This is a genomic window from Kitasatospora sp. NPDC028961 (genome assembly GCF_055564815.1).
In genome coordinates, this window is the sequence record NZ_JBVHVO010000022.1 from 19,304 (window position 1) to 73,406 (window position 54,103).

The 54,103-nt window shown below is 74.8% G+C and carries 53 protein-coding genes, 6 tRNA genes and 1 riboswitch (2 of these 60 cut by a window edge); of the genes, 30 read left to right on the forward strand and 29 right to left on the reverse strand.

Features of this window, described 5'->3' with window-relative positions:
• The 3 genes from ACZ4UX_RS27995 to ACZ4UX_RS28005 all read left to right on the forward strand — a co-directional run.
• Positions 1-50 (forward strand) — tRNA-Met (locus ACZ4UX_RS27995) (it extends 124 nt beyond the left edge of the window).
• Between the two features lie 159 nt (positions 51-209).
• Positions 210-283: transfer RNA gene (locus ACZ4UX_RS28000), tRNA-Met, on the forward strand.
• 597 nt (positions 284-880) lie between these two features.
• Positions 881-1,960: a hypothetical protein gene (locus tag ACZ4UX_RS28005; RefSeq protein WP_465708726.1), complete on the forward strand. Its 1,080-nt coding sequence runs from the start codon at positions 881-883 to the stop codon at positions 1,958-1,960.
• Here the strand turns inward: ACZ4UX_RS28005 and ACZ4UX_RS28010 are convergent.
• The 3 genes from ACZ4UX_RS28010 to ACZ4UX_RS28020 form a co-directional block, all read right to left on the reverse strand.
• Complete coding sequence (locus ACZ4UX_RS28010) at positions 1,957-2,679, reverse strand: class I SAM-dependent methyltransferase (protein ID WP_465708727.1); 723 nt, start codon at positions 2,677-2,679, stop codon at positions 1,957-1,959. The two genes, ACZ4UX_RS28005 and ACZ4UX_RS28010, sit on opposite strands and share 4 nt — an antisense overlap.
• Positions 2,680-2,786: 107 nt before the next feature.
• Positions 2,787-3,500, reverse strand: a complete 714-nt coding sequence (locus ACZ4UX_RS28015) for a sensor domain-containing protein (RefSeq protein WP_465708728.1) — start codon at positions 3,498-3,500, stop codon at positions 2,787-2,789.
• A 101-nt stretch (positions 3,501-3,601) separates the two neighbouring features.
• Complete coding sequence (locus tag ACZ4UX_RS28020; RefSeq protein WP_465708729.1) at positions 3,602-4,174, reverse strand: GNAT family N-acetyltransferase; 573 nt, start codon at positions 4,172-4,174, stop codon at positions 3,602-3,604.
• A gap of 42 nt (positions 4,175-4,216) precedes the next feature.
• Here ACZ4UX_RS28020 and ACZ4UX_RS28025 point away from each other — a divergent pair, with 42 nt between their 5' ends.
• Entirely contained in the window at positions 4,217-5,227 is a 1,011-nt protein-coding gene (locus tag ACZ4UX_RS28025; RefSeq protein ID WP_465708730.1) for a hypothetical protein, read from the forward strand.
• A 71-nt stretch (positions 5,228-5,298) separates the two neighbouring features.
• Here the strand turns inward: ACZ4UX_RS28025 and ACZ4UX_RS28030 are convergent, their stop codons facing one another.
• Positions 5,299-6,159 (reverse strand): M23 family metallopeptidase, encoded by an 861-nt coding sequence (locus tag ACZ4UX_RS28030; RefSeq protein ID WP_359805738.1) that lies wholly within the window; start codon positions 6,157-6,159, stop codon positions 5,299-5,301.
• Between the two features lie 12 nt (positions 6,160-6,171).
• A riboswitch (cyclic di-AMP (ydaO/yuaA leader) is annotated at positions 6,172-6,330 on the reverse strand.
• A 244-nt stretch (positions 6,331-6,574) separates the two neighbouring features.
• Between ACZ4UX_RS28030 and ACZ4UX_RS28035 the strand changes: the two genes are divergently transcribed.
• The 11 genes from ACZ4UX_RS28035 (at position 6,575) to ACZ4UX_RS28085 (ending at position 16,604) form a co-directional block, all read left to right on the forward strand.
• On the forward strand, positions 6,575-6,865 hold the full coding sequence (locus tag ACZ4UX_RS28035; RefSeq protein ID WP_329489059.1) for a YiaA/YiaB family inner membrane protein: 291 nt from the start codon (positions 6,575-6,577) through the stop codon (positions 6,863-6,865).
• A gap of 126 nt (positions 6,866-6,991) precedes the next feature.
• Complete coding sequence (locus tag ACZ4UX_RS28040) at positions 6,992-7,819, forward strand: alpha/beta fold hydrolase (RefSeq protein ID WP_465708731.1); 828 nt, start codon at positions 6,992-6,994, stop codon at positions 7,817-7,819.
• A gap of 63 nt (positions 7,820-7,882) precedes the next feature.
• Positions 7,883-8,452 carry a TetR/AcrR family transcriptional regulator gene (locus tag ACZ4UX_RS28045; RefSeq protein WP_465708732.1) on the forward strand — a complete coding sequence of 190 codons (570 nt, stop codon included), beginning with the start codon at positions 7,883-7,885 and terminating at the stop codon, positions 8,450-8,452.
• A gap of 214 nt (positions 8,453-8,666) precedes the next feature.
• Complete coding sequence (locus tag ACZ4UX_RS28050; protein WP_465708733.1) at positions 8,667-10,946, forward strand: SpoIIE family protein phosphatase; 2,280 nt, start codon at positions 8,667-8,669, stop codon at positions 10,944-10,946.
• Between the two features lie 161 nt (positions 10,947-11,107).
• Complete coding sequence (locus ACZ4UX_RS28055) at positions 11,108-12,388, forward strand: sensor histidine kinase (RefSeq protein WP_329492194.1); 1,281 nt, start codon at positions 11,108-11,110, stop codon at positions 12,386-12,388.
• Positions 12,372-12,785: a roadblock/LC7 domain-containing protein gene (locus ACZ4UX_RS28060; RefSeq protein ID WP_329489055.1), complete on the forward strand. Its 414-nt coding sequence runs from the start codon at positions 12,372-12,374 to the stop codon at positions 12,783-12,785. Before ACZ4UX_RS28055 ends, ACZ4UX_RS28060 begins: the two co-directional genes overlap by 17 nt.
• The gene (locus tag ACZ4UX_RS28065) at positions 12,782-13,129 is read left to right on the forward strand and encodes a DUF742 domain-containing protein (protein WP_352291173.1); all 348 of its coding nucleotides are present in this window, start codon (positions 12,782-12,784) and stop codon (positions 13,127-13,129) included. Before ACZ4UX_RS28060 ends, ACZ4UX_RS28065 begins: the two co-directional genes overlap by 4 nt.
• Positions 13,107-13,739: a GTP-binding protein gene (locus tag ACZ4UX_RS28070; RefSeq protein ID WP_329489052.1), complete on the forward strand. Its 633-nt coding sequence runs from the start codon at positions 13,107-13,109 to the stop codon at positions 13,737-13,739. Before ACZ4UX_RS28065 ends, ACZ4UX_RS28070 begins: the two co-directional genes overlap by 23 nt.
• Positions 13,736-15,232, forward strand: coding sequence for a cytochrome P450 (locus tag ACZ4UX_RS28075; RefSeq protein ID WP_359837112.1), 1,497 nt, complete (start codon positions 13,736-13,738; stop codon positions 15,230-15,232). Before ACZ4UX_RS28070 ends, ACZ4UX_RS28075 begins: the two co-directional genes overlap by 4 nt.
• Positions 15,196-16,302 carry a cytochrome P450 family protein gene (locus tag ACZ4UX_RS28080; protein ID WP_465708734.1) on the forward strand — a complete coding sequence of 369 codons (1,107 nt, stop codon included), beginning with the start codon at positions 15,196-15,198 and terminating at the stop codon, positions 16,300-16,302. The genes ACZ4UX_RS28075 and ACZ4UX_RS28080 overlap by 37 nt, the downstream gene beginning before the upstream one ends.
• Before the next feature lie 44 nt (positions 16,303-16,346).
• Positions 16,347-16,604 (forward strand): hypothetical protein, encoded by a 258-nt coding sequence (locus ACZ4UX_RS28085; RefSeq protein ID WP_329489049.1) that lies wholly within the window; start codon positions 16,347-16,349, stop codon positions 16,602-16,604.
• A 187-nt stretch (positions 16,605-16,791) separates the two neighbouring features.
• Here ACZ4UX_RS28085 and ACZ4UX_RS28090 read toward each other — a convergent pair whose 3' ends face one another.
• Both ACZ4UX_RS28090 and ACZ4UX_RS28095 read right to left on the reverse strand, forming a co-directional pair.
• Positions 16,792-17,604 carry an isocitrate lyase/PEP mutase family protein gene (locus ACZ4UX_RS28090; protein ID WP_465708735.1) on the reverse strand — a complete coding sequence of 271 codons (813 nt, stop codon included), beginning with the start codon at positions 17,602-17,604 and terminating at the stop codon, positions 16,792-16,794.
• A gap of 10 nt (positions 17,605-17,614) precedes the next feature.
• Positions 17,615-18,088, reverse strand: coding sequence for a carboxymuconolactone decarboxylase family protein (locus tag ACZ4UX_RS28095; RefSeq protein WP_465708736.1), 474 nt, complete (start codon positions 18,086-18,088; stop codon positions 17,615-17,617).
• Between the two features lie 231 nt (positions 18,089-18,319).
• On the opposite strand from ACZ4UX_RS28095, the gene ACZ4UX_RS28100 reads away from it, so the two are divergent.
• On the forward strand, positions 18,320-19,141 hold the full coding sequence (locus ACZ4UX_RS28100; RefSeq protein WP_465708737.1) for an NRDE family protein: 822 nt from the start codon (positions 18,320-18,322) through the stop codon (positions 19,139-19,141).
• A gap of 49 nt (positions 19,142-19,190) precedes the next feature.
• Here ACZ4UX_RS28100 and ACZ4UX_RS28105 read toward each other — a convergent pair whose 3' ends face one another.
• Together ACZ4UX_RS28105 and ACZ4UX_RS28110 are read right to left on the reverse strand one after the other, a co-directional pair.
• Positions 19,191-19,721 (reverse strand): hypothetical protein, encoded by a 531-nt coding sequence (locus ACZ4UX_RS28105; RefSeq protein ID WP_465708738.1) that lies wholly within the window; start codon positions 19,719-19,721, stop codon positions 19,191-19,193.
• Positions 19,722-19,988: 267 nt separating this feature from the next.
• The gene (locus tag ACZ4UX_RS28110) at positions 19,989-20,894 is read right to left on the reverse strand and encodes a sigma-70 family RNA polymerase sigma factor (RefSeq protein ID WP_396491248.1); all 906 of its coding nucleotides are present in this window, start codon (positions 20,892-20,894) and stop codon (positions 19,989-19,991) included.
• Positions 20,895-20,993: 99 nt separating this feature from the next.
• Here ACZ4UX_RS28110 and ACZ4UX_RS28115 point away from each other — a divergent pair, with 99 nt between their 5' ends.
• Both ACZ4UX_RS28115 and pdxR read left to right on the forward strand, forming a co-directional pair.
• Entirely contained in the window at positions 20,994-21,455 is a 462-nt protein-coding gene (locus ACZ4UX_RS28115) for a carboxymuconolactone decarboxylase family protein (RefSeq protein WP_352291180.1), read from the forward strand.
• 138 nt (positions 21,456-21,593) lie between these two features.
• Complete coding sequence (gene pdxR, locus ACZ4UX_RS28120; RefSeq protein WP_465708739.1) at positions 21,594-23,042, forward strand: MocR-like pyridoxine biosynthesis transcription factor PdxR; 1,449 nt, start codon at positions 21,594-21,596, stop codon at positions 23,040-23,042.
• Between the two features lie 50 nt (positions 23,043-23,092).
• Here pdxR and ACZ4UX_RS28125 read toward each other — a convergent pair whose 3' ends face one another.
• The 9 genes from ACZ4UX_RS28125 to ACZ4UX_RS28165 form a co-directional block, all read right to left on the reverse strand.
• Positions 23,093-23,293, reverse strand: coding sequence for a DUF6126 family protein (locus ACZ4UX_RS28125; RefSeq protein WP_465708740.1), 201 nt, complete (start codon positions 23,291-23,293; stop codon positions 23,093-23,095).
• Positions 23,294-23,325: 32 nt separating this feature from the next.
• Positions 23,326-23,961, reverse strand: coding sequence for a helix-turn-helix domain-containing protein (locus ACZ4UX_RS28130; RefSeq protein ID WP_465708741.1), 636 nt, complete (start codon positions 23,959-23,961; stop codon positions 23,326-23,328).
• A gap of 92 nt (positions 23,962-24,053) precedes the next feature.
• Entirely contained in the window at positions 24,054-25,766 is a 1,713-nt protein-coding gene (locus ACZ4UX_RS28135; RefSeq protein WP_465708779.1) for a pyruvate dehydrogenase, read from the reverse strand.
• A gap of 131 nt (positions 25,767-25,897) precedes the next feature.
• On the reverse strand, positions 25,898-28,306 hold the full coding sequence (locus tag ACZ4UX_RS28140; RefSeq protein ID WP_359805703.1) for a glycoside hydrolase family 65 protein: 2,409 nt from the start codon (positions 28,304-28,306) through the stop codon (positions 25,898-25,900).
• Positions 28,303-29,052, reverse strand: a complete 750-nt coding sequence (locus ACZ4UX_RS28145) for an HAD family hydrolase (protein ID WP_329489038.1) — start codon at positions 29,050-29,052, stop codon at positions 28,303-28,305. The genes ACZ4UX_RS28140 and ACZ4UX_RS28145 overlap by 4 nt, the downstream gene beginning before the upstream one ends.
• 152 nt (positions 29,053-29,204) lie before the next feature.
• Positions 29,205-29,990 carry a VOC family protein gene (locus ACZ4UX_RS28150; RefSeq protein ID WP_465708742.1) on the reverse strand — a complete coding sequence of 262 codons (786 nt, stop codon included), beginning with the start codon at positions 29,988-29,990 and terminating at the stop codon, positions 29,205-29,207.
• Between the two features lie 237 nt (positions 29,991-30,227).
• Positions 30,228-31,985, reverse strand: coding sequence for an LCP family protein (locus tag ACZ4UX_RS28155; RefSeq protein WP_465708743.1), 1,758 nt, complete (start codon positions 31,983-31,985; stop codon positions 30,228-30,230).
• Positions 31,986-32,384: 399 nt separating this feature from the next.
• Positions 32,385-32,951, reverse strand: a complete 567-nt coding sequence (gene cyaB / locus ACZ4UX_RS28160; protein ID WP_465708744.1) for a class IV adenylate cyclase — start codon at positions 32,949-32,951, stop codon at positions 32,385-32,387.
• Positions 32,952-32,964: 13 nt separating this feature from the next.
• Positions 32,965-33,168, reverse strand: a complete 204-nt coding sequence (locus ACZ4UX_RS28165) for a hypothetical protein (protein ID WP_465708745.1) — start codon at positions 33,166-33,168, stop codon at positions 32,965-32,967.
• 278 nt (positions 33,169-33,446) lie between these two features.
• On the opposite strand from ACZ4UX_RS28165, the gene ACZ4UX_RS28170 reads away from it, so the two are divergent.
• A complete protein-coding gene (locus tag ACZ4UX_RS28170) occupies positions 33,447-33,653 on the forward strand; it encodes a hypothetical protein (protein ID WP_465708746.1) in 207 nt (68 codons plus the stop codon).
• Between the two features lie 117 nt (positions 33,654-33,770).
• Here the strand turns inward: ACZ4UX_RS28170 and ACZ4UX_RS28175 are convergent.
• Together ACZ4UX_RS28175 and ACZ4UX_RS28180 are read right to left on the reverse strand one after the other, a co-directional pair.
• Positions 33,771-33,843: transfer RNA gene (locus ACZ4UX_RS28175), tRNA-Lys, on the reverse strand.
• 87 nt (positions 33,844-33,930) lie between these two features.
• A complete protein-coding gene (locus ACZ4UX_RS28180) occupies positions 33,931-34,665 on the reverse strand; it encodes a nucleotidyltransferase domain-containing protein (protein WP_465708747.1) in 735 nt (244 codons plus the stop codon).
• Positions 34,666-34,792: 127 nt separating this feature from the next.
• On the opposite strand from ACZ4UX_RS28180, the gene ACZ4UX_RS28185 reads away from it, so the two are divergent.
• Together ACZ4UX_RS28185 and ACZ4UX_RS28190 are read left to right on the forward strand one after the other, a co-directional pair.
• Positions 34,793-35,557, forward strand: a complete 765-nt coding sequence (locus ACZ4UX_RS28185; RefSeq protein WP_465708748.1) for an SDR family oxidoreductase — start codon at positions 34,793-34,795, stop codon at positions 35,555-35,557.
• Positions 35,558-35,613: 56 nt separating this feature from the next.
• A complete protein-coding gene (locus tag ACZ4UX_RS28190; protein WP_359805568.1) occupies positions 35,614-36,342 on the forward strand; it encodes a tyrosine-protein phosphatase in 729 nt (242 codons plus the stop codon).
• 42 nt (positions 36,343-36,384) lie between these two features.
• Here the strand turns inward: ACZ4UX_RS28190 and ACZ4UX_RS28195 are convergent, their stop codons facing one another.
• Complete coding sequence (locus ACZ4UX_RS28195; RefSeq protein WP_329489032.1) at positions 36,385-36,831, reverse strand: RICIN domain-containing protein; 447 nt, start codon at positions 36,829-36,831, stop codon at positions 36,385-36,387.
• 139 nt (positions 36,832-36,970) lie between these two features.
• Here ACZ4UX_RS28195 and ACZ4UX_RS28200 point away from each other — a divergent pair, with 139 nt between their 5' ends.
• On the forward strand, positions 36,971-38,092 hold the full coding sequence (locus ACZ4UX_RS28200; protein ID WP_465708749.1) for a hypothetical protein: 1,122 nt from the start codon (positions 36,971-36,973) through the stop codon (positions 38,090-38,092).
• 144 nt (positions 38,093-38,236) lie between these two features.
• Positions 38,237-38,572: a hypothetical protein gene (locus ACZ4UX_RS28205; RefSeq protein ID WP_352291192.1), complete on the forward strand. Its 336-nt coding sequence runs from the start codon at positions 38,237-38,239 to the stop codon at positions 38,570-38,572.
• A gap of 35 nt (positions 38,573-38,607) precedes the next feature.
• On the opposite strand, the gene ACZ4UX_RS28210 is transcribed toward ACZ4UX_RS28205, so the two are convergent.
• The 5 genes from ACZ4UX_RS28210 to ACZ4UX_RS28230 form a co-directional block, all read right to left on the reverse strand.
• Positions 38,608-39,456 (reverse strand): TIGR02452 family protein, encoded by an 849-nt coding sequence (locus tag ACZ4UX_RS28210; RefSeq protein WP_465708750.1) that lies wholly within the window; start codon positions 39,454-39,456, stop codon positions 38,608-38,610.
• Between the two features lie 155 nt (positions 39,457-39,611).
• Positions 39,612-41,996, reverse strand: a complete 2,385-nt coding sequence (locus ACZ4UX_RS28215; protein ID WP_465708751.1) for a DEAD/DEAH box helicase — start codon at positions 41,994-41,996, stop codon at positions 39,612-39,614.
• A 195-nt stretch (positions 41,997-42,191) separates the two neighbouring features.
• Positions 42,192-43,019, reverse strand: a complete 828-nt coding sequence (locus tag ACZ4UX_RS28220) for a hypothetical protein (RefSeq protein WP_465708752.1) — start codon at positions 43,017-43,019, stop codon at positions 42,192-42,194.
• Positions 43,020-43,289: 270 nt separating this feature from the next.
• Positions 43,290-43,664, reverse strand: coding sequence for a fluoride efflux transporter CrcB (gene crcB / locus ACZ4UX_RS28225; RefSeq protein WP_465708753.1), 375 nt, complete (start codon positions 43,662-43,664; stop codon positions 43,290-43,292).
• 58 nt (positions 43,665-43,722) lie between these two features.
• Entirely contained in the window at positions 43,723-44,199 is a 477-nt protein-coding gene (locus ACZ4UX_RS28230; RefSeq protein ID WP_465708754.1) for a fluoride efflux transporter FluC, read from the reverse strand.
• Positions 44,200-44,269: 70 nt separating this feature from the next.
• Here ACZ4UX_RS28230 and ACZ4UX_RS28235 point away from each other — a divergent pair, with 70 nt between their 5' ends.
• The 4 genes from ACZ4UX_RS28235 to ACZ4UX_RS28250 all read left to right on the forward strand — a co-directional run bounded on the left by ACZ4UX_RS28235 (position 44,270) and on the right by ACZ4UX_RS28250 (position 45,028).
• Positions 44,270-44,611: a metallopeptidase family protein gene (locus ACZ4UX_RS28235; RefSeq protein WP_329489024.1), complete on the forward strand. Its 342-nt coding sequence runs from the start codon at positions 44,270-44,272 to the stop codon at positions 44,609-44,611.
• Between the two features lie 113 nt (positions 44,612-44,724).
• Positions 44,725-44,797 (forward strand) — tRNA-Glu (locus ACZ4UX_RS28240).
• Positions 44,798-44,853: 56 nt separating this feature from the next.
• Positions 44,854-44,927, forward strand: a tRNA-Asp gene (locus tag ACZ4UX_RS28245).
• Positions 44,928-44,954: 27 nt separating this feature from the next.
• Positions 44,955-45,028: transfer RNA gene (locus tag ACZ4UX_RS28250), tRNA-Phe, on the forward strand.
• A 186-nt stretch (positions 45,029-45,214) separates the two neighbouring features.
• On the opposite strand, the gene ACZ4UX_RS28255 is transcribed toward ACZ4UX_RS28250, so the two are convergent.
• Complete coding sequence (locus ACZ4UX_RS28255) at positions 45,215-47,425, reverse strand: MMPL family transporter (protein ID WP_359805552.1); 2,211 nt, start codon at positions 47,423-47,425, stop codon at positions 45,215-45,217.
• A 265-nt stretch (positions 47,426-47,690) separates the two neighbouring features.
• On the opposite strand from ACZ4UX_RS28255, the gene ACZ4UX_RS28260 reads away from it, so the two are divergent.
• Positions 47,691-48,980, forward strand: a complete 1,290-nt coding sequence (locus ACZ4UX_RS28260; protein ID WP_465708755.1) for a sensor histidine kinase — start codon at positions 47,691-47,693, stop codon at positions 48,978-48,980.
• Positions 48,977-49,693, forward strand: coding sequence for a response regulator (locus ACZ4UX_RS28265; RefSeq protein WP_465708756.1), 717 nt, complete (start codon positions 48,977-48,979; stop codon positions 49,691-49,693). The genes ACZ4UX_RS28260 and ACZ4UX_RS28265 overlap by 4 nt, the downstream gene beginning before the upstream one ends.
• A gap of 55 nt (positions 49,694-49,748) precedes the next feature.
• Here the strand turns inward: ACZ4UX_RS28265 and ACZ4UX_RS28270 are convergent, their stop codons facing one another.
• Positions 49,749-51,056: a hypothetical protein gene (locus ACZ4UX_RS28270; RefSeq protein ID WP_465708757.1), complete on the reverse strand. Its 1,308-nt coding sequence runs from the start codon at positions 51,054-51,056 to the stop codon at positions 49,749-49,751.
• A 433-nt stretch (positions 51,057-51,489) separates the two neighbouring features.
• On the opposite strand from ACZ4UX_RS28270, the gene ACZ4UX_RS28275 reads away from it, so the two are divergent.
• Positions 51,490-52,035 (forward strand): Uma2 family endonuclease, encoded by a 546-nt coding sequence (locus ACZ4UX_RS28275; protein WP_465708758.1) that lies wholly within the window; start codon positions 51,490-51,492, stop codon positions 52,033-52,035.
• 32 nt (positions 52,036-52,067) lie between these two features.
• Here ACZ4UX_RS28275 and ACZ4UX_RS28280 read toward each other — a convergent pair whose 3' ends face one another.
• Together ACZ4UX_RS28280 and ACZ4UX_RS28285 are read right to left on the reverse strand one after the other, a co-directional pair.
• On the reverse strand, positions 52,068-53,153 hold the full coding sequence (locus tag ACZ4UX_RS28280) for an alpha/beta hydrolase family protein (RefSeq protein ID WP_465708759.1): 1,086 nt from the start codon (positions 53,151-53,153) through the stop codon (positions 52,068-52,070).
• A gap of 89 nt (positions 53,154-53,242) precedes the next feature.
• A protein-coding gene (locus ACZ4UX_RS28285) for a zinc-binding dehydrogenase (protein WP_329489018.1) crosses the window boundary here: on the reverse strand, positions 53,243-54,103 show its 3' portion. It continues 60 nt past the right edge of the window; only the last 861 of its 921 coding nucleotides appear in the window; its start codon lies beyond the right edge, outside the window; it ends in the stop codon at positions 53,243-53,245.

Genomic DNA, 54,103 nt, shown 5'->3' on the forward strand with positions numbered 1-54,103 from the left:
TCGCTGGGCTCATAACCCAGAGGTCGCAGGTTCAAATCCTGTCCCCGCTACTCAGTAGCACAGAGGCCCGGAGGATTCGTCCTCCGGGCCTCTCGCATGTCCGGGGTCCGGGCCCGGGGTCCGCGTCCGGGGTCCGCGTCCGAGTTCCGAGGCCGGCGACGAACTGATTTCCCATCCGGGCGACTTCCCCGTAGGGTTGCGTTCACCGACGCGGGGTGGAGCAGCTCGGTAGCTCGCTGGGCTCATAACCCAGAGGTCGCAGGTTCAAATCCTGTCCCCGCTACTCAGTAGCACAGAGGCCCGGAGGATTCGTCCTCCGGGCCTCTCGCGTGTCCGGGGTCCGGGCCCGCTCCCGGGGGCCCGTCGCCCCGGCTCCCCGCCGCTCCCGGCCCGGTTCGGAAGCCATCCCGGAGCCGCACCGGAGCCGCCCGGGAACCGGTGCGGCGGCCGCGAATAAATCCGTTGCCCCCGTTCCGAGGAGCTGCCTAAGCTGGCTGCACACTGAAGGGAGGTGATCCTGAATTGAGTTCCATCAGGATGCGTGAGGTGGCTGCTCGCTAGAGCCGCCCCTGCCTGCGCAGGACGAGGCCCCGTGCCTCCGGCAGGCGAATTCCAAGCAGTCACCCGGCCCGTGGGCTCACCGGAACATCCCCGGTGCCTCGCTGCAGCGAGGAGCAGCCCACGGGCTGTCTGCTGTTCCGGCACCGATCGGCCCGGACGGCGGCCCGGGGCGTTTGCCTCCCACCGCTCCGACGCTAGAGTCGGCGCGGGTTCCGGAGCGGAGCGGGGCGGCCACAGGGGGTAGGCGATGGCGAGGACGCGGCGGACCGGGGGCACGACGGCCCTGCGAACGGCACAACGGGGAGCGGCCGGAGCGCTGGTGGGGGTGGGGGCGCTCGGCCTGGTGCTGTTCTCCCTCGACCGGGCGCACAGCTGGCAGGCGCTGGGCGGCGGGCTGGTGGTGACCGGGGCCTCGGCGGTGCTCGGCGGCGCGCTCGGCTTCCTGTTCGGCGTGCCCCGGGCGCGCGGCGGCCCGGCCGGTGAGCCGCACGGCTCCTACGCCCCGAACACCAATCTGGAGCAGGTCTCCGACTGGCTGACCAAGGTGCTGCTCGGCGTCGGCCTGACCCAGCTCGGCTCGCTCGGCGAGCGGCTGCACCAGCTCGGCGCGGCACTGGCCCCCGCGCTGGGCGGCGGCGAGGGCGCGGCCCCCTTCGCGGCCGCGCTCGTCCTCTACTTCCTCGTTCTCGGCTTCCTGACCGGCTGGCTGGTGACCCGGCTCGCCCTGCCCCGGGTGCTCTCCGGCGCCGACCAGGCGCTCGACCTCTTCCTGGCCGGCCAGGACCGCGACCTCCGGGGCGACAAGGTGGGCGCGGACGACCTGCGGGTCCGCGCGATGCAGCACCTGGGCCTGCTGGGCGGCAGCACCGGCCGGGCGGACGACCCGGCCCGCCTGCTGCCGTCGAACGCGACGACCGGGCCGGAGAGCGTGATGGCCGAGGTCCGGTCGACGGCCCGGCGCTCGGCGCTCACCGCGGACCGGGTCCGGGAGCTGTTCGCGGACGGCGCCGACGACCGGCGGATCCAGGCGCTCGCCCTGATGCAGGGCGATCCCGCGCTGGCCGACCTGGCCAGCGTGCTGGAGGCGATCGAGCACCCGCGCTCCGGCTTCGAGCAGTACCACGCGCTGCTGGCCGCCCGGGGCCTGCTCTCCTGGCTGCCGGCCGCACAGGCGCAGCGGCTGCGGGACGCGGTGGCCGGCCGGCTGGTGGCGCCGGACGGCATCCCGTACGGCTCCGACCGGAGCTGGCTGGCGGAGAAGATCCTCTCCCGGCTGGAGTCACCGGCTCCGCTCCCCCCGCAGGTCACCCTCCCGCAGCAGACCGGTCCGGTCGGGCAGCCGGCCGGGCAGCCGGTCGGCCCGCCCGAGACCGACCGGCCGGAGCGGCAGCCGGGCTAGCCGCCCCGGTGCCGGCGGTCGGCGGCCCGCAGGACGAGGACCCGGCCGAGTCGCCCCGCACCGGCCGGGAGCGGGCGGACCTCGCTGGCGATCCGGCGCTCGCCCAGCGCGCGGCGCAGCCCGTCGAGGTGCCGGCAGCGCCGGCCCGCGGCGTCGTTCAGCGGGTGGACCCGGACCTCGCCGCCGGGGGCGGTCACCCGGACCAGCTCGGTCAGCGCGGCCAACTGCTGCTCGGGGCCGAAGAGTTCGGGGTAGACGAACAGCAGGAACCCGCTGAGGGTGAGCGCGAAGGTGTCGTCCGCGAACGGCAGCCGGGGCAGCGCGGCGGCCACGTACCGCTGCGGGTGGGCGGCGGCGTCCGCGGCGAACAGCCGGCGGGCCCGGTCCCAGCTGCGCAGGTAGCGGTCGGCCGGGCGGTGGTGGGCCGCCGGGTACAGCTCGGGGCGGGCGGCCATCGCGGCCGCCATGGCGGCGCGGGCGGCCAGCGCGCGGGCCGCGAGCTCGGGGGCCGGCCAGGCGTACGCGGGATCGGTGGCGATCACCCGGCAGCCCAGCTCGCGTGCCTCGGCGGCGAGCCCGGCGGCGCCGCCCGGGCAGTCGAGGACCGGCCCGGGGAGGGCGGCGAGCCCGGCCCGGGTCAGATCGAACAGCGCGCAGTACTCGTCCAGCGGGCGGGAGGTGACCGGGACGTCGGCGGCGAGGTCGGTCGGGGCGGCCATGCGGTCATCGGACCACGGGCCGGCCCCGCCCGCACCCCGGAGCGTCCGGGGCGGGGCGGGGCCGGTGGGGCTGGTGGGTCCGGGCGGTGGGGCGGCGGGTGGGCCGGTCAGCGGCCGAGCAGAGCCCGGGCGGCGAGCCGGTTGACGTTGGTCAGGGCGCGCACCAGCTGCGGGGTCAGGAAGACGAACACGAAGCCCAGCAGCGAGAGCCCGGCGATCTGCAGCGGCCCCTCGACGTAGTAGACGTGCTCGACGCCGTTGCCGTCGTAGTAGTCGAACACCCGGAGGCCCCGCCAGCCGACGTACTTCGGGTAGACCCAGTGGTAGAGCGGGTAGAGCGCCAGCGTCCAGCCGACCAGCAGGAACGTCAGCGACATCGCGAAGCTGAAGAGCGCCCACGGGAGCATCACCACCTGGTAGAGCACGGCCTTCCAGCCCGCCGCGTCCACCAGCCGCGCGGTGATCGCGCCCCAGCTGCCCGGCCGGCGCGCCCGGACCGGCTTCGGGCCGGGCACGTCCAGCGCCAGCATGCCGCGGACCCGGGCCCGCTCCAGCCGGCCGAAGCCCCGGGCCCCGGCGGTCAGAGCGGCCAGCACCGGCATGCCGAGCACGGTGACGAGAGTGCCAACACCGAAGGTGAACAGCGTGATGGCGAAGGCGAACCCGGCGAGGGCCACCGGCACCGCGGTGAGGGTGAAGCCGAGCTCCCGGTAGTAGTAGGACGAGAACGGCGCCCGCCAGGCGTACGGCGGCTCCTCGGTGCGCCGTACCGCGTCGTCGCGGTCGTACTCGCTGCGCTGCGTGCTGAGGCTGCTGCTCATGGCCCTCGGGTCCTTCTCGGTGGCGTGCCGGGCTGACGTCACAACCCTGTCAAAGGCCGGGCCGGGCGGACATCCGGCTCCCCCGTGAAGCGGGCCGGGGGTTAACCCCCCGCCCGGGGCCACTCGTGGGCGAGGAGCGAGTACTGGAAGGAGTCGCGCCAGCGGCCGCGCAGGTGCACGTCGTGCCGGATCCGGCCCTCCAGGCGGAAGCCGGCCCGGATGAGCACCCGGACCGAGGCCGTGTTCTCCACGTCCACCCGGGCGACCAGCCGGTGCAGCCCGAGCGGGCCGAAGGCGAAGTCGCAGAGCAGCCCGGTGATCTCGCCCGCGTAGCCGTTGCCCCAGGTGTCGGGGCGCAGCGCGTAGCCGAGGTCGGCGCTGCGGTGGCCGCCGAGCGTGAGGGCGGCGTTGCCGATCGGGACGGCGCAGGACGGGGCGTCCGCGTCAGCGCGGCGGGTGACGGCCAGCCGGTAGACCGTCCGCTCGTCCTGCTGCGCCTCCTCCAGGTACTGCTCGATCTGGTCGGCGCAGTCCTCGCGGTCACGCGGCTCGAACGGGAGGTAGCGGGTGGCCTCCCGGTCGCCGAACACCGCGTACAGGGCGTCGACGTCGGCGGCGCTGTGGTGGAACTCGCGGATGGCCAGGCGGGGGCCGGTGAGTCGGACGGGGACCATGCCTGCCGACCCTACCCGGGCTTTCCGGTTACCTTACGTGACATGGAAGAAGAAGACCTGCGGCTCGCCCCGCGCACCAAAGCCGCCGAACTGCTCGCCTGGGCGCAGGCGCACGGCCACCCGCCGGTGGCCGAGGCGCCGGTGCGGGCGGTGCTGGCGCTGCTGGAGCTGGGTGAGGGCAGGATGCGTGACGGCTGGCCGGAGCTGACCTCGGACGCCGTGGAACAACTGCTGTACGAGCGGCTCTACCTGTACGTCCAGCCCGAGCCGGAGCAGGACCCGCTGGCGTACGGCGCCGCGGTGCGGCTGCTGATCGACCACCAGCGGGCGGCGAAGCGGCTGAACGCCAAGCGGCAGGAGCGGCTGCACGCAGAGGCCGAGTGGCAGGGCGAGGTGGCTGCCGGGCTGCTGCGCCGCGCCGACCTGGTGACCTGGCCCCGGCTGTACACGCTGCTGCTGCACGCGGACGGGGTGGACCCGGCCGACGGGGCGGCGGTCCGGGCCTGGCTGGAGGCGTTCCGGGAGCTGGCGCCGGAGGACCGGGCGGCCGCCTACGAGCGGCTGGAGGCGGCGGGCGCGCTGGACCCGGTGGACGACGGGGGCTGGGACGGCGCCCGGCCGCTCAGCGTCGGGATGGCCACCGACGGTGCCCGGCGGCTGCTGGAGCAGGGGCTGATGCGGCGCAGCTACCGCAACCTGGAGGAGCTCACCGCGCAGGGTCGGCCGATGCCCGACGAGCTGGCCGGGGACTTCGGGGCGTTCGAGGAGGCCGCCGTCGAGGCCGCGCTGGACCTCTTCGGCGAGTGGACGGTGCCGGGGCTGCCGCGGCTGCTGGTGGAGGAGTTCCCGGAGCTGGCCCCGGAGCCGGGCCAGGAGGAGATCGACGCGTACCTGGCGCAGCTGCCCGGGGCACCCGGCGAGGCGGAGGACGCCGGGGAGTACGGGGACGACGAGCCCGGGGACGACTACGGGGACGAGTACGGGGACGAGCCCGGGCACGGGCACGGGTCCGCCGACCGGCCGGACGGGGCCGGCGCGGCCGCCGGGGCCTGAGACGCGACGGTGCCCCGGCCGTCGTGACGACGACCGGGGCACCGCGGCGGGCTGTCAGAAGGTGACGCCGGTCAGGGCGTCACGCCGCGCTGCTCGAACCAGCTCTCCGGGTCGACCGGGGCACCGCCGCCGGGCCGGACCTCCAGGTGCAGGTGCGGGCCGGTGACGTTGCCGGTGGCCCCCACCTTGCCGAGCTGCTGGCCGGGGACGACCTTGCCGGAGCCCTTGATGATCGAGGAGAGGTGGCAGTACCAGATCTCGGTGCCGTCGGGCAGCGTCTCGACGATCCGGTAGCCGTACGACCCGGCCCAGCCGGCCGAGGTGATGGTGCCCTGGCCGACCGCGTAGACCGGGGTGCCGGTGTCGGCGGCGAAGTCCAGGCCGGTGTGCAGGTGGGCCCAGTAGGAGGCGCTCTGGCCGTAGTGGGCCGAGAGGTGGTAGTCGCGCACCGGCAGCTCGATGGCGGCGAGCTTGGCCTTCTCGGCCTCCTCGGCGGCCCGCTTGGCCTCCTGCTGCTGGGCCGCGCGCTTGACCTCGGCCTCCTTGGCGGCCTGCAGGCGGGCGCCCTCCTCGGCGGCGGTGCGCTGGCTGTCGGCCTGCTGCTGGATCCGGGCGGCGAGCGCGAGGCCCGGGTCCGCGGCGAGCGCGACCGGGGTCTCGTCGGGGACCTCGACGGCGGGGGCGGCGGCCGGGGTGGCGGAGGCGAAGCCGGTCGCACCGAGGGTGGCGGCCACGGCGGTGACGCCGAGCAGCGGGGCGGTGCCGCGGGTCTGACGGGGCATCCGGTGCCGGTTGCTGTCGGGGGCCTGCGGCCCGGTCTCGGCGCCGGACCCGCCGAACTCGCCCGGGTGGGCGGGCGGCCAGGGGTGGTCGAGCAGCTGGGTGCCGGCGGGGGAGCCGGGCAGGTGTGCCGGAGAGTGCGACGACGCCACGGAGGCGCGCTCCTTTCCTTCCTTCGCGCCTACCGGGTTAGCTGACGGGTTCGGAGCAGGAAGGTCTCCTACGGCTGGGCCTGGGCCCGGCCGATTCACCCCAAGGAACATGGTTCCCCGGCTCCCTGGCCTGCCCGGAGGCCGGCCGGCGGGATTAGGCGACGGCGCACGGTGCCGTCTGGGTACGGCGTTACGAACCGCGCTGCGTTATCAAACGTTAATCCTAGGAGCCTCTGATTCCAAGCCGTCCGTTCGGGACAGCCGGATACTACCCGGACGGTACGTGACCTGATGGGCGATTTGGGCGGATCGACGGCACCTGACACTACCGAACGTGAGGGGACGTCAACGAACGGTCCCCCACTTGAGTACTCCTACTCATGTGCGGCGCTCCCGGCGCGGCCATCCTGGCGCCATGAACGCACCGATGCAGTCACGCACCACGGCCGCGTATCACCTCCAGGCCGTCCTCTCCTTCGCCCTCTCCGGCGGCGCCCTCGCCGTCGGCATCGCCTATCTGCCGGTCGGCGGCTGGACCCGCGCCTTCCTCGCGGTCGGCCTGCTCTACACCGTCACCTCCGCCTTCACCCTGGCCAAGGTGATCCGGGACCGGCAGGAGACCAACGAGATCGTCACCCGGGTGGACCAGGCGCGGCTGGAGAAGCTGCTCGCCGAGCACGACCCGTTCAAGGTGGAGGGGGTCTGAGCCGCGGCACCGGGGCCACCCCGGGGTCCGGCCGGTCGAGGGCTTGACGGCTAAGGCTATTAGCCTTAGCTTTATGGCTATCAGCGCAACGCCGACAGCCCGTCCCCGCAGACCGAGGAGGCCCCCATGCCCGGCACCTTCACCCCCAGCACCCAGTACCTCGACCTCCCCGGCGGCCGGCTGGCCTTCGACGACACCGAGCAGGGCGACGGCGCCCCCCTCGTCCTGCTCCCCGGGATGCTCGACAGCCGCGCCGCGTACCGGCACCTGCGCCCGCTGCTGGTGGCCGCGGGCCACCGGGTGATCACCCTGGACCTGCGCGGCTTCGGCGAGTCCTCGATCGCCTGGGACGACTACACGCCGGCCGCGATCGCCACCGACGTCCTCGCCCTGCTGGACCACCTCGGCATCGACCGCGCCACGCTGGTCGGCAACTCCTACGCCGGTGCGACGGTGGTCAAGGTGGCCGGGGACGCGCCGGAGCGGGTCGCCGGGATCGTCCTGGTGGACGCCTTCGTCGAGAACCCGCCGCCGAACGCGCTGCAGCGCGTGATGTTCGGCGTGATGGGCGTCCTGCTGGTGCACTCGCCCGCGTTCTGGGGCCTCTACCACCGCAAGATGGCGTACCCCGGTCCCAAGCCGGCCGACTTCGACGCCTACGTGGACGGACTGGTCGCCGCGATGCGCACGCCGGGCCGCAAGCAGGCCACCCGGGGCTACGTGCGCGGGGACTCCGCGCCGAACGGCTGGACCGCCGCCGTGAGCTGCCCGGCGCTGGTCCTGATGGGCACCAAGGACCCCGACTTCCCGAACCCCGAGCTGGTCGCCGACCGGCAGGCCGCCGCGCTGAACGGCCGCAGGGTGATGATCGAGGGCTCCGGGCACTACCCGATGACCGACCGGCCGCAGGCCACCGCCGACGCCCTGCTGCCCTTCCTCGCCGAGCTGGCCTGAGCCCGCCCTTCCGCGCCGGGCCGGCCCGAGCCCGCCCGCTTCCTCGACCACGGAGACCGCACCATGCCCCGAGTCGGACTGACCCCCGAGCAGGTCGTCGACCACGCCCTCGCCCTCATCGACGAACAGGGCCCCGAGGCCCTCACCCTGGCCGCCGTCGCCGGACGGGCCCAGGTGGCCACCCCCTCGCTGTACAAGCACGTCAGCGGCGGACTCGCCGAGCTGCGCCGGCTGATCGCCGTCCGGGTCACCGAGGAACTCGCCGACCGGCTCGCCGAGGCCGCCCTCGGCCGCGGCGGGGATGACGCCGTCGCCGCCGTCCTGCGGGCCTACCACGGCTACGCCACCGAGTACCCGCACCGGTACGCCGCGCTGCCGCAGGCCCCGCAGCCGGACGACGACCTGGCCAGGGCGGGCGGCCGGCTGGTCGGGGTGATCCTCGCGGTGCTCCGCGGCTACGGGCTGGAGGGCTCCGAGGCCGTCCACGCCGCCCGGACCGTCCGCTCGGTCGCCCACGGCTTCGCCTCGCTGTCGATCGGCGGCGGGTTCCAGCTCGCCGAGAACCTCTCCGACACCCAGGACCGCCTGATCACCCTCCTCACCGGCGGCCTCCGGAACTGGCCCGGGGCCTGAACCCCGCCCCCTCCACCCCCGCCGCACCCGGCGCACCCCGCGCGGCGGGCCGGCCGGACCACGGCGGACCACCCGGTCGGAGCGGCCGGAAAGGGCACGGCCGGCGCCCGCACCCCGGCACCGGTGCGCCGTCCGGGTCACCCTTCACCGGCATCGGAAATGAGGTATGAAGAATTGGGTGCCCGACAAGGCGACGGAAAGGCCGGGAAATCCCATGGACCTGACCTCACCGTGGCTTCCCCCCTCCGAGGACGAGAGCCGGGCCCCGCGCAGCAGCCCCACCGCGCGCAGCGCGATGCGCTGTGTCCGGTTACTGCTCGGCTGCACCACCGCCGCCGAACTCCTCGGGACCGTGCTCGCCGAAGGCCCGGGCTGGATCACCGGTGAGGGCTCCGCGCTCTACCTGCTGGACAGCGCCGGGATGCTCCGGCTCACCGCCTCGCACGGCCTGCCCGACTGGGTCCACGAGCGCTACGGCGTCATCGATCCGGCGAGCGAGCTGCCCGCCGCGATGGCCCTGCGACTTCGCCGCCCGTACCTGCTCAGTCCGGAGCGCACCAGCGTCGACTACCCCAACCGCAATGCCGGTATGGGCACCGGAATGGTCGCGCTGATCGCCCTGCCGATGATCGTCGACGAACGGCCGATCGGCGTGCTCGCCCTCGCCCTCGCCCACCGGGGCACCGTCCCCCGCCGCGATCTGGACGTGCTGGAGACGCTCGGCGACGCCTGCGCCCACCGGCTCGCCCATCTGCTCGACAGCGCGCGGGCGGGGGCCCGCCCGGCCGGGACGGCCCACCCGGGGCCCGGCGGCGAGGCCGGTACGGACGGGCGGTCCGCCGCACTGGCCCACCCGATGCTCTCGCTCGCCGTCCGGTCCGCCGGGCACGGCGCCTTCGAGCGCGATCTGGTGACCGGCGAGACCTTCTGGGACGCCACCGCCTACCGGCTGGTCGACCGCCCCGTGCCGCCCGACGGCCCGCCCACCGCACCCGACCTGGACGGGCTGGTCCACCCCGAGGACCTCCCGGACGTTCAGGCCGCCCTCGCCGAGGCACTCGCCACCGGCGGCCCGTACCGGATCGAGTACCGGGTGCCGCGGCGCGACGGCGGGGTGATCCGGATCGAGGAGACCGGCGAGGTGATGCTGGACGTGCACCGCCGGCCGGTCCGGGTCGCCGGGCTGCTGGCCGACCGGGACCGCGCGGGCGCCCCCGCGGAGGAGGCGGCCGGCGGCGGAGCGGGCGGCGGCGCCCCGGCGGTCGGCGCCCGCTCGGCGCTGCTGCTGGCGCTCACCCGCGCGCTGTCCCGCGCGGTCACCGTCCGGGACGTGACCACCGCGGTGACCGACGTCGCCCGGCCGGCGTTCGGCGCCGCCAGCATCGTGCTCGACCTGGTCGACGAGGGCCGGCTGCTGCCCGTCTCGCACACCGTGTACGGCGGCCCGCGCCGGACCGAGCTGACCCGGCTGGCCGACCTCTCCGAGGGCGTGATGCAGCACTCGCTGGCCCGCTCCGCCCCGCTGTTCAGCGAGCCCGCCACCACCCGGCCGGGCGGCGGCGGGCCACTGACCCCGGCGTCCTGGGCGGTGCTGCCGCTGGTCGCCTCCGGGCGGCAGGTCGGCTCCTGCCTGATCACCTTCTCCACCGAACGGGTCTTCGGCCGCGAGGACCGCACCCTCTACTCCGCCTTCGCCGGCATCCTGGCGCAGTCCCTGGAGCGCGCCCGGCTCTACGACACCCACCACCACCGGGCCACCGAGCTGCAGCGCGCCATGCTGCCGCGCACCCTGCCCCGGCTGCCCGGGATCGCCAGCGCCGCGCGCTACCTGCCCAGCACCGAGGGCATGCAGATCGGCGGCGACTGGTACGACCTGCTGCGGCTGCCGGACGGCCGGATCGGCCTGGTGATCGGCGACGTCCAGGGCCACAACGCCGAGGCCACCGCCGTGATGGGCCAGCTGCGCAGCGGTCTGCGCGCGTACGCCACCGACGGCCACGACCCGGCCGCCACCCTGGCTCGGACCAGCCGGCTGCTGTCCGAACTCGACACCGACCTCTTCGCCACCTGCCTCTACCTCACCCTCGACCCCGCCGACGGGACGGTCCGGGCGGCCCGGGCCGGTCACCCTTCGCCGGTCCGGATCGCGCCGGACGCCGCGGCCGTCGAGCTGGACCTGCCGGGCGGCCCGCCGCTGGGCGTGGACCCGGGGCAGCCGTACCACCTGACGGTCGGGCACCTGGCCGTCGGCGAGACGCTGCTGGTCTACACGGACGGGCTGGTCGAGGACCGCGAGGAGGACTACGACGAGTCGGTGCAGCGGATGCTCGGCGGGCTGGAGCTGTGGGCCCGGCAGGCCGGTCCGGTCCGGCTCGGCCCGGCCGCCGCCCTGGAGCGCCTCGCCGACCTGCTCACCCTCAACGTGACCGAGCGCCGCTCCCGGCCGGACGACGTCGCTCTGCTGTTGCTGCACCGGAGTTCGCCGGTTCAGTGAGCCTCCGGCGGCGCCGGGGGAGCGGCCCCGGGCGCGGCGCGGCCGGGCCGGAAGCAGGTCGGATTGACGTCGTATGGACGGGATATTGACGAGATCCGGTCACTTGGCGAGATCCGTTCACACCTTCGTAGGATCATCACCCTAGAATTCGCGGCGTGACGATGACTCAGTGGTGTGCAACGGCAACCGGCGTTCTCGCCGCCCTCGCCCTCGTGGCCGCCGCCCGCTACCGCGCCGTCTCCGTCACCCAGCGCCGCCGGGCCGACCGGCAGCAGCGCGAGAACGCCCGCCTCCAGGACCAGCTCGCCGTCGAACTCGCCCGCCGGGGCAGCGAACTGGCGGCCGTCCAGCAGGAGCAGGAACTCAACGCCTCCACCCAGCGGGCCTTCCTCAGCGTGGCCCGCCGGATCCTCGTGATGGCCCACGACCAGCAGGCCCTGCTCGACGAGATGGAGCGCACCCACGACGACCCGGCGCTGCTGGAGGGCCTGCTCAAGGCCGACCACGCCGCCGCCCAACAGGCCCGCCTGGCCCAGACCCTGGCCGTCCTGTGCGGCGCCCGGGCCGGGCGGCACTGGCCCGAACCGGTCTCGCTGGAGGACGTGGTACGCGGTGCCCAGTCGCGCATCCTGCCCTTCCAGCGGGTGGTGGTCCGCAGCCGGATCGAGACCGCCGTGGTCGGCGCCGCCGCCGAGGCGCTCATCCACGCCGTGGCCGAGCTGCTGGACAACGCCACCCGCTACTCACCGCCCAGCACCCAGGTGTTCGTCACGCTGATGCCCGTCCACAACGGCGCCGTCGTCGAGATCGACGACGGCGGCGTCGGGATGCCCGAGCCGGCCGTCGCCAAGGCGGCCTCCGCACTGGCCGGCGGCACCTCGCTGGAGGTGTCCCGCCTCGGCGAGGTGCCGCAGCTGGGCCTGGCCGCGGTCGGCCGGCTCGCCGAGCAGTACGGGTTCCGGGTCACCCTCAGTTCGGCGCCCTCCCCGTACGGCGGGGTCCGGGTCGTGGTGCTGCTGCCGAACGCGCTGCTCACCGAGCCGCTCCCGCCGACCGTCCCGGGCCTCGGCCCCGACGACCCGGCGTTCCCGGCCGATCCCCACCGGAACCCGGCCTCCCCCTACCCGGGCGGACATCCGCGGACCACCGCACACCCCCTGGTGGAGACCCCGCCGGCCGGCCCCGCCGCTCCGCCGCCGCTGCCCCGCCGGAGCCACCGGCGCGACCGCTCCAACCGCCACGCCTCGCCGGCCGCTCCCCCGCCGGCGCCCGCCCCGCCCTACCGGTCGGCGCAGGATGCCCGGGCGTTCATGGCGATGTTCCAGGCCGGCACCGCCGACGGCCGGTCGGCCGCCCGGACGCAGGCCCAGCCCCACCGTTCCCTGCCCGCTTCCCCCCAGCTCCCCCAGCGCTTCGGAGAGTTCCATGACCACCACCCCTGATCTCGGCTGGCTGCTCGCCGACATCATCTCCGTCCCCGAGGTCCAGCACGCCGTCGTGGTGTCCAACGACGGCCTGGAGATCGGCCGCAGCGCGGGCATCCTGCGCGAGGACGCCGAGCGGCTCGCCGCCGCCTGCTCGGGCCTGCAGTCGCTGGCCCGCGGCGTCGCCCAGGGCTTCGGCGGCCACGGCAGCGCCACCCGCCAGATCGTCATCGAGTACGGCGGCGGCTACCTCTTCGTGGTCGCCGCCGGGGCCGGGGCCCACCTGGCCGTGGTGACCGGCGAGGCGGTCGACGCCGGCCTGGTCGCCTACCAGATGCAGGTCCTCGTCGAGCGGATCGGCAGCCACCTCACCAGCCCGCCGCGCGTCGATCACGCGGCGGGGGGCCGGCGGTGAACGGGCCGGTCCGGCCCTATGTGATCACCGGCGGCCGCAGCCGGTCCACCCGGTCCGCGCTCGCCGTCGAGAGCCTGGTCAGCGCCTTACCCGACCGGCCCGACCTCCCCGAGGACGCCCTGCTCAACCGCGAGCACCAGCGCATCCTGGACCTCTGCCGCAGCCTGCTGTCGGTCGCCGAGGTGGCCGCCTACCTCGGGCTGCCGCTCGGCGTCGTCAAGGTGCTGGTCGGCGACCTCTGGGACCTCGGCGCCGTCCAGGTGCTCCCGCCCGTCCCGCAGGCCGAACGCCTGCCCGCAACCCTCTTGGAAGAGGTGCTCGTTGGCCTCCGCCAACTCCGCTGACCCGCGCACCGCCGAGCCCTCGGCGCCGGAGCCCCAGTACCTGCCGCCGTCCGTCCAGGGCGCCGTGAAGATCCTGGTCACCGGCCCGTTCGGGGTCGGCAAGACCACCCTGGTCGGCGCACTGAGCGAGATCACGCCGCTGCGCACCGAGGAGACCATGACGGCCGCCAGCAGCGGCATCGACGACCTCACCGGGCGGCCGGGCAAGACCACCACCACGGTCGCGCTGGACTTCGGCCGGATCACGCTCAACCCCCGGCTCGCCCTCTACCTCTTCGGCACCCCCGGGCAGCAGCGGTTCTGGCCGCTCTGGGACGACCTGTCGCGCGGCGCGCTCGGCGCCATCGCGATGGTCGACCTGCGCCGCCCGGACGAGAGCTTCGACGTGCTCGGCCGGCTGGAGGAGCAGCGGATCCCGTTCGCGGTCGCCGTCAACACCTTCCCGGACACCCCGAGTTACCCCGAGGAGGAGCTGCGCTCCGCCCTCGACCTGCTGCCCGACGTACCGATCCTGTACTGCGACGCCCGGGACCGCCGGGCCGCGTACGACCTGCTGATCGACTTCGTCGACCATCTGCACTCCACCGCCGTACTGGAGCTCCAGCGATGACGACCCCCGACCCGGGCACGGCCGTTCCGCCGTCCGCCGGGCAGCTGTCCGCACCCCCCGGCTGCCCGGCGCACGCCGCCGGGACCCTGCCCGCCGGGGTGCCGCTGCCCCGGCTGTACGGCGCCGCCGTCGCCGACGACCCGCACGGCCTGTACGCCCGGCTGCGGGCCCAGTACGGCCCGGTCGCGCCGATCGAGCTGGAGCCGGGGGTCGAGGCCTGGCTCGTGCTCGGCTACCCCGAACTGCTCGAACTCACCCGCAACGAGGCGCTGTTCTCCAAGGACTCGCGCCGCTGGAGGGTCCCCGCCGAGGGCCGGCTGGCCGCCGACTCCCGGCTGCTGCCGATGACCGCCTGGCGTCCCACCCTGCTCAACCTGGACGGCGCCGAGCACCAGCGGCTGCGCGCCGCCGTCGCCGACACGCTGGCCGAGATCGACCACCGCCAGCTGCGCGAGACCACCGAGGCCGCCGCCGACGCCCTGATCGACAGCTGGGGCCCGGACGGCACCGCCGACCTGATCGCGCAGTACGCCCGCCGGCTGCCACTGCTGGTCTTCACCCAGCTGATCGGACTGCCCGCCGAGGCCGGACCGCACCTGGTCGGCCTGATCAGCCACTTCGTCGACAGCAGCAAGGACTCCGTGCGCGCCAGCGCGGAGTTCCAGGCGATCCTGGTCGACCTCGTCCGGCGCCGCCGCGCCACGCCCGGGGCCGACCTCACCTCCTGGCTGCTGGCCCACCCGGCCGCGCTCAGCGACGAGGAGGCGGTGCACCACCTGGTGGTGATGATGGTCGCGGGCAACGAGACCACCATCAACTGGACCGGCAACACCCTGCGGCTGCTGCTCACCGACCGCCGGTTCCGGGCCACCCTCACCGGCGGCCGGCTCACCGTCTCCGACGCGCTGGAGGAGGTGCTCTGGCGCGACCCGCCGACGCAGAACTTCCCCGGCCGGTGGGCGACCGGCGACACCGTCCTCGGCGGCCAGTACATCAGCGCCGGCGACATGCTCGTGCTCGGCCTGGCCGCGGCCAACGCCGACCCGGCCGCCCAGGGCGCCTCGGCCGCCGCGCACGGCTCGCTCGGCGGCAACCGGGCGCACCTGGCCTGGGGCGCCGGCAAGCACGTCTGCCCGGCCCAGCACCCGGCCCGGATCATCGTCGAGACCGCCGTCGAGACCCTGCTGCACCGCCTTCCCGATCTCCAACTGGCCGTACCACCCAGCGAGTTGGCCTGGCGCCGGTCGCCCTGGTCACGCGCCCTGGTCAGCCTGCCGGTGCTCTACAGCGCCTTCACCCCGCCCCGCCCGCCAGCCCCCGAGAGGCCGTCATGGACACCGCCGCCCCTGAGCTCGACCGACCCGGCCACCGACCCGAGCCCATCCGGCTCGACCCCTTCGGACGGGACCAGCACGGAGAGAACGCCCGGCTCCGGGAGGCCGGCCCGGCGGTCCTGGTGGAACTCCCTGGCGGGGTGGTGGTCTGGGCGATAGCCCGGCACGACACCCTCCAGGAGCTGCTCGCCGACCCCCGGGTGGGCAAGAACCCGCAGCTCTGGACCGCCTTCACCGAGGGCCGGCTGCCCGAGGGCTGGCCGCTGCTGAACTTCGTCACCGTGCCGGGCATGATCACCGTGGACGGCGAGGACCACCGGCGGCTGCGCGGCCTGGTCACCCAGGCCTTCACCCCGCGCCGGGTCGCCGAACTGCGGCCCGCCGTCGAGTCCCGCACCCGGGCGCTGCTCGACGACCTCGCCGGGCTGGAGGGCCCGTTCGACCTGCGCGAGCACTTCGCCTACCCGCTGCCGATGCAGGTCATCGGCGAACTGCTGGGCCTGCCGCCCAAGCAGCAGGACGAACTGCACGAGCTCTCCGACACCCTGGTCTCCAGCTCCGCCACCCCGGCCGCCGCGATCGCCGCCCAGCGGGGGCTCCAGGCGCTGCTCGCCTCCGTGGTCGAGGCCAAGCGCGCCGAACCCGGCGACGACCTGACCACCGACCTGATCGCCGCCCGCGAGTCCGGGGACCGGCTCAGCGAACAGGAGCTCGTCGGCACGCTGCTGCTGATGCTGGTGGCCGGGCACGAGACCACCCTCAACCTGATCACCAACGCCGTCCGCGCCCTGCTCTCGCACCCCGAGCAGCTGCGGCTGGTGCTCGACGGGGAGCAGCCGTGGTCCGCGGTGGTCGAGGAGACGCTGCGGTACGACTCGCCGGTCGGGCAGTTCCCGCTGCGGTACGCGACCGAGGACATCCCGGTGGGCGACGTGGTGATCCGGCGCGGCGAGGCGCTGCTCGCCTCCTACGCGTCCGCCGGCCGGGACGCCGCGCACTACCCGGACGCCGACCGCTTCGACATCACCCGGCAGCCGAACCGGCATCTGTCGCTCGGCCACGGCCCGCACTTCTGCCTCGGCTCCGGACTCGCCCGGATGGAGGCGGAGACCGCGCTGCGGTACCTGTTCGACCGCTTCCCGGGGATCGCCCTGGCCGAGGGGCCCGCGCCGGAGCCGATCGGGTCGTTCATCAGCAACAGCGTGCGGGCGCTGCGGGTGACGGTCTGACGCCGCCGCGGTGACCTGAGGGCGGCCGGGTCGTTGGGGGTTCCATGAAGAAACTCGCCACCCTGGCCGCCCTCACCATGGCAGGCCTCGCCCTGGCCGCCCCGGCCGCGTCGGCCACGACCTCCACCGCCACGTCGCCGGACGCCCTGGACGGGCTCTCCAGCGGCCTCAACCTCTCCCCGGGCGACCTCGCCCTGAAGGAGGCCGGCAAGCTCCCGCTGGTCGGTCACGCCGCGCAGGAGGTGGAGGCGATCGGCACCAACCAGTTGACCCACCCGGGCCTCAGCGGGCAGATCGGCTGAGCGGTCCGGCGCGGGGACCCGGCGGTCCGGGAGCTCCCCTGTGGCTCCCGGGCCCCGTGGTCTCCCTGATCTCCCGGTCTCCCGGCTCTCCTTGCGAAGCGGCCGCCCCCGCTGCGCGCCGCTCGGGGCGCACAGCGGTCGGCGTCCGTCGCCGACTTCGCGGTCGGGTCCGGACGCCGGCTCCGGGTCAGCCCTGCGCGAGGGCGTTCAGCTCCTGGTAGGTGAGCCCGCCGTCGAGCGCGGTGTACGTCCCCTCGGAGTACACCTCCTCGGCGGCGCGGCGCACCGCCGCGTACGCCGACCTGGCCAGGCCCGGCCCGAGGCTGACCCGGGCCACGCCGAGCTTCGCCAGCTCCGGTACGGACGGTGAGCCCGGCCCGGCCAGGACGTTCAGCGGCGCCGGGACTGCGGCCACCAGGGCGGCGATCGTCTCCGGGTCCGCGACCCCGGGCACGAACACTCCGTCCGCGCCGGCCGCGACGTACGCCCGCAGGCGGTCGACGGCCTCGTCCAGCCGGCCGGCCGGGTCGCCGAGCTGCTTCAGGAACACATCGGTGCGGCCGTTGACGAAGAGCGGGACGCCGGCCGTGTCGGCGGCGGCCCGGGCGGCCGCGATCCGTTCGGCCGCCTCGGCGGCGGGGCGCCCCCCGTCCTCCAGGTTCACCCCGACCGCGCCGGTGCCGAGCAGCGCGGTGACGGTCTCGCCGACCTCGGCGGCCGTCGCGCCGAAGCCGCTCTCCAGGTCCGCCGTCACCGGCAGCGCGACCGAGCGCACGATCAGCGCGGTCTGGGCCAGCACCTCGGCGCGGTCGGCCGCGTCGCCGTCCGCGCTGCCGAGCGTCCAGGAGACGCTCGCGCTGGCCGTCGCGACGGCCCGCGCACCGGCGGCGGCGACCAGCCGGGCGCCCACCGCGTCCCACACGTTCGCGAGCACCAGGGGCTCGCCGGGGCGGTGCAGGGCGTGGAGGGCGCGGGCCAGCTCGTGCTGAGTGGTCGTCATGCCGGGCACCCTACTTCGCGGCGGGGCTGAGGCGGGAGGTGACGCCGATCCGGTTCCAGGAGTTGATGGCGACGATCAGCGCGATCAGCTGGGCCAGCTCGGCCTGCTCGAAGTGCCCGGCGGCCTCCTGGTAGACGGCGTCCGGCACGTGCCCCTGGGTCAGCAGGGTGACCGACTCGGTCAGCGCGAGGGCGGCCCGCTCCTTGGCGGTGAACCAGGACGTCTCCCGCCAGGCCGGCAGGGAGAGCAGCCGGTGGTTCTGCTCACCGTTCTTCAGGGCGTCCGTGGCGTGCATGTCGATGCAGAAGGAGCAGCCGTTGAGCATCGACGCGTGCACCTTGACCAGCTCGGCGAGGACGGGGTCGACGCCCTGCCGGGCGGCCCGGTCCAGGGCGATCATGGCCCGGTAGAACTCGGGGGCGAGGTCGGGGAGGGAGATCCGCTGCTCGGGGGCGGACACGGTGGCGTTGTCGTTCGTCGTCATACCGGCCAGCCTAGGGTCCGACTGGACTGGCTCCCTGGCACATTCGGGCCGAGAGATCGTGGGCCACTTCACGGTCGGGGCGGGCCCTCGGGCGGCTCGCCCGAGTGTGGCACGGCGGGCGCCGGAGGGCGAGGGCCCGGACCTGCCCGGATCCGAACGATCGTGCGAGGATCGCGGGGAGGGTGGTACAGCCGGGCCGCCCGGGGTGGGCGAGGTCAGGGGGCCAGGATCGTGTGTACCGCGTTCGTCAGCATCGAACCGTCGGCATCGGTGCCCGTGCTGCTGCTGTCGGTGCGGGACGAGTACGCCGGGCGGCGGTGGTCCCCGCCGGACCACCACTGGCCCGCGCACCCGGCGGCCGTCGGCGGGCTCGACCTGGCGGCGGGCGGGACGTGGCTCGCCATCGAACCGGGGGCCGCGGTGCCCGGGGCCACCGAGCCGGGCACCGCGGGGCCGGCCGCGGCCTGTCTGCTGAACGGCTTCGGGGCCATGGCACCCGCCCGGGCCCGGCTCTCGCGCGGGGAGCTGCCGCTGATCGCCCTGCGGGACGGCGGCCTCGCCGGCGTCGACCTGGAGCGGTACGACCCGTTCCACCTCGTCCTCGCCGGCCAAGCCGGCGCACGGGTACTGAGCTGGGGCGGCAGCACCCTGGCGGAACGCGACCTGCCGGTCGGGCTGAGCGTGGTGCTCAACGACGGACCGGAGGGGCTGGCGGCGGACCGGACCGCGTCCGAACTGGTCCGCTCGCTGATGGCCGCCCGCGCCGCGCACTTCCGGGCCCGCTTCCGGGCCGCCGCCCGGCCCGCGCCGCGGCCCGGCCCCGCCACGACCGAGCAGGCCTGGGGCGCCTGGCTGCCGATCGTCTCCGGCGACGGCCTGGCACTCGACGATCCGGCCGCGCTGGTCCAGCGGCGGGAGTTCGGCGACGGGCGGATCTGGGGCTCGTCCTCGATCTCGCTGCTCGCCTTCGGGCCCGACGGGCCTCGGTACGACTTCGGCCCGGCCCCGGTGACGGAGCCGGGCACGCCCGGCGGCTGGCGCCGGATCGGCTAGACGGGTGGAGTAACTGGCAGACTCCCCCGTCCCGGCCGGTGCGAGTCGTTCAGCCCTGCGCCCGGGCCTCCAGCCAGCGCCTCGCGAGGGTCGCGTTGACGGTGTAGAAGAACTCCGACTTGAGCCCCGGCTCGCTGGTGAGCGCCTCCACCCAGGTCATCGGCCAGTTGCGGCGGTGGTAGTGCCGGTGCACCGCGCGGGTGAAGGCGGCGAGGTTGCCCTGCAGGCTCTTCTTCTCCAGGCCCAGCCGGGTGGCCAGTTCGGTGTAGCTCACCCGCGCGTCGGGCTGGGTGGCCAGCACGTCCAGCACCCGGGCCACCACCTGCACCGATCCCAGCGGCTCGATCATCAGCCGGCGGAAGTCCTCGACGGTCCACTCGACGACCGGGAGCTTGCCGGGCTCCCCGGCCGCCCCCTCCTCCGGCGCGGCCGGGGGCACCGGCGGAGCGCCGCCCGCCCCGGCGGCCGTCGGGGCGCTCGCCGTGGCGCCGGTCAGCCCGGCCAGGTAGGCGTACACCTGTGTGACGTACTGACTCGGCACCGGCACCGAGACGAACTGCGGCTGGTCGTCCTGCGACATGTGGTCCTCCCCTGGTGTGGCCGCCGGCCCTGTTCCCCGGCGACAGCCCTGATCCTGACAGACCGCCAGTCGCCTTGTCCAGCCTTTACTGCCAGTTACTTCCAGCCCTTCTCGCTTCCTCTCCCGACTACTCCCTCGATTCGGTCCCACCGGCCGCCCCAGTGAGCCGCTCCCCGGGACGAACGGGAACGCACCCCTTCGGTGGCCGGTGGACGTTCCGGTCGGGGCGGCGGGCGCGTGGGTGCGCCCACCGCCCCGGCCGGCCGCTCAGCCGCCGAGGATCGGCCCCAGGTCGATCCGGGCCAGCCGCTCCGGATCGGTGAGGATGTCGAGCGCGGTGACCCGGCCGTCCCGGATGGTGAACGCCATGAGCGACAGCGGCTTGCCGTCCGCGAAGGACAGCACCCCGGGCGCGCCGTTGACGAGCACCGGGCGGGCGTTCTCGGCGAAGCGGGCGAAGGTGATCGCCTGCGAGGCGACCTCGGCCGCACCGCGACGCAGCGTGCTCGGCCGCAGGGCGCCGCCGTCCGAGCGGGCCACGATCCCGGGGTCGAGCAGCGCGAGGAGGGCGTCGAAGTCGCCGCCGCGCGCGGCGCTGAGGAAGGCGTCCACCACCTCGCGGCGGCGGTTCAGGTCGCCGTCCTGGGCGGGCGCGGCGCCCTGGACGCGACGGCGGGCCCGGCTGGCCAGTTGGCGGGTGGAGGCGGAGGTGCGACCGAGGATCGGCGCGATCTCGTCGAACGGGACGGCGAACAGGTCGTGCAGGACGAAGGCGAGCCGCTCCGCCGGGGCGAGCGTGTCCAGCACGATCATCAGCGCGATCCCGACCGAGTCGGCCATCAGGAGCTCCTGCTCCGGGTCGACGACGCCGAAGGCGCCGACCACCGGATCGGGCAGCCGGACCGCGCCCTCCTGCCCGTCCGGCCCGTCCAGCGGGTCCTCGCGCCGCGCGGTGCGCGAGCGCAGCAGGTCCAGGCAGACCCGGCCGACCACGGTGGTCAGCCAGGCGCCGAGGTTCTGCACGGCGCTGACGTCCGAGCGGTCCAGCTTCAGCCACGTCTCCTGGACGGCGTCCTCGGCCTCGCTGAGCGAGCCCAGCATCCGGTAGGCGACCGCCCTCAGTTGGAGCCGGTGCTCCTCGAACTGCCCGGCCAGAAATTCGTTCCCGCTCACCTGTCACATCCCCGTTCCGCGATCCGTCGGTGCAGTGAAGGACGATAACCGGCCCGGCGCGCAAGGCACTCGGGCTCCTGACTCGACGGAGGAAACGCCGTGACCGCTCGGATGAAGAACCCCGCGATGGTCCTGCCCGACGCGATGAAGGGCATCCAGAACATCTACAAGGCCATGTACCAGGGCGGCGTCCCGCCCCAGATCATGGAGCTGGTGCACCTGCGGGCCAGCCAGATCAACGGCTGCTCCGCGTGCGTCTTCGCCGGCGTGACCAACGCGAAGAAGGCCGGTGAGACCGACGAGCGCCTGCACGCCGTCGCCGCCTGGCGCGAGGCCCCCTTCTTCACCGGGGAGGAGCGCGCGGCCCTCGCCCTGACCGAGGCGGCCACCCGGCTGGCCGACCGTTCCGGCCCGGCCGTGCCGGACGCGGTCTGGGACGAGGCCGCCGACCACTTCAACGAGGAGCAGCTCTCCGCGATCATCCTCATGATCGGCCTGACCAACCTCTTCAACCGGCTGAACGCCACCATCCAGGAGCCCGCCGGCGCGACCTGGGGCTGACCGCGGTGCGGGCCCGCGAACCGGCACCGACCGGCGGCGCGGGGGCCGGGGCCGCCACCCGGCCGCCCGCGGCCACGCGATAATCCCTTACGGACACAACCCGGACGGCACAGCGCCCCGCACGGATCGGCCCTCCCCATGAGCACCACCTCCTGGACCGCGTTCGGCGGCGATCTGCACCTCGACCTCAGCGGCCGACGGGCCGCCGGGGCCGGCCTGCGGGCGGCCCTGGAGGACGCGCTGCGGGAGGCCGTGCAGGACGGCCGGCTGGCCCCGGGGACGCGCCTGCCCTCCTCCCGGGCGCTCGGCGAGGACCTCGGGATCGCCCGCAACACCGTGGTCGAGGCGTACGGGCAGCTGACCGCCGAGGGGTGGCTCGCCTCGCGGCAGGGCTCGGGCACCACGGTGGCCGGGCGGACCGCCCCGCGGTCCGGCCGTCGCCCGGCCGAGGCGCCGCCCGAGCGCCGGACGACCCGCCACGACCTGACGCCCGGGCGGCCGGACGTCTCGCTCTTCCCGCGCACCGCCTGGCTGACCGCCGCGCGGCGGGCGCTCGCCACCGCGCCGCACGAGGCCTTCGGCTACGGCAGCCCGCTCGGGCGGATCGAGCTGCGGCAGGCGCTCACCGACTACCTCGCCCGGGTGCGCGGCGTCCGGACCGACCCGGACCACCTGCTGATCTGCTCCGGCTTCACCCAGGGCATCGGCCTGCTCTGCGCCGCCCTGCGCGAGCGCGGTCCGGCCCGGACGCGCGGGACCCGCACCCTGGCGGTCGAGGGGTACGGGCTGCCCCCGCAGCGCGAGATGGTCCGGGCCGCGGGGCTGACCCCGGCGCCGCTGCCGGTGGACTGCGCGGGGGCGCGGACGGACCTGCTCGGCGCCCGGCGGGACGCGGCCGTCCTGCTCACCCCCGCCCACCAGTACCCGACCGGCGCCGCGCTGGCCGCCGAACGCCGGTCGGCGGCCGTCGGCTGGGCCCGCGAGCAGGACGGGTACGTGATCGAGGACGACTACGACGGCGAGTTCCGCTACGACCGGCAGCCGCTCGGGGCGATGCAGGCGCTCGACCCGGAACGGGTGGTGTACGCGGGCACCGCGGCCAAGAGCCTGGCGCCCGGCCTGCGGCTGGCCTGGCTCGCCCTGCCGGACGCCCTGGTCGAGCCGGTGGCCCGGCGGAAGCAGCTGGCGGACACCATGTCCCCCGTGCTGGACCAGCTGACCCTCGCCGAGCTGATCACCTCCGGCACCTACGACCGGCACGTGCGCCGCTGCCGGCTGCACTACCGGCGGCGCCGCGACGCGCTCGTGGCGGCACTGGCCGAACGCGCCCCGCACGTCCGGGTGACGGGCATCGCCGCCGGGCTCCACGCCGTGCTGCAACTGCCGCCCGGGGCGCCGACGGAGGCCGAACTGCTGACCCGCGCCGGGGCGCTCGACCTGGCCGTCACCGGCCTCTCCTGGCACCTGGCCGACCCGGCGCTCGCCCCGGACGCCTCGCCGGCCCTGGTGGTCGGCTACGCCACGCCGCCCGACCGGCTCTTCCCGGCCGCCCTGGACGCGCTCTGCGGGCTGCTGCGGACGGCCTGACCGGCCCGACCCTGGCCGTCCGGGGCCGTCGAACAGCCTTACCCCACGGGCTACTTGTTCCGGTTGCCCAGCTCGAAGAGCAGCATGATGAAGCCGGCGAAGGCGTGCGTGGCGACCATGTAGATCAGCACCCGGATGCCGACCCGGCGGTTGGCCCACTTGCCGGCGTCGACGGTCTTCGGGGCGTCGGCGGCGGCCGCGACGGGAGCCGCGTCGGCGGTGACGGTGGTGACGGTGGTGGGATCAGCCATGGGAGATCTCCTCCAGGAGGTCCGACGGTGGGTCAGTGCGGGACTGCGGGGCCGCCGCCGAGGCAGAGTTCGCCGCCGGGGCTCTGCAGCAGGGTGTGCACGAAGAGCAGCTCCACCCCGTCCGCCGAGTCGGCGGCGATGCAGTGCGGGGTGAGCGAGTCGAAGTGCGCGGAGTCGCCCTCGTCGAGCAGGTGGGTGCGGTCGCCGAGGGTCAGCCGCAGCCGGCCCTGCAGGACGTACAGCCACTCCTCACCGGGGTGGACCCGGACCACCGCGTCCTGCACGCCCGGGGGGACGTGCACCCGCAGCGCCTGCATCGCCCGCCCGGGCGCGCCGGCCCGGCGGTAGCCCCAGCCGCCCGCGCGACCGGGGTCGATCGCGCCGCCGCGCACCACCGGGTCCGCCTCGGCCGGGGACTCGCCGAGGAGGCCGGAGACGGAGGTGCCGTAGGCGCGGGCGAGTCCGAGCAGGACGGGCAGTGAGGGCTGGCGACGGCCGGTCTCCAGCCGGGACAGATAAGCTGGGGAGAGTCCGACCCGGGAGGCGGCGACCTCCAGGGTGAGGCGGCTGCCGAGCCGGTGCTCGCGCAGCCTCGCGGCGAGGCCCGCGACCTCCAGGTCGTCGGTCCGGTCGCCGGGGGTGGAGGGGCCGGCTGGGCTGGTGGTCATGTGACCAGTGGACACCCCGCCTGCCGTACGGGCAAGAAACTTGCCTCAGAGGCAAACCGCCGCGCAGCCGCCTCGACGGGGCTGGACCGGCCCTACGGGCGGGGGATGTTCCGCAGGTTGCTCCGGGCCAGGTCGATCATGCGGCCGACCCCGCCGGAGAGCACCGTCCGCCCGGCGGCCAGCGCGAAGCCCTTCAGCTGGGCGGCCGTGATGCGCGGCGGGATGGAGAGCGCGTTGGGGTCGGTGACCACGTCCACCAACGCCGGACCGGGCCGCTCCAACGCCTCCGTGAGCACTTCCCGCACCCGCGCCGGGTCGGTCACGCGCTTGGCCGGGATGCCCATCGCCCGGGCGATCCCGGCGTAGTCCACGTCCCCGTTGTCGATCTCCGCCTCGGGGTAGCCGGAGACCAGCATCTCCAGCTTGATCATGCCGAGCGCGCCGTTGTTGAAGACCACCGTCTTCACCGGCAGCCGGTGGCGCACCACCGTGAGCAGTTCGCCGAGCAGCATCGAGAGCCCGCCGTCCCCGGACATCGAGACGACCTGCCGGCCGGGGCAGGCCAGCTGGGCGCCGATCGCGTGCGGCAGCGCGTTGGCCATCGAGCCGTGCAGGAAGGAGCCGATCACCCGGCGGCGGCCGTTGGGCTGGAGGTAGCGGGCGGCCCAGACGTTGTTCATCCCGGTGTCCACGGTGAACACCGCGTCGTCGGCGGCGACTTCGTCCAGCACCGAGGCGACGTACTCGGGATGGATCGGCAGGTGCTTCTCGATGTCCCGGGTGTAGGCGCCGACCACGTCCTCCAGCGAGCGGCAGTGCTTGTCCAGCAGCTCGTCCAGGAAGGCGCGGTCGTCCCTGGACTCCAGCAGCGGCAGGACCGCGCGCAGGGTGGCCGAGACGTCGCCGTGGACGGCCAGCTCCAGCGGGGTGCGGCGGCCGAACCGGGTGGCGTCGTGGTCCACCTGGACGGTGCGGGCCTGCGGGAGGAAGGAGTCGTAGGGGAAGTCGGTGCCGAGCAGCACGACCAGGTCGGCGGAGTGCAGCGCCTCGTGGCAGGCGCCGTAGCCGAGCAGGCCGCTCATGCCGACGTCGAACGGATTGTCGAACTGGATCCATTCCTTGCCGCGCAGGGAGTGCCCGACCGGCGCGTTCAGGGCCTGCGCGACCGCCATCACCTCGGCGTGCGCCCCGCGGACGCCCGCGCCGCAGAACAGGGTGACCTTGCGGGCCCCGTTGAGGGCGCGGGCGAGCGCCCGGACCTGGTCCCAGGGCGGCGCCGCGACCGCCTGCTCGGTGAGGAAGTGGCTGCTGCCGGTCGGCCCGGCGGCCGGCAGCGCGGCGATGTCGCCGGGGAAGGCCAGGACGGAGACGCCGTGCGCGCCCAGCGCGTGCTGGATCGCGATCCGCAGCAGCCGGGGCAGCTGCGCGGGCGTGGACACCGTCTCGCACCAGCTGCTGCAGTCGGTGAACACCCGCTCGGGGTGGGTCTCCTGGAAGAAGCCGGTGCCGATCTGCCCGGACGGGATGTGCGAGGCCAGCGCCAGCACCGGCAGGCCGCTGCGCTGGGCGTCGTACAGGCCCTGGATCAGATGGGTGTTGCCGGGCCCGCAGGAGCCCGCGCAGACGGCCAGCCGCCCGCTCAGCTCGGCCTCGGCGGCCGCCGCGAAGGCGCCGGCCTCCTCATTGCGGACGTGCACCCAGCTGATCCCCTCGGCCCGGCGGATGGCGTCCACCACCGGGTTGAGGCTGTCCCCCACCACGCCGTAGACCCGCTCCACCCCGGCCTGCCGGAGCACCTCGACCATCTGCTCGGCCACACTCACCACGGGGCGCTCCTTCACCGGCCGCCGGTTGCCACGGGACACCTGCACCCTCCGGCGGAGCGCCCCGCGCCGCACCCCGGCCGGGCCGAAGGGGTGACGGGCGGGGCCGGGCGTCACTCGGCCGCGAGGTGCTCCGGCCCGGGGCCCAGGGTGCCGCCGATCACCCCGGCCTGCGGCTGGCGCCGGGCCGGCTCGCGGCCCGGCGGCTGGCTGCACCGCTCCTGGGCGGGCGGCACGGTGGTCGGCAGGGTGACCGGCGACCCGACCTTCACCTGCACCCCCTCGCCGTCGTGGCGCAGGTGGATCACCTCGCCGCGGCGCAGCGTGTACGTCGTGCCCGCGTGCGTGATCCGCACCCCGAGCAGCTGGCCGCGCACCATCAGCGAGAAGCTCAGCCGCATCAGCCCGGGTGGCAGCCGGGGCCGGAAGGAGAGTGCCTCGCCGTGGTCCCGCAACCCGCCGAACCCGGCCACCAGGGCGATGCAGGCCCCGGCCAGCGAGGCCATGTGCAGACCGTCGCCGGTGTTGCCGCCGAGGTCGTGGAGGTCCATCAGGGCGGCTTCGGCGGTGTAGTCGAAGGCGAGGTCCAACTGTCCGACCTCGGCCGCGATCACCGCCTGGGTGCAGGCGGACAGCGAGGAGTCGCGGACGGTCAGCCGCTCGTAGTAGGCGAAGTTGCGGGCCTTCTGCTCGTCGGTGAACGCGTCCCCGCGCACCTGCATGGCGAGCACCAGGTCGGCCTGCTTCACCACCTGCTTGCGGTACAGGTCGAAGTACGGATAGTGCAGCAGCAGCGGGTAGTTCTGCGCCGGGGTGTGCTCGAAGTCCCAGACCTGGTGGTCGGTGAAGCCGTCGGCCTGCGGGTGGACGCCGAGGTTCTCGTCGTAGGGGACGAACATCGCGGCGGCGGCGTCCCGCCAGGCGGCGGTCTCCTCGGTGTCCACCCCGAGCGCGGCCGCCTCGTGCGGGTGCCGGGCGGCGGCCTCGGCGGCGGCGCGCAGGTTGCTCTGCGCCATCAGGTTGGTGAACACGTTGTTGTCGGCGACGGCGCTGTACTCGTCCGGCCCGGTGACGCCCTCGATGCGGAAGTTGCCGGCCGCGTCGTGGTGGCCGAGCGAGCGCCACATCCGGGCCGTCTCGACCAGCAGCTCCAGCCCGTACTCGCGCTCGAACTCGACGTCCCCGGTGGCCCGGACGTAGCGGGCGACGGCGGCCGCGATGTCCGCGCCGATGTGGAACGCCGCCGTGCCGGCCGGCCAGTAGCCGGAGCACTCCTCGCCGCGGATCGTCCGCCAGGGGAACACCGCTCCGGCGAGGCCGAGTTGGACCGCGCGCTCGCGTGCCAGCGGCAGCGTGGTGTGCCGCCAGCGCAGCGCCTGGTTGACGGCGCTCGGCAGGCAGTAGGTGAGCACCGGCAGGACGAAGGTCTCGGTGTCCCAGAAGCTGTGCCCGTCGTAGCCCGGGCCGGTCAGCCCCTTGGCGGGGATGGCCCGTTCCTCGCTGCGGGCGCCCGCCTGGAGGACGTGGAAGACGGCGAACCGGACGGCCTGCTGGAGCTCGACGTCGCCCTCGACCTCGATGTCGCTGGTCTCCCAGAACTCCTCCAGGAACCCGGCCTGTTCGGTCACCAGGCCGTCCCAGCCGGTGTACCGGGCGGCGGTCAGCGCGGCCTCCACCTGGTCCCGCACGGCGGGCAGCGAGCGGGTCGCGGACCAGCCGTAGGACATGAACTTCACCAGCCGCAGCTTCTCGCCCGGTTCGAGCAGGGTGGTGACGCTGATCCGGCAGTTGTCCGCCTCGGCCTCGGCGACGGTGTCCAGCCGGTCCGGGCCGTCGATGATGTGGTCCATCCCGGCCGCGACCCGGATGCCGCTGTAGCGGGTCCGGTGCACCAGGACGGCCTTGGTGCCGCCCGCGTGGTGCGCCTCGGCGAGCAGCGGCGCCTCCAGCACGGCGGAGGCCCGCGGGTCGCTCTCGGCGCCGCCGGGCAGTTGCTCGTTGGCGACCAGCTCCGACTGCAGGACGATCCGGACCGGACCGTCCACCGCCTCCACGGTGTACTCCACGGCGGCGATCGCCCGCTGGGTGAGGGAGACCAGCCGGGTCGAGTGCACCTTGATGGTCCGGCCGGCCGGGGAGGTCCACTCCGCCTCGCGCCGCAGCAGCCCGGTCCGGAAGTCCAACCAGCGCCGGTGGCTAAGCAGTTCGCCGTAGCGCAGGTCGAAGGGCTCGTCGTCCACCAGCAGCCGGATGATCTTGCCGTTGGTCACGTTGATGACGCTCTGGCTGGACTCCGGGTAGCCGTAGCCGCCCTCGCCGTACGGCAGCGGCCGCAGCTCGAAGACGCCGTTCAGATAGGTGCCGGGCAGGCCGTGCGGCTCGCCCTCGTCCAGGTTCGCGCGCAGGCCGATGTGGCCGTTGGAGAGCGCGAAGACGGACTCGGCGCGGGCCATGGCGCCCAGGTCGAGGCCCTGTTCGGTGATCTGCCAGGGATCGACGGCGAAGTTGTCCAGCCCGGTCATGCCGCACCTCCTTCGAGCAGCTCGGCGAGGTCGGCGACGACCACGGTGGCGCCGTGGCGGCGCAGTTCGTCGGCCTGGCCGGTGCGGTCCACGCCCACCACCGTGCCGAAGCCGCCGGCCCGGCCGGAGGCGACCCCGGCGAGCGCGTCCTCGAAGACCGCGGCGTGCGCGGGCTCGACGCCCAGGGCCCGGGCGGCGGCCAGGTAGGTGTCCGGCGCGGGCTTGCCCGGCAGGCCGTCCCGCTTCGCCACCACGCCGTCCACGACCACCTCGAACAGCTCCTCGATGCCGGCGGCGCGCAGCACGTCCCGGCAGTTGGCGCTGGAGGAGACCACCGCGGCGGGCAGCCCGAGCCCGCGCAGCCGCCGCACGTAGGCGACCGAACCGTCGTACGGCTGGACGCCCTGCTCGCGGATCATCCGCAGCACGGTCTCGTTCTTGGCCAGGCTGACGCCGTGCACGGTGCGGGCACCGGGCGGGTCGGCGTCGGTGCCCTCGGGGAGGTCGATGCCCCGGCTGTGCAGGAAGGCCCGAGTGCCGTCGAGTCTCGGGCGGCCGTCGACGTGGGTGTCGTAGTCGGTCACGGCGTCGAAGGGGACGAACTGCCCGCCGGTGCGGGCCGCTTCGGCGCGCAGGAAGGCGTCGAAGGTGTCCTTCCAGGCCGCCGCGTGCACCTTGGCGGTCTGAGTGAGCACCCCGTCGAGGTCGAAGAGGAAAGCGCGGATGTCGTCCGGAAGCCCCAGCATGGGTGCAGTCTTACCCGCGAAACCGGGGAAGCCTCCCATTCCCGGCGGCGCGTCGCGGGAACGGGAGGCTTCCGGGGGCGCCATGGCTACGGCGCGCTACGGCGCGGTTACGCGGTGGTGAGCTACGCCGTGACGGGCTACGGCGCAGTGGGCTACGGCGCGGTGGGCGAGGCGATCACCGCGAAGACGGCGCCCTGCGGGTCCTGGACGACGGCCATCCGCCCGGCCGCCATGTCGAACGGCGGCTGGAGCACCGAACCGCCGCCCCGGACCAGGGCGTCCACGGTGGAGTCGGTGTCGTCCACCGAGAAGTAGGTCAGCCAGTGCGGGGGCGTGCCGGGCGGCAGGTAGTCCGGGAGCCGCTGCATGCCGCCCACCGAGCGGTCGCCGACACTCAGCGAGAAGTACCCCTCCACGCTCTCCAGGGCGGCCGGGCTCAGGCCCAGCGCCCGCTGATAGAACGCCCCGGCCGCGTCGGTGTCGGTGGTGTTGAGCTCGTTCCAGACCAGCGCGCCGGGCTCGTTCACGACGCCCGCGCCGATGAAGTCGACCTTCTGCCAGACGCCGAACACCCCGCCGGTCGGGTCCGCCGCGACCAGCATCCGGCCGACGGTGCCGACGTCCATCACCGGGTACAGGATCGTGCCGCCGCTCTCGGCGACGGACCGGGCGGCGGCGTCGGCGTCGTCCGAGGCCAGGTAGGTGGTCCAGCCGACGGGCGGGAGGGGCTGCCCCTCGGGCGCCATCTGCGCCATGATCCCGGCCACCGGCTTCCCGTTCAGCGCGCACACGGCGTAGCCGCCGAACTCGGGCGGGCCGACCTCCCCCTGCCAGCCGAACAGGTCGCGGTAGAAGTCGAGGGCGGCCTGCTGGTCGCTCGCCATCAGGTCGATCCAGCACGGGGTGCCGGGCGCGTACGGAGCGGTCACTTCGGGCATTGCTGGGCCTCCGGGAGTACGGGTTCCTCGTCCTCCGCCACGACCGGCCGGGGTACCCGGGGCCCGGGGCCCGGGCCGCTACGCGGGCGGGGGCCCGGGCGGCGGCGCGACCGGCGGGCGGTACACCGCCCACCTTCACCGGGCCACCGCGATCCCGCCACCGGACGGCGACCCTGCACCACCCGGACGCGGACGGCGGACGGCGACGCGGCGGGCGCGCATCGACCGCCGGTCGGGTCAGCCGTAGGAGACGTCGGCGCAGATGTCCTCGTCCGCCGAGCGGGCGTCGTTGGTCACGCTGGTGGGCAGCGGGGCCGGCACCGAGGGGGCGGCCGCGGCGCCGGGGGCCGCGGCGGCACCGGGGGCGGCCGCGCCACCGCCGTTCGCCGCCGCGAAGTCCTTGCCGACGATCACGGTGATGCCGGCCGACTTGGCCGCCTCGACGGTGGCCCCCGGGAACAGCTCGGCGACCTTCTCGGCGTTGGCCTTCTGCCCGGAGCCGTACTCGATCATCGTGGTCGCGTACTTGGTGCTGGCCGCCGGGCCGGCCTTGGTGGCGGTGAACTGGGCCGCCTTGAGCGCCTCGCTCGCCTTGCCGTCCAGCCCGGTGGTGGTGGTGCCGTTGTAGACGGACACCTTGACCGCGGCGTTGCCCGGGTCGGAGGCCGCGGCGGGCGGCGTGGTCGGCGCCGCCGGAGCGCTCGGCGAGCCGACGCCGGTCGGTGCGGCCGGCGCGTCGGTCTGCTGGCCGGTGGCGTTCTGGCCGTCGATGGTCCGGTCGGCCTTGAGGGTGTCCCAGAGCTTGTTGGCGTCCGGCTGGATGATGTCGATGTTCTTGTCCTGGGTGCGGTAGCGCCAGGGCAGCGTCACGAACTTGAGCTCGTGCATGTCGATGTTCTTCAGCGAGAGGCCGAAGGAGAGCAGCTTGTCGGCGGAGCCGAGGCCCGGGTCCACGGTCATCGACTTGGTGGCGGCGTCCGCGAGCGGGAGCAGCGTGGTGGGGTTGAGGCCCTGGCTCTTGATGCTGGAGGCGAGCGAGCCGAGGAAGGCCTGCTGCCGCTTCATCCGGCCGATGTCGGAGCCGTCCCCGATGCCGTACCGCAGCCGGACGAAGTTCAGCGCCTGCTGGCCCTCGACCTTCTGCTTGCCCTGCGGCAGGACGACGGCGCCCTTCTTGGGGAGCTTGGGGTTGATGTCGTTCTCGTAGATCGGCTTCGGCAGGCAGACGTCGACCCCGTTGACGGCCTTCGTCATCGCGGAGAAGCCCTGGAAGTCCACCACGATGGTGTGGTCCACCCGGATGCCGGTGAGCTTCTCCACCGTGTTCTGGGTGCAGGCGGGGTTGCCGTCGTCGCTCTCGCCCTTCGAGAACGCCGCGTTGAACAGGTCGCTGGTGGCGGCCTTGGTCCACTTGCCGTCCGGGAGCTTGCAGGACGGGATCGCCACCATGGCGTTGCGGGGGATGGAGATCCCGACGGCGTGCTTGTGGTCCGCGTAGACGTGCAGCAGGATCGTGGTGTCCGAGCGGGCGCCGCCGTCCTCGCCGCCGCCCAGGTCGGCGTTGTTCTTGCCGCGGCTGTCCGAGCCGATCAGCAGGACGTTGACCGGCTTGTTGCCGTCCGCGTCGGCCTGCGCCTCCGGCGGCCGGTCGCCGGCTATCGCGTCCGCGTCGAAGGTCTTGATGTTGGCGTTGAGCTTGAGGTAGATCGCGCCGCCCGCGCCGGCCATCAGCACCAGCACACCGGCCGCCGACCAGGCGACGATCTTCTTCACGTTCTTCTTGGGCTTGCGGCTGTTGCGGGCCGCCGCCCGGCCGCCGGTGGCCGCGGCCCCGGCTGCGCCGGCCGCCCGTTCGCCCTTGCCCTGCGCCGCGCGCCGCGCCTGCGCCCGGCCCCCGGCCCGCGGCTGCGGCACCCCGCCGTCGCCGCCCTCGGCCGTGAGCGCGCCGGGCGCGTCGTCACCACGAGCCGGGCCCTCGCCCCACTGACCTGACATCCGTGTACCTTTCACCGGCCGACGCGACGCCCCACGACCGGGCACTCCGCATACAAGAAGGACGGTCCGGGCCGCCCCCAGGTTGCACATACGAAGGTCGTAATGACCGACGAACGCCCCCGCGACCCTTCCCACCCCGTCCCCCGGAGCCCCCGCAGGCACCACAAGCCCCTGTCGGAGCATACAAGCCGGTCGTATTATTCCAGCCGCCTCGCCCGCCCCCGCCCCTGACCAGGACCCCACCCCCATCTCCCCCGGCCTCCACGGCACTTCGGCCGCCAGGGGTATCGCGCCGCTCCGGAGGGGCCCGGCCGTACGTGCGCGACCTCGGCGTCCGCCCGCCGAACCACGACGCCCCCGCCCGCGAGTCCGGGCGGGGGCGTCCCATCACGTCCGGGCTCAGTGCGGTCGAACGGCGGCAACCGCGTCGGTGTACTGCTCGGTTGTCAGATCGTCTTCGGCGATGCCGAACCCGGTGAGAACGGATCGAACGACGGCGAGCGCCGGCGCGAGGTCGTCCTCGGCCATCGCGATGGTCTCCAGCTCGATGAAGGTCCCGTCGATCTCGGGCACCCGGACCAGCGTGGCCAGGAACCGGCGGCCCTCGTGCTGGAAGTCGTAGTTGCGGCAGCGCTTCTCGAAGGCGATGCGCGGAACGAACCCGAGCCCACGGATGATCTCCCGCATGGCCCCGGCGTCCTCAACGCGGGTCTCCGCCTCGGGCTTTGATCCGGAGGCTTCGTCGACGCGGGCGCCCTTGTAGGTGAGGACGGTGCGGGTGTCATCCGGGCCGTGCACCGTGCGGATCCGCAGCTCCCGGTCGGCGCCCATGAGCGAGCCGTCGGGTGCGTCGTAGTAGGCGTCGCGGTACACCTCCGCCCGACCGGGCCCGTACCGGTCCTCCAACTGCCGGAGAACCGATTCAGGGTCGCGCACCACGGCCTTGAGCTCCGCCTCGATCGCCACTGCTGCCCCTCCGTCAGATCATCCGCTCGGCACCGTCCACCATGGCATCGAACTCGCGACGCCACCCCCGGTACAGCGGGCCGTACGGGGTGGCCAGCACCTTATAGGTTGCCGACTCGTGGCCCTCCCAATCGGTGTCGAAGGAGCTCACATAGAGCGTCTTGTCGAGCCGGATCACACGCCACACGGGCAGGGTGCGGTAGCGGTAGACCTCCACGTGGCCGACTTCTGCGAGCTCCCGCAGGCGGGCTTCGGCAAGGCGGACCCCGCCGGCCAGCGACTCGGGCGACTCCCCGATCTCCGCAGCCCGGCGGATCAGCGCAGGCGAGTCCGGATCCAGCAGCAGGACACGAAGGCGGAGCGGCTCGTCTCCGTCCCGGTCCAGGTGCGGCCGAAGAAGGGAGTCCCGAAGGGCCAGCAGCCCCAGACCGCGGACAGCGAGGATGTCGAGCTCCGTCGCCGACCGGGCCGAGCAGCGACGGCCGGGTCGAGCGCGTGCTGCTGGACGTCGAGTCCGGCGCATGGGCGGCGCTGGGCGAGGACGGAGGTCAGTGGGCAGTCCGGCAGGGCGGGCCGGTCCGGATCTGGGACCAGGTGGAGGAGCACCTCACCCGCTGGTCCAACGACGGTGCTCCGTCGTTGGACCGGTTCGAGATCAGCGTCTCCCCAGAGCGGCAGACGATCACCTGGCCGACCCGCTAGACCGCCGGGCCCCCGAGGAGAGGATTCGGCGGCGGGCACAGCAGAACCGCCGGCCCGTCAGCTCCACCGACACAGCGAGGCCCCGGTCAGACGGTGTCTGACCGGGGCCTTCACGGGTGGGCCGCCAGGGGCTCGAACCCTGAACCTACGGATTAAAAGTCCGCAGCTCTGCCAATTGAGCTAGCGGCCCGTCGGCCGCCCCGTGCGGGGCGGGCCAGGGCGATCCTACCCGTTGGCGCCCACGCCTCCGCCAGTGGATTGTGCGGACGCGCCGGGCTCAGCGGGCGGCCGGGACGGGTGGGATGCGGACGAGCGGGGTGTCCTGGGCGGGCGGGGTGTAGTGGGCGGCGCGGACGCGGCGGAGCCAGGCCTCGGCGGGGCGCGGGTCCGGCGCCGGGGGGAGGACGCCGGGGCGGGCGAAGCGTTCGGCGGCGGCGGCGAGCAGCGGCTCGGCGGCGGCGGGGTGTTCGGCGATGCGGTCGCCGAGCGCGCGCACCCGCTCCGGGTCGGGCAGCCGGACGACGTTCTCGCCCGTCTCGTGGAGCCGGACGCCCTGCTCGGTGAGCCGCACCAGGTGGCGGGCGTGCTTGGCGGCCCGGCGGAGACCGGCCGGGTCCGCGGTGTCGCGGCCGAGCAGCTTGCGGAACTGCTGGTCGGCGTAGCCGAGATAGGAGTTCCGGACGGCCGTGGCGCTCAGGAAGGAGCCGCGGATCGCGATCAGCTCCTCGCCCAGCGGGCTGCGCACCTCGTACAGGTCCGCCGGCAGCCAGACCAGTTCGGAGGCGGTCGGATTGCAGGTGAGCGCCAGGCGGCACCACTTGGCGGCCTCGTGCAGGGTGGTGTCGGGCTCGGTGGTGACCTGGGACTCCGCCGGGCGGTGCAGGCCGTGGAAGTCCTCGGTCGGCGCCGCGAACAGGCCGAGCCGGTCGACGTCCGAGCCGGCGTGCGCGAAGCCGTACGCGGTCGAGCCGACCACGCCCGCGAGCAGGACGGTGCCGGGTGCGGGGGGCATGAGGTCTCCTCGGGAGTCGCGGCGGTCCGAGGAGTGTGCCCCGCCCGGGCCGCTCCGGGCGAACGAATTCCGGTGCCCCGAACCGGTGTCGGCCGCTCCCGCCGGCCACCGGGGTAGCGTGCGGACCATGGACTCCTCCCTTCCTCCCGCCGCCGACCGCCCCGAGGTCCTCCTGGTCACCGGTGCCGGGCGCGGCATCGGCGCGGCCACCGCCCTGCTGGCCGGGCGGCGCGGCTACCGGGTCTGCGTCAACTACCGCGCCGACGAGGCCGCCGCCACCGCCGTGGTGGACGCCGTCCGGGCCGCGGGCGGTACCGCCCTCGCCGTCCGGGCCGACGTCACCCGGACCGCCGAGGTGGAGCGGCTGTTCGCCACCGTGGACGCCGAACTGGGCCCGCTCACCGCCCTGGTGAACAACGCCGGCACGCTGGAGAAGCAGTGCCGGCTGGAGGAGATCGACGAGGACCGGCTGAACCGGATCTGGGCCTCCAACATCACCGGCCCGTTCCTCTGCGCGAAGCAGGCCGTCCGCCGGATGTCCACCCGGTACGGCGGGCGCGGCGGCGCCATCGTCAACGTCTCCTCCGCCGCCTCCCGGCTCGGCTCGCCGAACGAGTACGTGGACTACGCGGCCGCCAAGGGCGCCGTCGACTCGATGACCCGCGGACTCGCCCTGGAGGTCGCCGCCGAGGGCATCCGGGTCAACGCCGTGCGCCCCGGCCTGATCCACACCGACATCCACGCCCTGGGCGGTGAGCCGGGCCGGGTGGACCGGGTCGCGCCCGGGCTGCCGATGCGGCGGGGCGGACGGCCGGAGGAGGTCGCCGAGGCGATCCTCTACGCCGCCTCGTACAGCACGGGCACCTTCCTGGACGTCTCCGGCGGCCGCTGAGACGACGCCGTCCGTTTCCTTCCCCGGCCGCCTCTCCCGCCCGTACGGTGGAGGCCATGACCGACGACCTGCCGGACCGTGAACCCGACCTGCCGTCCGCGTTCCTCGACATCCCCGGCGTGCGCAACTTCCGCGACGCCGGGGGCGTCGGCGCCCTGCGCACGGGCGTGCTCTACCGCTCCGGCTCCTTCCACAACCTCACGCCGGAGGGCGCCCAGCGGCTCAAGGACCTCGGCCTGCGCACCGTGATCGACCTGCGCAGCCCCTTCGAGCTGGCGACCTGGCCCGACCTGCGGTTCGGGCTCGACCACGAGGCGCTCAGCCTCCCCACCCTCCCGGCCAACCGCGAGGACATCGACCGTCCGTGGCCCGAGGACCAGGCCGAGCTCTACCCCTTCATGGCCGAGACCGCCGGCCCCTCGCTGGTCGCCGCGATCCGCCGGCTCGGTACCCCCGGCGGCGTACCGGCCGTCGTGCACTGCGCCGTCGGCAAGGACCGCACCGGTCTGACCATCGCGGTCGTGCAGTCCCTGCTGGGCGCCTCCGACGCCGAGCTGATGGCCGACTTCCTGCTCTCCAACGCCGGCCTCGGCCTGCTCGACGGCCCGACCCCCTACCTCGACGAGACCGGCACCGAACGCGTCTCCCGCCCGATCTCCACCCCGCTCCTGGCCTCGTCCCTCAGCTGGATCCGGGCCCGGCACGGCTCCGTCGCCGACTACCTGCGCGCCCACGGCACCACCGACGAGGAGCTGACCGCCCTCCGGACCAACCTCTCGGCCTGACCGGGCCCGCGGGCCGCCCCGCCGCGGCCCGCGGGGCACCCCCTAGCCCTGGCGCTCCAGGCGCCACCACTGCGCGGGCGAGTCGTCGTCCTCGCGCTGTTCGACCGGACTGCCGGGGGTGGTGGCGGTGAGCGGCTTGCCGCTGATGAAACTGGTCAGGGTGTAGGTGCCCGGAGCGTCGAGGTGGTGTTCGAGGAGCCATTCCTGCGCCCCGAAGGCGTTGGGCGACCACTGCTGGATCAGGACGCCGTCCTCCGGGGAGGCCCCGGTGACGTCCAGGCGCTTCCCACTGGCGGCGTTCTCGACGTGGTACAGGGCGCCACCCGGGTGGACGGCGCCGAACCGCCAGAGCTGGGCCTCGGAGCCGCTCTCCGCTCCGAGGACGACCTTGGCACCGCTGCGGCGGCTCCCGTCGGCGACCTCCAGCAGCAGCCCGCTGCCGACGTTGCGCACCCGGTAGAGGCCGTCCGTGATCACGTGGTCAGTCACGCCGGCAGTCTCTCACCGGGGCGGCCGCCCCCGTGCCCGACGGCTCGGCCGGGCAGTCCCGACGGCCGACCGGGCCGGTGGGCGGCTCGTCGCCCCCCGGTAGCGGGCCACCGCCGGGCGGGCGCCTATGCTGCGGCGAATGGTGTCCGACCGCATTCCCCCGCACGACGGCTCCCCGGATCCGTCGGTCCGTCAGCAACCGGCCCTCGACCGGGCGACGGCCGAACTGGAGGCGGCCGTCGCGGCCGGCGACGACGAGCGGGTGGCGGCCGCGTTCCAGCGGCTCGGCGGGCTGCTGGGCCCGGCCGGCGAGGCCGAGTCGGCGGCGGTCGGCCCCCGGCTGGCGGCGCTGCTCCCGGAGCTGCCGCCGTTCCCCCGGGCGCGGCTGGCGATGATGGTGGGCGCCTGCGTCGAGCGCGGCGCCGACCCGGTGGCCTGCGCCGGACAGGTGCTGGCGGGCCTGCGCGGAGCGCTGAGCGGCGCGCTGCTGCTGGTCGAGCGCTGGGCCGAGACCGGCGGCGGCGACCTGCCCGACCCGGACGAGGACGACCCGGCCCTGGCGCACGCCCGGATCGAGGACCCGGACCGGCCGGCCGAGTGGCACGCCCACCGGGCGGTGATCGGCTGGTGGACGCTCCACCTGTGGCAGATGGCCTCGTTCGCGGTCTGCACCCATGCGGCGGTCCGCACCGCGGCCCGGGCCGACGGCGTGACGGACGTCCTGCTCGAACTGATCGACCGCTACGGCGAGGGGCAGCACGACCTCAAGGGCCTGACCCACCTGGCGAGGACGCTCGACGACGAGCCGCTGCTGGTGCTGGACCGCCCGAGCGGTACCGGCTACCTGCTGCGGATGGACGGTCTCACCGACAACTTCCAGTTGCACACGCTGCTCGCCGACGTGCTGATCGGCGGCGGACACCTGCCCGGCTCCCCGCCGGACCCGGAGGCCGTCGCGCTCAGCCGGACCGAGGAACTGGACGGACGCCGTCGGGTCACCGCGTACGGCTCGTTCAACCTGGTCGCGCCCGACGGGACGTGGATCTGGAACGAGGGCACGCCGAGCGACATCCCGGTGGTGGACGGCTTCCGCACCCTGGTACTGGAGCCGCAGGCGTACGAGCGCAGTTGGTCGGCGGGCCGGTACATCCAGCAGGTGCCGGGGGACCTCCGGCTGGAGCGGGTGCTGGCACCGGCCGAGGCCGCGGAACGGCTCTCCCGGGCGGCGCGGGCACTGCCGTTCGAGGAGGCCTTCCGGTAGCCGTTCGGACGGCCCCGCCCGGTAGGGGGCGCCCGTCGGCCCGGAGCCGGGCCGGGTTGGAGCCGGGGCCGGATTGGAGCCGGGGCCGGGAGTCCGGCGGGTTAGGGTCGGACGATCCGAGGATGCCGAGGAGTGGAGTCGACGATGGCGCGGATCCCGAACGTGCTCTCGACCGCCGCGCCCGCCGCGCTGACCGCGGCGAGCGGCCTGGTCGGCGGCTACGGCGTCGCCCGGTGGACCGGCCGGCGCGAACTGGGCGGGGCCGTCCTGGCCGTGGCCGGGGCGGGCGCCGCCGCGCAGTGGCACCGCAGCTCGGGCGCGGCCACTGCCGCCGCCCTGACCGGCCTCTACGTGGCGGCCTTCGGCGGCTCGCATCCGCTGGCGAAGAGGATCGGCGCCTGGCCGTCCGTCCTCGCCGTCACCGGCGTGGTCGCCGCCGCCTCGACCGCCGCGAGCGTGCTGGGCTCCCGCCGGAGCTGAGCCGGCCCGCCCGGACCCCGGTGGCGGCCGCCCAATCAGCCGGCCACCGCGCCGAACCTGGCCTCGAAAGCGGCCCGGTTCGGCGAGACGGGCGTGCGGTCCCAGACCGCGAACACGACCCGCTCGAAGGCCGCGCCGTACTGCGCCAGCGCCCCCTCGAAGGCCTCCGCCACCTGTGCCGGGTCGTTGCCGAACACCCCGCAGCCCCAGGCCCCCAGCACCAGCGCGCGCACCTCGTGCCGGACCGCCGCCGCGAGCACCCGGACCGCCCGCTCGGCGAGCACGCCTCGGACGTCCACCTCCGCCGAACGCCGTGCCAACTGGCCGGCGTTGGGCGCCGGCGAGGTCAGGAACGTCACCGGGTAGGGCTCTGCCAGCAGCTCGCCGTCCCCGCCCCGGATCACCGGCACGTCGGGCGAGACGATCACCCGGTGGCTGTACCGCAGGTCGTCACTGGCGCGGTGCGCCGCGTAGTAGTCCGGGGCCTCGCGCAGGCAGGTGTACAGCAGGGCGCTGCGGCAGAGGTCCTCCTCCTGGGCCCGGGCGCCGCGCAGATAGCCGCCGCCCGGGTTGCGCGCCGAGGCGAAGTTGAGCACCCCGACCCGGCCCGCACCGGCCGTCACCAGGCGCCGGGCGGCCGCGATGCTGCCCTCGGCCGTCACCTCGACGGCCGCCGCCCCCGACGCCGCCGGGGCCGGACCGGGCCCGGGCGCCGCCGCCCGCAGCAGCTCGTCCAGCGTCTGCGGCCGGTACGACACCGTCCCCGCCCTGGCCGCCGCCAGTCGCTCCGTCACCTGGACGAGCTCGCCCCCGGCTGCCCGGTAGCTCCCCCGCTCGGCGATCTCCTCGTTCACCACCGCCACGCCATGCAGTCTGCTGCTCATGTCCGTGACCGTAAGGGACGGGGGCGCCCGCGCGCCACAGGTTATTCTCACCAGCAGAACAACGCGGCGACCGGCGGGCGGGGGAACGCGGACGGGCCCGCCCCACCGAAGTGGAGCGGGCCCGTCGGGCGTCGGCGCGGTTGCGCTACGCGGGGTCAGTTCTTCCAGCGCGGCTTGCGGTCGTCGCGGTTGAAGCCACCGGAGTTGAAGCCGCCGGAGCGGCCACCGCGGTCGTCGCCGCGGTCACGGTTGAAGCCGCCGGAGGCCTGCGGGCGGCCACCGGAGCGGTGGTCGTCACGGCGGGAGAACGGACGGCTGCTGCTGCCGGCGGCGCCACGCTCGTCGCGGTCGCGGCCGAAGGCCGGGCGGTCACCGAAGGTGCGGGCCGGACGGTCGCCGAAGGAGCGGCCGCCGCGGTCGTCGCGGTCACGGTTGAAGCCACCGGAGCCACCGCCACGGTTGTCACGGTCGCCGAACGAACGGCCACCGCGGTCGTCACGGTTGAAGCCACCGGAGCCACCGCCACGGTTGTCACGGTCACCGAAGGAACGGCCGCCACGGTCGTCACGGTTGAAGCCACCGGAGCGGCCACCACGGTCGTCGCGGTCACGGTTGAAGCCACCGCCACGGTTGTCACGGTCGCCGAAGGAACGGCCACCGCGGTCGTCACGGTTGAAGCCACCGGAGCCACCGCCACGGTTGTCACGGTCGCCGAAGGAACGGCCGCCACGGTCGTCACGGTTGAAGCCACCGGAGCGGCCACCGCGGTCGTCACGGTCACGGTTGAAGCCACCGCCACGGTTGTCACGGTCGCCGAAGGAACGGCCACCGCGGTCGTCACGGTCGCCGAAGGAACGGCCACCGCGGTCGTCACGGTCACGGTTGTACGCCGGGCGCTCGGTACGCGCCTCGCGGTACGACGGGGCCCGCTCCTCGGTCACGGCGGCGGCCGGGGCGGCCGTCTCCGCGGGAACCTCGACGGCCTCGACAGCCTCGGCGGTCTCGGCCTCGGCGGCGGGCGCCTCGTCCTCGATGCCCAGGTCGGCCCGCTCGCGCGCGGCGCGGGCGGCCAGGCGGTCGGCCTCCTCGCGCAGCTCGGTGGCGCGGCGCTGCGCGCGCTCCAGCTGGCGGGTCATGTCGGCGAGCTCGCGCTCGGCGGCACCGGCGATGCCGGCGGCGCTCTCGGCCTGGACCTCGATCAGCGAACGGGCGCCGGTGATCTTGGCGACCTCGGCGTCGAAGGCGTGGTCGAGGATGTGGCGCGAGGCGTCGACGCCCGCGTCCTCCATCAGGCGGAACACGCCACGGCGCTGGTGCGGCAGCACCAGGGTGACGACGGCGCCGGAGCGACCGGCGCGGGCGGTGCGGCCGGAACGGTGCAGGTAGTCCTTGTGGTCACCGGCCGGGTCCACGTTCAGGACCAGGTCGATGCCGTCGACGTGGATGCCGCGGGCGGCGACGTCGGTCGCGACGACGACGTTGACGTAGCCGTCCTTGAAGTCGCCGAGGACGCGGGTACGGGCGCCCTGGGTCATGCCGCCGTGCAGCGCGTCGGCCTTCACGCCGGCCTCGATGAGCTGCTCGGCGACGCGGTCGGCGCCCATCTGGGTGCGGACGAAGATGATCGTGCGGCCCTTGCGGGCGGCGATCGCGTTGGTGATCGGCGCCTTGTCCTTGGGCTTCACCACGAGGATGTGGTGGGTCATGGTGGTGACCGCGCCGGCCGACGGGTCGACCTCGTGGGTGACCGGGTTCTTCAGGTAGCGCTTGACCAGGGAGTCGATCTCGTTCTCCAGGGTGGCGGAGAACAGCAGGCGCTGGCCGCCGGCCGGCACCTGGTCGAGGATCTCGGTGACCTCGGGCAGGAAGCCCATGTCGGCCATCTGGTCGGCCTCGTCGAGCACGACGGTCTTGACCTCGCCCAGCTTGGCGCTGCCGCGGTTCAGCAGGTCGCGCAGGCGGCCGGGGGTGGCGACGAGGACGTCGACGCCGCGCTCCAGCGCGTAGATCTGGTTCGACATCGAGGTGCCGCCGCAGACGACCTTGAGCTTGAGGCCGAGCACCGAGCCGAACGGCTCCAGCGCGTCGGCGACCTGCATGGCCAGCTCGCGGGTCGGGACGAGGATCAGGCCGCGCGGGTGCTTGGGCTTGGTGCGCTCGCCGCCGGCGAGGCGGGTCAGCAGCGGCAGGCCGAAGCTGAGGGTCTTGCCGGAGCCGGTACGGCCGCGGCCCAGCACGTCCTTGCCGGCCAGCGCGTCCGGGATGGTCGCGGCCTGGATCGGGAACGGGGTGGTGACGCCGCGCTTGGCGAGGGCGCGCACGACGTCGTCGTGCAGGCCCAGGTCGCCGAAGGTGATGGTGGGCTCGGCGGCCTCGGCGCTCTCCTCGGTCGCGGCCTCGTCGGCGGCGTCCTGGTCGGCGGTGGGGTCGATGTCCTGGTCGGCGTCGATCAGCTCGACCTCGGGGGCATCGACGGGGGTGACATCGGCGGCGGACTCGCTCGCGGGCATGGCGAAGCGGGCGTCGTCAACGAGAGACATGCAAAACCTTCCGGAAGTGGCACGCGCCAAAGTCCGGGTTCTGTTTCACAACCGCCTCTATGCGGTCAGCCACGGATCGCCGGTACGCGCCAAGGGCGCCAGATGGGAATTAGGGCGCCAGTCAAATGAATCAAACGAACGATCTACCACCATAGGGGAACCTCGGGATCAAAGGCAAATGCACTGGCCAGCGCCCTAGTGGCCGCCCGAAGCGGCGCTCGGGGCCGAAGATCCGGAGTTGCCGGGCGTGGGCTCGGGCGCCGGCGTGGCGGGCGGGGCGGGGGTGACCGGGCTCGGATCGGGGGAGGCCGACGGCCGGCCGGTCGGGCTCGCCGCCGGCGGGGACGCGGCGCCGCCGCCGGAGCGCCCGTCCCCGGTGCCGCCGGTGGAACCGCCACTGCCGGTGCCTCCGGCCGCCCCCGCACCGCCTGTGCCACCCGTACCGGCCGCCGCCCCGCCGACCGAGGTACCGGTACCCGGTTGGGGTGCGCTACTGGCGTTCACGCCCCCGGCATCACCGTTCGCGCCCGGCGCGTCCTGCCCGGGGACGGCTCCCGGGGCCTCCTCCGCACCGGCGGCCGCACCGTTCGCGCCCGAGGACGCCCCGCCCGCCGCCGCGGTCTGGCCCGCTCCCGGCGTGCTCCCGGGCTGCGCGCTCCCGGAACGCTCCGGCCGCCCGGACGCGCCACCCTGGCGGACGCCGGCCGGCGTGGCCGACGCGCCGCCCGCGGGCTTGCCCACCGTCCCGGCCTGCCCGACCGGGACGGTGCCGTGCTTCTCGTCCGCGCCCGGCCCGACCGACATGCACCCGGTCAGGCCCAGTCCGGCCACCGCCAGCACCGCCGCCGCGCGCACCACGCCGTCGCGCACCGCCACCGCCCTGGGCTTGCGCTCCGGCGCCTGCCGGACCACCACGGCCCGCACCACGACCGGCCGGTCGACCGCCGGACGGACCACCGGCGCCCGACCGGCAGAACGTTCCTCCTGAGCACCCACCTCGCGCACCGAACGCATCGCCGCCACCGAGCTCCCTCTTCCACTGCCCCACCCGGGCCCGGGCCGCCGCCGTCGCGCGCGGCACTTTCGGTGCCCAACGCGCGCCCCGGGCACCGGGACACGGGCCGCCCGACAGGAAGCGCCCGGCGCCATCCACCCGGCGCAACACCACCGGCGCGAACCCCGGCGCTCACCACGGCGCTCACCACGGCGCTCGCCACGACGCCGAACACCGGTACGAGCGCCGGCGGAAGCCCCGACGACCGCGCCGGACCCGCCCGGACCCGCCCGGCCCGCTCAGCCCCAGAGCGCCGAGGCCGCCTCCGCCCCCGCGTACACCGCGGCCAGCCCCGCCGCCACGCTGCCCGCCACGTTGGCCAGCGCGTACCGTCCGGCCCCGCCCTCGGCCAGCCGCAGGGTCTCCCAGGAGAAGGTCGAATAGGTCGTCAGCGCCCCGCAGAAGCCCGTACCGAGCAGGAGTTGGACGTGCGAGGAGGCCGCGCCGGCCACCACGGCCCCGGTCACCAGCCCGAGCACCAGGCAGCCGGCCACGTTCACGGTGAAGGTGCCCCACGGGAACGCCGAGTCGTGCCGGGCCCGCACCGCCCGGTCGGTCAGGTACCGCAGCGGCGCGCCGACCACCGCCCCGGCCACCACCAGCAACCAGTTCACCGCCCCGCCCCCTCCGCCGCCTGAACGGCGGGCGCCGCGGCCGACCCCGCCGGCCGCCTCACCCCGGCCTCCGGACCCCGCCCGGGAGCAGACGGCGCGTCATCCCCGCCGCCACCCGGACCGCGGCCAGCGCCACCAGCAGCGTCAGCCCCAGGTAGGCCGCCCCGGCCCCGGGCCGCCCGTGCGCCAGCAGCTGCCGGATGTCCAGCGCGTACGTGGAGAAGGTGGTGAACCCGCCCAGCACCCCCGTGCCGAAGAACGGCCGGAGCAACGGGTGCGCGGGCCGCCCCTCGGTGACCACCACCAGGAAGACCCCGATCACCGCGCAGCCGGTCCCGTTCACGACCAGCGTGGTCCACGGGAAGCCGGCCGGCCCGGTCGGCCAGAGCAGGCCGGCCCCGTACCGCGCCGACGCCCCGATCGCGCCGCCCAGCGCGACCGCCGCCACCGCGGGCCCCTGCCCGCGCAGCACCGGCTCCCGGCGCGGGGGCACCGCGTCGGCCGCCGCGACCGCCCCGCCCTCCGATGTCGTCATGGGCCCATGAAACACCGGCCTCCACCGCCTGGCACACCGTCACCGCAGACCCGACAATGATCCGGTGGAGATGACCCGGGAAGACTTCGAGACGCTCGTCAGCGACGCCCTCGACCGGATCCCCCCGAAACTCGCGGCCATGATGGACAACGTCGCGGTGTTCGTCGAGGAGGAGCCCGACCCCGCCGACCCGGAGCTCCTCGGCCTCTACGAGGGCACCCCGCTCACCGAGCGCGGCGAGTGGTACGCCGGCGTGCTCCCCGACCGGATCATCATCTACCGGGGCCCGACCCTGCGGCACTGCGAGACCCACGAGCAGGCGGTCGAGGAGGTCCGCACCACGGTCATCCACGAGGTCGCCCACCACTTCGGCTTCGACGACCACGAGCTCGACGAGCTCGGCTGGTCCTGACCGGCCCGCCGGGCCCGCCGCCCGCCCGGGCCGAAGTCGTTTTGGCGATCCGCCCGACATCCCATATGCTTCTCGACGTCCCCGAACGCTGGAAACAGCCGGACAGGCCGCAAGCCCTCATCGTCTAGTGGCCCAGGACGCCGCCCTTTCAAGGCGGTAGCACGGGTTCGAATCCCGTTGGGGGCACAGCAGTACCGTAGTAAAGTGCAGTGCGCAAGACCTATGTGGAGCAATCCACACCAGGTCCCGTGGAGCAGTTGGTTAGCTCGCCACCCTGTCAAGGTGGAGGTCGCGGGTTCAAGTCCCGTCGGGATCGCTCGTCTCGCAAGAGACGGTGCAGTACGGCCAGGTAGCTCAGTTGGTACGAGCGTCCGCCTGAAAAGCGGAAGGTCGCCGGTTCGACCCCGGCCCTGGCCACAGCTGCGAACAGCAGGAAGGCCCCGGAGAGTTCGCTCTCCGGGGCTTTTTGCGTGCCTGCCGCGGCCCTGCCCGGCGGCGCCGGGGCACGCCGACGGGGCGGGTACTCGGATCGAGTACCCGCCCCGTCGGCGGTCTGCTGTGCGGTGTGCGCGCCGGCCCTCCGGCTCCCGGCCGGGAGGGGCCTCAGTAGGCCGAGATCCGCTCGGGTTCCCGCGCGGCGCCGGCCGCCGCGTGCCGGGGGTGGGCGACCGCCGCAGGGCGGGGCCGGACCGGCCACCAGAGGGAGCGGCCCAGGAGGGCGGCCAGGGCGGGGACCAGGACCAGGGACAGCACGAGCGCCGAGAGCATGATGCCGAGCGCCATCGCGAAGGCGACCTGTTCGCTGCCCGGGGTGGTGGCGAGGGTGGCGAAGGAGCCGGCGAGCACCAGTCCGGCCATCGCGATGGCGGGTGTGGTGTGCCGGACCGCTCGGGCCACGGCGCCCCGGGCCGGGCCCGGGCGCTGCATCTCCTCGCGGATCCGGTCGGTGATCAGGATGTTGTAGTCGGTGCCCAGTGCCACCACGAACAGGAACAGCACCAGGGGGAGGGTGAAGCTGATGCCCGGCTCGCCGAGGGCGTGCTGGAAGAGCAGCGTCGCCGCGCCCAGGGTGGCGACGAAACCGAGGCCGACCGAGAGCATCAGGACCACCGGGGCGAGCAGGCTGCGCAGGAGCAGCAGCAGGATCAGCGCGATCAGCGCGGCCGCGACCGGGAAGACGATCCTGAGGTCGTGGTCGACGGCGGCCGAGACGTCGGCGAAGATCGCCGGTGTGCCGCCGACGTGGGCCGTCGTCCCGGCGGGCGTGTGCTGGGCGACCGCGGCCCGGATCGGGCCGGAGGCCAGGTCGCGGGCCTCCGGGCTCTGCGGGTCGACGGTCGGGTAGAGGTCGATCCGGGCGGCGCGGTGGTCCTGGTTCAGCACGGTGGCCGCGACCTGGCCCACGCCGTCGACCCGGGCGAGGGCCCCGGAGAGGCCGGTCAGCCGGTCCGTGCTGAGGGTGCCCCCGTCCGTGACGGTGACGTAGACGCTCGTCGGGTCCGACACGCCGGCCGGCAACGCGTGGGAGATCTCGACCGCGGTGGCCGCCGCCGCGGTCTGCGGGCCGGAGTCGCCCCGGCCGTAGTCCATCCGCAGGCCGATCGTCCCGGCCGCCAGTGCGGCGAGCAGCGTGACGGAGGCGGCCAGCATCAGCAGCGGCCGCCGGGCGACCAGTTCGCCGAAGCGGGCGGCGCGGCGGTCGCGCGGCTCGCGGAGCAGCGCCTTGGAGGGCCAGAACATCTTGCGCCCGGCGACGGCGAGCAGCGCCGGCAGCAGGGTGAGGCTGCCCAGCAGCATCACCAGGACCGCGACGGCTATCGCGGGGCCCATCGAGCGGAACTGCCCGAAGGTGGCCAGGCCCAGCGTGGCGAACGCGGCCACGATGGTCAGCGCCGCCGAGGTGATCGCGGTACCCACCCGGGCGGAGACCTGCGCGGCGGCCTCCCGGGCCGGCTGCTCGGGCCGGGCGCGCAGGTGCTCGCGGAAGCGGAACAGCAGGAACAGCATGTAGTCGATGCCGATGCCGAGCAGGACGACGCTGATCAGCCCCGGGGTGCCCGCGTCCAGCTTGAGCCCGGTGAGCAGGGCGGCCCCCGCGACGGCCCCGCCCGCCACGCCGCCGATCAGGGCGACCGCGAGCAGCGGCAGCACCGCGGCCAGCGCGCTGCGGAACACCAGCACGTTGAGCAGGACGATGAGCCCCATCACCACGGCGCCCCCGACCGTGGACGCGGTCTTGTGGGAGTCGGCGGAGTCGACGGCGTCGGCGAGGCCGCCGGTGAAGCCGGTGCGCATCCCCGCCTCGGCGAACTGCGTCCGGGTGCCGTCCCGGAAGGCCCGGTAGACGCCCTGGACGCCCTGGTCCGCGGCGTTCCCGACCAGCTCGACCGAGAGCAGCTCGAAGCTCCGGTCGGGCGCCACCATCGCCGGGGCGATCCGGGGCGTCTGGGAACGGTCGGGGAGCAGGAACGTCGGCTCGTCGTCCGCCCTGGGCATGGCGACCCGGCGCTTGCCCAGCTTCTCCGCCTCGGCCTCGACCCGCGTCTGGTCCGCCGCGCTGAGGGCCTTGCCGTCGGACCGGGCGACCAGCACCGTCACGACGGTGGCGTCGGGGTTCAGCCCGAACTGCTCCTCGGCGATCCGCATCGCGGCGGCCGAGTCGTAGCTGCGGGGCAGGAAGTCGGCGGTCTGGCTCTGCGTGACGCGGGACATCAGCATCGGGGCCAGCGCGGTCAGGACGACGGCCAGCACGCCCCAGAGGGCGACGACCTTCCAGGGATGTCTGGTGGAGTACCCGGTCAGGGCGCGGATCACGATGTCCTCCGACGGACGGACTTGAGTGCGGATGCCTGCCGGGGACGGACTCCCCGACCGGTCTCAAGACCATCACCGCGCAGGCCCTCCGGGCGTCGTGGCGGCGGATGATCCGCACCGGGGCCCGCGCTCCCGCCCGGGCCCGCACCCAGGACCCTGGTCCTGGTCAGGGCCCCGTCCCCGGCCGTCGGGCGGGTCCGCGCACGGCGGCGGCTGTGCGAGGCTGTCGGGGGGACAGGAGGCCGGACGCAGGGGGAGTACCCAGATGCCCAGGAACCGACGGAGCGGGCCCGGCGATGCCCGGGAGCCGCTGGACGCCGACGGCTTCGAGCCGCCGTGGACCCGCAACGACGCGCTGGTGACCGGCGGGGCCTGCGCGATGAACCTGCTCAGCTACGTGTTCTTCGCCTACCCCGACGGCCGGCACGCCGTGAGCGTGCTCGGGTTCCTCCTCGTCGCGCTGGCGGCCCTGCCGCTGCTCGCCCGGCGCAGCCATCCGGGGGCGGTGCTGGCCGCCGTCCTGGTGCTCGACGCGGCCTCCTCCCTGACGGCGTCACTGCCCGTCCACTTCGGGTCCGTGCTGGTGGTCGCCCTGTTCTCGGCGGCCCGGGCCTGCACCGGCCGGGTGACGGCGGTCGCGGCCGTCGCGACGGTGACGCTGACGCTGCTGAGCCAGAGCCACGGCCGGACGCCGACCTGGGAGGCCACCGTCAGCGCGGTCCTCTCCACCCTGATCGTGGTCGGCACCGCGCTGGCGGTAAACCAGTGGCAGCGGCAGGTGGCGGCCAACCGGCAGCTGCTCGCCGACCGCGCGGTGGCGGACGAACGGCGCCGCATCGCCCGGGAGCTGCACGACATCGTGGCCCACCACATCACCACCATGCAGCTGATGGCCGGGGGCGCCCGGGCCAACCTCGGCCGTCCGGAGGTGGTCCGGGAGGCCCTGGTCACCCTGGAGTCCTCCGGGCGGCTCGCGCTGCGCGAGATGCGCCAACTGCTCGACGTGCTGCGGGCCGGCGACGAACCGGAGGCCGCGCCGTCGCCGCCCCAACCCGGCGCCGACGACCTCGACCGCCTGGTGGGCGAGGCCCGGCTCGGCGGGCTGCCGACCGAGTTCGTCGTCCGCGGGCCGCAGCGTCCGCTGCCGCCGACCGTCGGCCTCACCGTGTTCCGGATCGTCCAGGAGGCCCTCACCAACACCCGCAAGTACGCCGGGCCGGCCCGTGCCTCCGTGCACCTGACGTACCGCCGGGACGGGGTCACCGTCGAGGTGCGGGACGACGGCGGGGGCGCTGCACCGGCGGAGCGGACGCCGGCGACGGGTCCGGGCGGTTACGGCCTGATCGGCATGCGCGAGCGGGTCGCCCTGCACGGCGGCACCCTCACCGTCGGTCCGCAGGCCGGCGGCGGCTTCGCGGTGCTGGCCGACCTGCCGCTGACCGGCAACGACGCGGACGACGCGGCTGAAGCGGCCGACGCGGGTGACACGGCTGACACGGCTGACACGGACCGGACGGCCGGGGCGGCCGTCCGACAGGAAGGGGCGTACCGATGACCTGGACGGGGCCGACGGGGCCGACGACACCGCCGAGGATCAGGGTGCTGATCGTGGACGACCAGCCGCTGGTCCGGCGCGGCCTGTCACTGATCCTCTCCCCCGACCCGTCCTTCGAGGTGGTCGGGGAGGCCGAGAACGGCGCCGAGGCCGTCACCCTCGCCCAACGGCTGCGCCCGGACGTGGTGGTGATGGACATCCGGATGCCCGTCCTCGACGGGGTCGGCGCGACCGGCGAACTCGCCGCCACCGTGCCCGACTGCCGCGTCCTGGCCCTCAGCACCTTCGACCTCGACGAGTACGTGGTGGGCGCCCTGCGCGCCGGCGCCTACGGGTTCCTGCCCAAGGACAGCTCCCCGGAGGACCTCGCCGCGGCGATCCACACCGTCCACGCGGGCGAGGCCGCCGTCGCGCCGCGCCTGCTCACCCGGCTGATCTCCACCTATGTCCGGGCCCCCGGCGGTCCGCAGCCGGCGCCCACCGGTCTGGGCGACCTGACCCCGCGCGAGGTCGAGGTGTGGCGCCTGATGGCCACCGGCCTCGACAACGGCGGGATCTCCCGCGCGCTGGACATCAGCGTCTCCACGGTCAAGAACTACATCACCAGCATCTTCGACAAGCTCGCCGTCCGGGACCGCGCCCAGGCGGTCATCGCGGCCTACGAGTCCGGACTGGTCACCGCGCGGGCGACGGCCGGGGACCAGCCCTGGTAGCACGCGCGGGTGCCTCCCCGGCCGTGGGTCGGGGAGGCACCGGCGCGTCGACGCCTCAGGAGCGGCGGCGCAGGCGGCGGCCGAGGAGGACGGCGCCGGCGCCGAGGGTGGCGAGGACGGCGGCGGCGATCGCGGGGGCGGTGCCGGACCCGGAGCCGGTGGCGGCGAGTTCACCGGTGGTCTGGGCGGCCGGGGCGGCCGCGGCGGGGGCCTGCGGGGCCGGGGCGGCGACCGCGGGGGCGGCGGCCGCGGGGGCGGCGGCCGCGGCGGGGGCGGCGGCCGGCTTGACCTCGGCGGCGGCCTTGACCGCTGCCGGGGCGGTGGGCTTCCTCGTGGCCGGCTTCGCCGCGACGGGCGCAGCGGTGGGCGCTGCGGTGGGCGTCCGGGCCGGTGCGAGGACGGTGACGGTGCTGCCCGCCTCGCACATGGTGGTGCCCTCGAACGGGGTGTCGCCCTCGTTGACGAAGAGGCAGGGGCTGAGCCGGGTGGCCCCGAGCGGGGTGTTCACGTCGTAGGCGACCCGGACCCGGGTGGTCTCGGTCCGGCCGGCGGCGATGCCGGAGTTGCGGCCCTGGAGGTAGACGCCGGACAGTTCGTCGCCGGCTCCGCCGGTGACCTTGGCGAGGGTGTCCCAGGTGCCGTCGGCCTTGCGGATCTGGACGGTGGCGTGGGGGTCGCCGAAGAGCACGTTGCCGAGGTTGACGTAGCCGGACGCGGTGGCATTGGTGAGGACGGCGTCGAACTCGATCGGCGCGCCGCCGGCGATCGCGGTGTCGGGGACGGAGGCGAGGGAGGTGCGGATGGAGTCCACCCCGATCGTCCTGGTCTGCTCGGCGAGCTTGACCCAGCCGCCGGGCGCGGTCACGACGGAGCGCAGGCCGATGGAGTCGAAGCCGCCGTTGGTCGCCCCGTTGTGCGGCAGACCCATGGGCGCGCCGATGCGCAGGTCCACGGTGACCGTCCGGCCGGCCGCGACGGTGATGCCGGGCACGCTGCCCTCGTAGCTGGCCGACTCGGGGCCGGACTGGAACGACAGCGGGACGGACTCCCAGCTGCCGGTCGTGGGGTTCCGGTAGTCGATGGTGATGGCGTCCGACGGGGTGCCGAGCGCGGTGGTGGTGCCCAGTTCGAGCAGGAAGTCGGTGGTCTTCTCGCCGGTGTTGGTGATGGTCTCGGTGAACGCGACCGGCTGCCCGGCGAAGCCGACCGACGCCGGCGCCTGGACCGACAGATTCGCGCCCTTCACCCCGTCGGCGAACGCCTGCGTCGGCAGGGCGAGCGAGCCGCCGAGGGCGACGACTGCGAGCGTGGCGGTGACGGCGGCGGTGCGGCGCGAACGGCTGACGCGGGCGGTGCTGGACATGGTTCCCCCTGGAACGTGCCGGTTGCGGGCATGCCGAGGACAGGCCCGGCGATGCCGGCGAAGACTGGATGTGTGAGTGAGTGGCCGGGACTGGACCGGTGAACCACCGGGTCACGGGCGAAGGATCCCCCCGCCTTCGGAAGGTGGCCCACCTTCCGTGCCTCTCACTGAACTAGACGTGTGACCCCCGCCCGGGTTGCAGATGGATTCGAAGAATCTTCGGGCGATCTCGCTCCACCGGCTCCACCGCAGGTCAACGGCCCTTCGACGGCCCCGGCCGATCGGCGTCCGGAGCACGCGACACCCCGAGCGACCGGCCCCACCCCACCGGACCACGGCCCACCCGACACCCGCCACCCGCAAGGCGCCACCGCCCGACGCTCCCGGAACTAGCCTGAGGAGGCTGCCCGGCACACTCCAGGAGACCGCACCCATGGACCCGAAGCAATTCGCCCTCCTCGACGAAGCCCGCAGGGCGCTGCCCGACGGCTTCAAGGTCGAACTCTCCGGTGACACCATCGTGATGACGGTCGGCCCCTCGGGCATCCACCAGCGGAACCTGCTGCTGATCCGCCGCCAGTTCGACGCGCGCGCCCCGCTGGAGCTGCTGCCGAGCGAGAACACCGACCTGGTCTCACCCGCCGTGGGCAAGAGCCGCAACCCCGACCTCACGTACCTTCCGAGCGAGGTGCTGGAGACCACCGACAACCAGGTGCCGGCCGAGGCCGCCGCCGTCGCCGTCGAACTGGTCTCCCCCTCGAACCCCGAGAACGACTGGGTCGGCAAGGTCCGCGACTACCCCCAGATGGGCATCCCGCTCTATCTGCTGATCGACGCCGGGCAACGGACCGTCACCCTGTTCAGCCGACCCGACGGCACGAAGTACCACCGCCGCGAGGACGTCGACTTCGGCGAGACGCTGCACACCCCCGAGCCGTTCGGCTTCGACCTGGTCACGGGTGACCTGCTGCCGTACTGAGCGGGCCCCGGCGCCGGGGCCCGCGCCGCCCGTCAGGCTGTTCGGGTCGCCGTCGGACGGGTCAGCTCCGTGGTGAGCCAGTCCGCGGTGGCGGGGAGCCAGTCGGCGAGGGCGTTGCCGAGCAGGTGGTTGCCGTGCGGGACGTGCAGGAGTTCGCCCCGGGGTGCCCGGTGGGCCAGTGCCCCGGCGTTGGTGACACCGGGGATCCGGTCCTCGCCGCCCTCGACGACCAGCAGCGGGACGGTGATCTCCGGGGCCAGGGCGGTCAGGTCGACCCGGCGGGCGAAGGCGCGGGCCGCGTCCGCGCTCCCGCAGCGCTGGGTCAGGGTCGCGGTGACGAACGGGACCAGGGCGTCCCAGTCCAGCCGGTAGGGGCCGCTGACCACGGCGGCCGCCCGGATCCGCGGTTCGCGGGCGGCCGTCACCGCCGCGTAGTAGCCGCCCAGGCTGAGCCCGGTCACGCCGATCCGCCCGGTGTCCACGCCCTCCCGGCCGGTGACCGCGTCGATCGCCCGGCCGACCACCCGGTGGTAGTCCGGCTCCGGCGCGGCGGCCCCGGCCAGCACGCCCTGCCCCGGGCCGTCCAGGGCGAGGACGCCCGTACCGCGCGCCAGCAGCGCCTCGGCGACCGCGTGGAACTCCTCCTTGCCGGAGTCCATCCCTGGGACGACGATCACCAGCGGTGCGGGGCCGGGCCCGGCCGGGCGGCGGAGCCAGCCCACGAAGGACTCCCCCTCGATCCGCTCGGCCGTCGGTTCGAGGTGGGCCAGCGCGGCCCGCATCGCCTCGTCCGCCTCGGTGGCGGTCGCGCCGGCCGCCGCGCGGTCGGGGTGCGGGAGCAGGCCGGCGAAGTGGAACCAGCGGGCGGCCCTCCGGTAGGCCTCGCCGGCCGAGACCGACCGGCCCTCGGCGGCGGCGCGGTCGGCGGCGTCGCGGTGCCGCCGGCCGGCCGCCCGGAACGCCTCGGGCCACTCCTGTGCGGAGCGCAGCGCCGAGGTGACCCGGGTGTACTCGTGCGGGTCCAGGCCGGCGCCGGTGGCCCGCGGGCGGTTCTCCTCGACGAGGGCGGCCGGCAGGTCGGGGTGGTCGAGGAAGGACAGGTCGGGGGAGCCGGTCATCGGGGGGCACGCTCATCTCATGGTCGGTGGTGCACGGTCGGGCGGAGTCAGGACGGGCGGTCAGGGCTCTCAGGGCGCGCTCAGGGCGCTCAGGGCAGGGTGAGGACGGCCTTGCCCCGGATCCGCCGCTCCCGCAGATCGGTGAGCACGGCGGCGGTCCGCGCCCAGGGCGCGACCCGGCCGACCTCCGGGGTCAGCCGCCCCTCCCCCACCAGGCGGACCAGGGTGGCGAGGTCCTCACCGTCGGGTACGTCGGAGTCCGTGTAGTGGAAGTGCCGGAGCGTGGCGGACTCCGGCCCGGCGAAGAAGTCGAAGAAGTCGAGCGTGACCGGCGTCCGGGAGGCCTGGCCGAACCAGATCAGCGTGCCCCGGCGGGCCAGCCGGGCGAGCGCGAGCGGCAGGTCGGCGCCGCCCGTCGACTCCAGCACCAGGTCGTACGGGCCGCGGGCCGCGCCCACCGAGTGGACCACCTCCGCCGCACCCAGCTCGACCAGCCGTCGCCCGCGCTCCGCCGAGGCGGTGACCGCGGTCAGCTCCGCACCCGCCGCCGAGGCCAGCTCGGTGACGTAGTGGCCGACGCCCCCGGAGGCGCCGGTGAGCAGCACCCGGCGGCCGGCCAGCGCACCGGCGGTGCGCAGCAGCCGCAGCGCGGTGAGACCGGCCAGCGGCAGGGCGGCGGCGCGGACGGCGTCCAGCCCGTCCGGGATCTCGGCGAGCGAGCCGACCGGCACGCACACGTACTCGGCCCACCCGCCGGCCGGCGGGTGGCCGACGACGCGGCGGCAGACGGCCGGCCCGGAGCCGTCGGCGGCGGCCTGCACGACCAGGCCCGCGATGTCCTTGCCGGGGCGCCAGCCCGGCCGGGGCGCCTCCAGCTGGAACGTCTCGCCACGGTTCACCGCGAACGCCTCGACCTTCACCAGGGCCTCGCCCGGTCCCGGTCGCGGCTG

Excerpts from the sequence above, each read along its gene's own strand:
- ACZ4UX_RS28010 (WP_465708727.1), bottom strand. The coding sequence starts at position 2,679 with ATGGCCGCCCCGACCGACCTCGCCGCCGACGTCCCGGTCACCTCCCGC.
- ACZ4UX_RS28015 (WP_465708728.1), bottom strand. The coding sequence starts at position 3,500 with ATGAGCAGCAGCCTCAGCACGCAGCGCAGCGAGTACGACCGCGACGAC.
- ACZ4UX_RS28020 (WP_465708729.1), bottom strand. The coding sequence starts at position 4,174 with ATGGTCCCCGTCCGACTCACCGGCCCCCGCCTGGCCATCCGCGAGTTC.
- ACZ4UX_RS28025 (WP_465708730.1), top strand. The coding sequence starts at position 4,217 with ATGGAAGAAGAAGACCTGCGGCTCGCCCCGCGCACCAAAGCCGCCGAA.
- ACZ4UX_RS28035 (WP_329489059.1), top strand. The coding sequence starts at position 6,575 with ATGAACGCACCGATGCAGTCACGCACCACGGCCGCGTATCACCTCCAG.
- ACZ4UX_RS28040 (WP_465708731.1), top strand. The coding sequence starts at position 6,992 with ATGCCCGGCACCTTCACCCCCAGCACCCAGTACCTCGACCTCCCCGGC.
- ACZ4UX_RS28045 (WP_465708732.1), top strand. The coding sequence starts at position 7,883 with ATGCCCCGAGTCGGACTGACCCCCGAGCAGGTCGTCGACCACGCCCTC.
- ACZ4UX_RS28050 (WP_465708733.1), top strand. The coding sequence starts at position 8,667 with ATGGACCTGACCTCACCGTGGCTTCCCCCCTCCGAGGACGAGAGCCGG.
- ACZ4UX_RS28055 (WP_329492194.1), top strand. The coding sequence starts at position 11,108 with ATGACTCAGTGGTGTGCAACGGCAACCGGCGTTCTCGCCGCCCTCGCC.
- ACZ4UX_RS28060 (WP_329489055.1), top strand. The coding sequence starts at position 12,372 with ATGACCACCACCCCTGATCTCGGCTGGCTGCTCGCCGACATCATCTCC.
- ACZ4UX_RS28075 (WP_359837112.1), top strand. The coding sequence starts at position 13,736 with ATGACGACCCCCGACCCGGGCACGGCCGTTCCGCCGTCCGCCGGGCAG.
- ACZ4UX_RS28085 (WP_329489049.1), top strand. The coding sequence starts at position 16,347 with ATGAAGAAACTCGCCACCCTGGCCGCCCTCACCATGGCAGGCCTCGCC.
- ACZ4UX_RS28090 (WP_465708735.1), bottom strand. The coding sequence starts at position 17,604 with ATGACGACCACTCAGCACGAGCTGGCCCGCGCCCTCCACGCCCTGCAC.
- ACZ4UX_RS28095 (WP_465708736.1), bottom strand. The coding sequence starts at position 18,088 with ATGACGACGAACGACAACGCCACCGTGTCCGCCCCCGAGCAGCGGATC.
- ACZ4UX_RS28105 (WP_465708738.1), bottom strand. The coding sequence starts at position 19,721 with ATGTCGCAGGACGACCAGCCGCAGTTCGTCTCGGTGCCGGTGCCGAGT.
- pdxR (WP_465708739.1), top strand. The coding sequence starts at position 21,594 with ATGAGCACCACCTCCTGGACCGCGTTCGGCGGCGATCTGCACCTCGAC.
- ACZ4UX_RS28125 (WP_465708740.1), bottom strand. The coding sequence starts at position 23,293 with ATGGCTGATCCCACCACCGTCACCACCGTCACCGCCGACGCGGCTCCC.
- ACZ4UX_RS28130 (WP_465708741.1), bottom strand. The coding sequence starts at position 23,961 with ATGACCACCAGCCCAGCCGGCCCCTCCACCCCCGGCGACCGGACCGAC.
- ACZ4UX_RS28135 (WP_465708779.1), bottom strand. The coding sequence starts at position 25,766 with ATGGTCGAGGTGCTCCGGCAGGCCGGGGTGGAGCGGGTCTACGGCGTG.
- ACZ4UX_RS28140 (WP_359805703.1), bottom strand. The coding sequence starts at position 28,306 with ATGACCGGGCTGGACAACTTCGCCGTCGATCCCTGGCAGATCACCGAA.
- ACZ4UX_RS28145 (WP_329489038.1), bottom strand. The coding sequence starts at position 29,052 with ATGCTGGGGCTTCCGGACGACATCCGCGCTTTCCTCTTCGACCTCGAC.
- ACZ4UX_RS28150 (WP_465708742.1), bottom strand. The coding sequence starts at position 29,990 with ATGCCCGAAGTGACCGCTCCGTACGCGCCCGGCACCCCGTGCTGGATC.
- ACZ4UX_RS28155 (WP_465708743.1), bottom strand. The coding sequence starts at position 31,985 with ATGTCAGGTCAGTGGGGCGAGGGCCCGGCTCGTGGTGACGACGCGCCC.
- ACZ4UX_RS28180 (WP_465708747.1), bottom strand. The coding sequence starts at position 34,665 with ATGCCCCCCGCACCCGGCACCGTCCTGCTCGCGGGCGTGGTCGGCTCG.
- ACZ4UX_RS28185 (WP_465708748.1), top strand. The coding sequence starts at position 34,793 with ATGGACTCCTCCCTTCCTCCCGCCGCCGACCGCCCCGAGGTCCTCCTG.
- ACZ4UX_RS28190 (WP_359805568.1), top strand. The coding sequence starts at position 35,614 with ATGACCGACGACCTGCCGGACCGTGAACCCGACCTGCCGTCCGCGTTC.
- ACZ4UX_RS28200 (WP_465708749.1), top strand. The coding sequence starts at position 36,971 with ATGGTGTCCGACCGCATTCCCCCGCACGACGGCTCCCCGGATCCGTCG.
- ACZ4UX_RS28205 (WP_352291192.1), top strand. The coding sequence starts at position 38,237 with ATGGCGCGGATCCCGAACGTGCTCTCGACCGCCGCGCCCGCCGCGCTG.
- ACZ4UX_RS28210 (WP_465708750.1), bottom strand. The coding sequence starts at position 39,456 with ATGAGCAGCAGACTGCATGGCGTGGCGGTGGTGAACGAGGAGATCGCC.
- ACZ4UX_RS28215 (WP_465708751.1), bottom strand. The coding sequence starts at position 41,996 with ATGTCTCTCGTTGACGACGCCCGCTTCGCCATGCCCGCGAGCGAGTCC.
- ACZ4UX_RS28230 (WP_465708754.1), bottom strand. The coding sequence starts at position 44,199 with ATGACGACATCGGAGGGCGGGGCGGTCGCGGCGGCCGACGCGGTGCCC.
- ACZ4UX_RS28235 (WP_329489024.1), top strand. The coding sequence starts at position 44,270 with ATGACCCGGGAAGACTTCGAGACGCTCGTCAGCGACGCCCTCGACCGG.
- ACZ4UX_RS28260 (WP_465708755.1), top strand. The coding sequence starts at position 47,691 with ATGCCCAGGAACCGACGGAGCGGGCCCGGCGATGCCCGGGAGCCGCTG.
- ACZ4UX_RS28265 (WP_465708756.1), top strand. The coding sequence starts at position 48,977 with ATGACCTGGACGGGGCCGACGGGGCCGACGACACCGCCGAGGATCAGG.
- ACZ4UX_RS28270 (WP_465708757.1), bottom strand. The coding sequence starts at position 51,056 with ATGTCCAGCACCGCCCGCGTCAGCCGTTCGCGCCGCACCGCCGCCGTC.
- ACZ4UX_RS28275 (WP_465708758.1), top strand. The coding sequence starts at position 51,490 with ATGGACCCGAAGCAATTCGCCCTCCTCGACGAAGCCCGCAGGGCGCTG.
- ACZ4UX_RS28280 (WP_465708759.1), bottom strand. The coding sequence starts at position 53,153 with ATGACCGGCTCCCCCGACCTGTCCTTCCTCGACCACCCCGACCTGCCG.